The 57,671-nt window shown below is 42.2% G+C and carries 54 protein-coding genes, 5 tRNA genes and 2 pseudogenes (1 of these 61 only partly in view); 27 read left to right on the plus strand and 34 right to left on the minus strand.

All coding sequences use genetic code 11. The features are described 5' to 3' along the window. Nucleotides 1–4: 4 nt before the first annotated feature. The 4 genes from mef(En2) to DXD68_RS24055 form a co-directional block, all read right to left on the minus strand. Complete coding sequence (gene mef(En2), locus DXD68_RS02680) at nucleotides 5–1,210, minus strand: macrolide efflux MFS transporter Mef(En2) (protein WP_005924254.1); 1,206 nt, start codon at nucleotides 1,208–1,210, stop codon at nucleotides 5–7. Nucleotides 1,211–1,537: 327 nt separating this feature from the next. After that, nucleotides 1,538–1,622: transfer RNA gene (locus tag DXD68_RS02685), tRNA-Ser, on the minus strand. 203 nt (nucleotides 1,623–1,825) lie between these two features. Continuing rightward, nucleotides 1,826–2,791 carry a helix-turn-helix domain-containing protein gene (locus tag DXD68_RS02690; RefSeq protein ID WP_122360182.1) on the minus strand — a complete coding sequence of 322 codons (966 nt, stop codon included), beginning with the start codon at nucleotides 2,789–2,791 and terminating at the stop codon, nucleotides 1,826–1,828. Nucleotides 2,792–2,996: 205 nt separating this feature from the next. Next, complete coding sequence (locus DXD68_RS24055; protein ID WP_158585848.1) at nucleotides 2,997–3,164, minus strand: hypothetical protein; 168 nt, start codon at nucleotides 3,162–3,164, stop codon at nucleotides 2,997–2,999. Between the two features lie 454 nt (nucleotides 3,165–3,618). Here DXD68_RS24055 and DXD68_RS02695 point away from each other — a divergent pair, with 454 nt between their 5' ends. Next, on the plus strand, nucleotides 3,619–4,140 hold the full coding sequence (locus DXD68_RS02695; RefSeq protein ID WP_122360183.1) for a TlpA family protein disulfide reductase: 522 nt from the start codon (nucleotides 3,619–3,621) through the stop codon (nucleotides 4,138–4,140). 80 nt (nucleotides 4,141–4,220) lie between these two features. Here the strand turns inward: DXD68_RS02695 and DXD68_RS02700 are convergent. The 7 genes from DXD68_RS02700 to DXD68_RS02730 form a co-directional block, all read right to left on the minus strand. Then, nucleotides 4,221–4,304, minus strand: a tRNA-Leu gene (locus tag DXD68_RS02700). A gap of 3 nt (nucleotides 4,305–4,307) precedes the next feature. Next, nucleotides 4,308–4,392 (minus strand) — tRNA-Leu (locus DXD68_RS02705). Nucleotides 4,393–4,441: 49 nt separating this feature from the next. Further along, nucleotides 4,442–4,514 (minus strand) — tRNA-Gly (locus DXD68_RS02710). A gap of 137 nt (nucleotides 4,515–4,651) precedes the next feature. Continuing rightward, the gene (locus tag DXD68_RS02715) at nucleotides 4,652–5,479 is read right to left on the minus strand and encodes a purine nucleoside phosphorylase I, inosine and guanosine-specific (RefSeq protein WP_122360184.1); all 828 of its coding nucleotides are present in this window, start codon (nucleotides 5,477–5,479) and stop codon (nucleotides 4,652–4,654) included. Between the two features lie 3 nt (nucleotides 5,480–5,482). Continuing rightward, entirely contained in the window at nucleotides 5,483–6,739 is a 1,257-nt protein-coding gene (locus DXD68_RS02720; RefSeq protein WP_122360185.1) for an amidohydrolase, read from the minus strand. After that, on the minus strand, nucleotides 6,736–8,046 hold the full coding sequence (locus DXD68_RS02725) for a DEAD/DEAH box helicase (RefSeq protein ID WP_122360186.1): 1,311 nt from the start codon (nucleotides 8,044–8,046) through the stop codon (nucleotides 6,736–6,738). Before DXD68_RS02725 ends, DXD68_RS02720 begins: the two co-directional genes overlap by 4 nt. Then, the gene (locus DXD68_RS02730; RefSeq protein WP_122360187.1) at nucleotides 8,043–9,398 is read right to left on the minus strand and encodes a dipeptidase; all 1,356 of its coding nucleotides are present in this window, start codon (nucleotides 9,396–9,398) and stop codon (nucleotides 8,043–8,045) included. The genes DXD68_RS02725 and DXD68_RS02730 overlap by 4 nt, the downstream gene beginning before the upstream one ends. A 199-nt stretch (nucleotides 9,399–9,597) precedes the next feature. Here DXD68_RS02730 and DXD68_RS02735 point away from each other — a divergent pair, with 199 nt between their 5' ends. Both DXD68_RS02735 and DXD68_RS02740 read left to right on the plus strand, forming a co-directional pair. Then, on the plus strand, nucleotides 9,598–10,158 hold the full coding sequence (locus DXD68_RS02735) for a YdeI/OmpD-associated family protein (protein WP_122360188.1): 561 nt from the start codon (nucleotides 9,598–9,600) through the stop codon (nucleotides 10,156–10,158). Nucleotides 10,159–10,249: 91 nt separating this feature from the next. Further along, nucleotides 10,250–10,684, plus strand: a complete 435-nt coding sequence (locus DXD68_RS02740; protein ID WP_122360189.1) for a DUF6078 family protein — start codon at nucleotides 10,250–10,252, stop codon at nucleotides 10,682–10,684. Nucleotides 10,685–10,815: 131 nt separating this feature from the next. Here the strand turns inward: DXD68_RS02740 and DXD68_RS02745 are convergent, their stop codons facing one another. Beyond that, a complete protein-coding gene (locus DXD68_RS02745; RefSeq protein WP_122360190.1) occupies nucleotides 10,816–11,661 on the minus strand; it encodes an aldo/keto reductase in 846 nt (281 codons plus the stop codon). 53 nt (nucleotides 11,662–11,714) lie between these two features. After that, a pseudogene (locus DXD68_RS02750) lies at nucleotides 11,715–11,918 on the minus strand (MBL fold metallo-hydrolase); the annotation flags it as partial. 152 nt (nucleotides 11,919–12,070) lie between these two features. Between DXD68_RS02750 and DXD68_RS02755 the strand changes: the two are divergent. After that, a complete protein-coding gene (locus tag DXD68_RS02755) occupies nucleotides 12,071–12,577 on the plus strand; it encodes a hypothetical protein (RefSeq protein WP_122360191.1) in 507 nt (168 codons plus the stop codon). 3 nt (nucleotides 12,578–12,580) lie between these two features. Here DXD68_RS02755 and DXD68_RS02760 read toward each other — a convergent pair whose 3' ends face one another. Next, nucleotides 12,581–13,480 carry a helix-turn-helix domain-containing protein gene (locus tag DXD68_RS02760; protein WP_122360192.1) on the minus strand — a complete coding sequence of 300 codons (900 nt, stop codon included), beginning with the start codon at nucleotides 13,478–13,480 and terminating at the stop codon, nucleotides 12,581–12,583. Nucleotides 13,481–13,650: 170 nt separating this feature from the next. Between DXD68_RS02760 and DXD68_RS02765 the strand changes: the two genes are divergently transcribed. From DXD68_RS02765 to DXD68_RS02775, 3 genes are all read left to right on the plus strand, one after another. Further along, complete coding sequence (locus tag DXD68_RS02765; RefSeq protein WP_122360193.1) at nucleotides 13,651–15,198, plus strand: 4Fe-4S binding protein; 1,548 nt, start codon at nucleotides 13,651–13,653, stop codon at nucleotides 15,196–15,198. 30 nt (nucleotides 15,199–15,228) lie between these two features. Continuing rightward, entirely contained in the window at nucleotides 15,229–16,635 is a 1,407-nt protein-coding gene (locus DXD68_RS02770) for an aldo/keto reductase (RefSeq protein ID WP_122360194.1), read from the plus strand. A 98-nt stretch (nucleotides 16,636–16,733) separates the two neighbouring features. Further along, nucleotides 16,734–17,348, plus strand: a complete 615-nt coding sequence (locus DXD68_RS02775; protein ID WP_122360195.1) for a flavodoxin family protein — start codon at nucleotides 16,734–16,736, stop codon at nucleotides 17,346–17,348. Between the two features lie 104 nt (nucleotides 17,349–17,452). On the opposite strand, the gene DXD68_RS02780 is transcribed toward DXD68_RS02775, so the two are convergent. After that, a complete protein-coding gene (locus DXD68_RS02780) occupies nucleotides 17,453–18,316 on the minus strand; it encodes an Rpn family recombination-promoting nuclease/putative transposase (RefSeq protein ID WP_122360196.1) in 864 nt (287 codons plus the stop codon). Nucleotides 18,317–19,224: 908 nt separating this feature from the next. Here DXD68_RS02780 and DXD68_RS02790 point away from each other — a divergent pair. From DXD68_RS02790 to DXD68_RS02800, 3 genes are all read left to right on the plus strand, one after another. Beyond that, nucleotides 19,225–20,040: a DUF6261 family protein gene (locus DXD68_RS02790; protein ID WP_122360198.1), complete on the plus strand. Its 816-nt coding sequence runs from the start codon at nucleotides 19,225–19,227 to the stop codon at nucleotides 20,038–20,040. Nucleotides 20,041–20,058: 18 nt separating this feature from the next. Further along, on the plus strand, nucleotides 20,059–23,019 hold the full coding sequence (locus tag DXD68_RS02795) for a YDG domain-containing protein (protein ID WP_122360199.1): 2,961 nt from the start codon (nucleotides 20,059–20,061) through the stop codon (nucleotides 23,017–23,019). Nucleotides 23,020–23,460: 441 nt separating this feature from the next. Next, complete coding sequence (locus DXD68_RS02800) at nucleotides 23,461–24,015, plus strand: sugar O-acetyltransferase (protein WP_122360200.1); 555 nt, start codon at nucleotides 23,461–23,463, stop codon at nucleotides 24,013–24,015. On the opposite strand, the gene DXD68_RS02805 is transcribed toward DXD68_RS02800, so the two are convergent. Further along, complete coding sequence (locus tag DXD68_RS02805; protein ID WP_122360201.1) at nucleotides 24,005–25,036, minus strand: alcohol dehydrogenase; 1,032 nt, start codon at nucleotides 25,034–25,036, stop codon at nucleotides 24,005–24,007. The two genes, DXD68_RS02800 and DXD68_RS02805, sit on opposite strands and share 11 nt — an antisense overlap. A 113-nt stretch (nucleotides 25,037–25,149) precedes the next feature. Between DXD68_RS02805 and DXD68_RS02810 the strand changes: the two genes are divergently transcribed. Beyond that, nucleotides 25,150–25,932 carry a hypothetical protein gene (locus DXD68_RS02810; protein WP_122360202.1) on the plus strand — a complete coding sequence of 261 codons (783 nt, stop codon included), beginning with the start codon at nucleotides 25,150–25,152 and terminating at the stop codon, nucleotides 25,930–25,932. Here DXD68_RS02810 and DXD68_RS02815 read toward each other — a convergent pair. After that, nucleotides 25,856–26,272 (minus strand): putative quinol monooxygenase, encoded by a 417-nt coding sequence (locus tag DXD68_RS02815; protein ID WP_122360203.1) that lies wholly within the window; start codon nucleotides 26,270–26,272, stop codon nucleotides 25,856–25,858. The genes DXD68_RS02810 and DXD68_RS02815 overlap by 77 nt on opposite strands. 47 nt (nucleotides 26,273–26,319) lie before the next feature. Next, nucleotides 26,320–26,808 carry a cyclophilin-like fold protein gene (locus DXD68_RS02820; protein WP_122360204.1) on the minus strand — a complete coding sequence of 163 codons (489 nt, stop codon included), beginning with the start codon at nucleotides 26,806–26,808 and terminating at the stop codon, nucleotides 26,320–26,322. 182 nt (nucleotides 26,809–26,990) lie between these two features. Here DXD68_RS02820 and DXD68_RS02825 point away from each other — a divergent pair, with 182 nt between their 5' ends. After that, nucleotides 26,991–27,902: a helix-turn-helix domain-containing protein gene (locus DXD68_RS02825; protein WP_122360205.1), complete on the plus strand. Its 912-nt coding sequence runs from the start codon at nucleotides 26,991–26,993 to the stop codon at nucleotides 27,900–27,902. Between the two features lie 5 nt (nucleotides 27,903–27,907). On the opposite strand, the gene DXD68_RS02830 is transcribed toward DXD68_RS02825, so the two are convergent. The 4 genes from DXD68_RS02830 to DXD68_RS02845 all read right to left on the minus strand — a co-directional run bounded on the left by DXD68_RS02830 (nucleotide 27,908) and on the right by DXD68_RS02845 (nucleotide 34,787). Continuing rightward, nucleotides 27,908–32,155: an acyl-CoA dehydratase activase-related protein gene (locus DXD68_RS02830; RefSeq protein WP_122360206.1), complete on the minus strand. Its 4,248-nt coding sequence runs from the start codon at nucleotides 32,153–32,155 to the stop codon at nucleotides 27,908–27,910. A gap of 96 nt (nucleotides 32,156–32,251) precedes the next feature. Further along, entirely contained in the window at nucleotides 32,252–32,869 is a 618-nt protein-coding gene (locus DXD68_RS02835) for a TetR/AcrR family transcriptional regulator (protein WP_122360207.1), read from the minus strand. 172 nt (nucleotides 32,870–33,041) lie between these two features. Beyond that, a complete protein-coding gene (locus DXD68_RS02840) occupies nucleotides 33,042–33,962 on the minus strand; it encodes a cation diffusion facilitator family transporter (protein ID WP_122360208.1) in 921 nt (306 codons plus the stop codon). Between the two features lie 69 nt (nucleotides 33,963–34,031). Then, nucleotides 34,032–34,787 carry a class I SAM-dependent methyltransferase gene (locus DXD68_RS02845; protein ID WP_122360209.1) on the minus strand — a complete coding sequence of 252 codons (756 nt, stop codon included), beginning with the start codon at nucleotides 34,785–34,787 and terminating at the stop codon, nucleotides 34,032–34,034. Nucleotides 34,788–35,043: 256 nt separating this feature from the next. Between DXD68_RS02845 and DXD68_RS02850 the strand changes: the two genes are divergently transcribed. The 5 genes from DXD68_RS02850 (at nucleotide 35,044) to DXD68_RS24395 (ending at nucleotide 38,698) form a co-directional block, all read left to right on the plus strand. Then, entirely contained in the window at nucleotides 35,044–35,871 is an 828-nt protein-coding gene (locus DXD68_RS02850; RefSeq protein ID WP_122360210.1) for a carboxymuconolactone decarboxylase family protein, read from the plus strand. A 4-nt stretch (nucleotides 35,872–35,875) separates the two neighbouring features. Beyond that, a complete protein-coding gene (locus DXD68_RS02855) occupies nucleotides 35,876–36,688 on the plus strand; it encodes a helix-turn-helix transcriptional regulator (protein ID WP_122360211.1) in 813 nt (270 codons plus the stop codon). Between the two features lie 133 nt (nucleotides 36,689–36,821). Further along, nucleotides 36,822–37,985: an aldo/keto reductase gene (locus DXD68_RS02860; RefSeq protein WP_122360212.1), complete on the plus strand. Its 1,164-nt coding sequence runs from the start codon at nucleotides 36,822–36,824 to the stop codon at nucleotides 37,983–37,985. A gap of 71 nt (nucleotides 37,986–38,056) precedes the next feature. Then, nucleotides 38,057–38,461: a hypothetical protein gene (locus tag DXD68_RS24390; protein ID WP_233576971.1), complete on the plus strand. Its 405-nt coding sequence runs from the start codon at nucleotides 38,057–38,059 to the stop codon at nucleotides 38,459–38,461. Between the two features lie 54 nt (nucleotides 38,462–38,515). Next, nucleotides 38,516–38,698, plus strand: a complete 183-nt coding sequence (locus tag DXD68_RS24395) for a hypothetical protein (protein ID WP_233576972.1) — start codon at nucleotides 38,516–38,518, stop codon at nucleotides 38,696–38,698. Nucleotides 38,699–38,948: 250 nt separating this feature from the next. Here DXD68_RS24395 and DXD68_RS02870 read toward each other — a convergent pair whose 3' ends face one another. The 4 genes from DXD68_RS02870 to DXD68_RS02885 all read right to left on the minus strand — a co-directional run bounded on the left by DXD68_RS02870 (nucleotide 38,949) and on the right by DXD68_RS02885 (nucleotide 43,098). Beyond that, nucleotides 38,949–39,383 (minus strand): DUF6078 family protein, encoded by a 435-nt coding sequence (locus tag DXD68_RS02870; protein ID WP_122360213.1) that lies wholly within the window; start codon nucleotides 39,381–39,383, stop codon nucleotides 38,949–38,951. A gap of 122 nt (nucleotides 39,384–39,505) precedes the next feature. Continuing rightward, the gene (locus DXD68_RS02875; RefSeq protein ID WP_122360214.1) at nucleotides 39,506–41,842 is read right to left on the minus strand and encodes a hypothetical protein; all 2,337 of its coding nucleotides are present in this window, start codon (nucleotides 41,840–41,842) and stop codon (nucleotides 39,506–39,508) included. Between the two features lie 68 nt (nucleotides 41,843–41,910). Continuing rightward, nucleotides 41,911–42,282 carry a DUF4377 domain-containing protein gene (locus DXD68_RS02880; RefSeq protein ID WP_199715360.1) on the minus strand — a complete coding sequence of 124 codons (372 nt, stop codon included), beginning with the start codon at nucleotides 42,280–42,282 and terminating at the stop codon, nucleotides 41,911–41,913. Between the two features lie 210 nt (nucleotides 42,283–42,492). Continuing rightward, nucleotides 42,493–43,098: a TetR/AcrR family transcriptional regulator gene (locus DXD68_RS02885; RefSeq protein WP_122360215.1), complete on the minus strand. Its 606-nt coding sequence runs from the start codon at nucleotides 43,096–43,098 to the stop codon at nucleotides 42,493–42,495. Nucleotides 43,099–43,403: 305 nt separating this feature from the next. Between DXD68_RS02885 and DXD68_RS02890 the strand changes: the two genes are divergently transcribed. Continuing rightward, nucleotides 43,404–44,390 (plus strand): aldo/keto reductase, encoded by a 987-nt coding sequence (locus tag DXD68_RS02890; protein ID WP_122360216.1) that lies wholly within the window; start codon nucleotides 43,404–43,406, stop codon nucleotides 44,388–44,390. Here the strand turns inward: DXD68_RS02890 and DXD68_RS02895 are convergent. Continuing rightward, nucleotides 44,385–44,813: pseudogene (locus tag DXD68_RS02895) on the minus strand (helix-turn-helix domain-containing protein); the annotation flags it as partial. The gene DXD68_RS02890 and the pseudogene DXD68_RS02895 sit on opposite strands and share 6 nt — an antisense overlap. A 109-nt stretch (nucleotides 44,814–44,922) precedes the next feature. After that, a complete protein-coding gene (locus tag DXD68_RS02900; RefSeq protein ID WP_075557740.1) occupies nucleotides 44,923–45,276 on the minus strand; it encodes a winged helix-turn-helix transcriptional regulator in 354 nt (117 codons plus the stop codon). Between the two features lie 155 nt (nucleotides 45,277–45,431). Here DXD68_RS02900 and DXD68_RS02905 point away from each other — a divergent pair, with 155 nt between their 5' ends. The 3 genes from DXD68_RS02905 to DXD68_RS02915 all read left to right on the plus strand — a co-directional run bounded on the left by DXD68_RS02905 (nucleotide 45,432) and on the right by DXD68_RS02915 (nucleotide 47,421). Beyond that, on the plus strand, nucleotides 45,432–46,319 hold the full coding sequence (locus tag DXD68_RS02905) for a radical SAM protein (RefSeq protein WP_122360217.1): 888 nt from the start codon (nucleotides 45,432–45,434) through the stop codon (nucleotides 46,317–46,319). A 208-nt stretch (nucleotides 46,320–46,527) separates the two neighbouring features. After that, nucleotides 46,528–47,004: a DUF1905 domain-containing protein gene (locus DXD68_RS02910; RefSeq protein WP_122360218.1), complete on the plus strand. Its 477-nt coding sequence runs from the start codon at nucleotides 46,528–46,530 to the stop codon at nucleotides 47,002–47,004. Between the two features lie 36 nt (nucleotides 47,005–47,040). Further along, a complete protein-coding gene (locus DXD68_RS02915) occupies nucleotides 47,041–47,421 on the plus strand; it encodes an ASCH domain-containing protein (protein WP_122360219.1) in 381 nt (126 codons plus the stop codon). A gap of 35 nt (nucleotides 47,422–47,456) precedes the next feature. Here the strand turns inward: DXD68_RS02915 and DXD68_RS02920 are convergent, their stop codons facing one another. Further along, nucleotides 47,457–48,326, minus strand: a complete 870-nt coding sequence (locus DXD68_RS02920) for an AraC family transcriptional regulator (RefSeq protein ID WP_122360220.1) — start codon at nucleotides 48,324–48,326, stop codon at nucleotides 47,457–47,459. A 128-nt stretch (nucleotides 48,327–48,454) separates the two neighbouring features. Here DXD68_RS02920 and DXD68_RS02925 point away from each other — a divergent pair, with 128 nt between their 5' ends. Beyond that, nucleotides 48,455–49,084: a nitroreductase family protein gene (locus DXD68_RS02925; protein ID WP_122360221.1), complete on the plus strand. Its 630-nt coding sequence runs from the start codon at nucleotides 48,455–48,457 to the stop codon at nucleotides 49,082–49,084. Nucleotides 49,085–49,238: 154 nt separating this feature from the next. Here DXD68_RS02925 and DXD68_RS02930 read toward each other — a convergent pair. Further along, nucleotides 49,239–49,312 (minus strand) — tRNA-Asp (locus tag DXD68_RS02930). 138 nt (nucleotides 49,313–49,450) lie between these two features. Here DXD68_RS02930 and DXD68_RS02935 point away from each other — a divergent pair. Together DXD68_RS02935 and DXD68_RS02940 are read left to right on the plus strand one after the other, a co-directional pair. After that, nucleotides 49,451–50,764: an aminotransferase class I/II-fold pyridoxal phosphate-dependent enzyme gene (locus DXD68_RS02935; protein WP_075557744.1), complete on the plus strand. Its 1,314-nt coding sequence runs from the start codon at nucleotides 49,451–49,453 to the stop codon at nucleotides 50,762–50,764. A 119-nt stretch (nucleotides 50,765–50,883) separates the two neighbouring features. Then, complete coding sequence (locus tag DXD68_RS02940; protein WP_075557745.1) at nucleotides 50,884–51,480, plus strand: YqgE/AlgH family protein; 597 nt, start codon at nucleotides 50,884–50,886, stop codon at nucleotides 51,478–51,480. On the opposite strand, the gene DXD68_RS02945 is transcribed toward DXD68_RS02940, so the two are convergent. The 3 genes from DXD68_RS02945 to recR are packed head-to-tail and all read right to left on the minus strand — an operon-like array spanning nucleotide 51,481 to nucleotide 53,823. After that, nucleotides 51,481–52,011: a GNAT family N-acetyltransferase gene (locus DXD68_RS02945; RefSeq protein ID WP_122360222.1), complete on the minus strand. Its 531-nt coding sequence runs from the start codon at nucleotides 52,009–52,011 to the stop codon at nucleotides 51,481–51,483. Nucleotide 52,012: 1 nt separating this feature from the next. Next, entirely contained in the window at nucleotides 52,013–53,188 is a 1,176-nt protein-coding gene (locus DXD68_RS02950; RefSeq protein ID WP_122360223.1) for a glycosyltransferase family 2 protein, read from the minus strand. A gap of 11 nt (nucleotides 53,189–53,199) precedes the next feature. After that, complete coding sequence (gene recR / locus DXD68_RS02955; protein ID WP_122360224.1) at nucleotides 53,200–53,823, minus strand: recombination mediator RecR; 624 nt, start codon at nucleotides 53,821–53,823, stop codon at nucleotides 53,200–53,202. A gap of 275 nt (nucleotides 53,824–54,098) precedes the next feature. On the opposite strand from recR, the gene DXD68_RS02960 reads away from it, so the two are divergent. The 3 genes from DXD68_RS02960 to trxA are packed head-to-tail and all read left to right on the plus strand — an operon-like array spanning nucleotide 54,099 to nucleotide 55,857. Then, the gene (locus tag DXD68_RS02960) at nucleotides 54,099–54,320 is read left to right on the plus strand and encodes a DUF6132 family protein (RefSeq protein WP_075557749.1); all 222 of its coding nucleotides are present in this window, start codon (nucleotides 54,099–54,101) and stop codon (nucleotides 54,318–54,320) included. 1 nt (nucleotide 54,321) lies between these two features. Continuing rightward, nucleotides 54,322–55,347, plus strand: coding sequence for a TQO small subunit DoxD (locus tag DXD68_RS02965; protein WP_122360225.1), 1,026 nt, complete (start codon nucleotides 54,322–54,324; stop codon nucleotides 55,345–55,347). 24 nt (nucleotides 55,348–55,371) lie between these two features. Next, entirely contained in the window at nucleotides 55,372–55,857 is a 486-nt protein-coding gene (trxA, locus tag DXD68_RS02970; RefSeq protein WP_122360226.1) for a thioredoxin, read from the plus strand. Between the two features lie 200 nt (nucleotides 55,858–56,057). On the opposite strand, the gene mgtA is transcribed toward trxA, so the two are convergent. Next, on the minus strand, nucleotides 56,058–57,671 hold the 3' portion of the coding sequence (mgtA, locus tag DXD68_RS02975; RefSeq protein WP_199715362.1) for a magnesium-translocating P-type ATPase. It continues 1,041 nt past the right edge of the window; only the last 1,614 of its 2,655 coding nucleotides appear in the window; its start codon lies off the right edge, out of view; its stop codon occupies nucleotides 56,058–56,060.

The raw sequence follows: 57,671 nt of genomic DNA on the forward strand, positions 1-57,671 counted from the left end.
AATACTATGCGTAATTATCCAACTGCTTGATTGAAGAAATAAAATTTGCACCCACTCCAATCAGAAAGATAACCCATCCGCTGATCATAAAGACGGATGTGATACCCCATGCTTCCACCCAATATCCTGAAGCTACGATACCCAGCATTGATGGAAAGGTACTCAAACTAAAGATGAGAGAAAAAGTCCGTCCAAGCATGTCCGAAGCCAAGTTCTGCTGAATAATAGCGATGAAAAGCGCATGGTAAATGGAATAGGCTATGCCTCCTGTAAATGTTAGGCAAACAAAACCTATAAATGCGCTTGATGGTAAATAACTGGCGCTAATCAGATACAATCCCAATATCACATAAGCCGTATGCATCACTAATGTTTGCTTGCTTTTCAAAGCCTTACAGGCAAGTACTAAACCGCCCAACAATGCCCCTGAGCCCCAACCCATTTCCACAACTCCCATTTGCAAAATGTTTCCGTTGAAATGCAGAAGCGTCATAAAAGGAAATAACGTAAAAACAGGCATAAGGACAAAAGTCACCAGCGTAAAGCATACGAATAAAGGCAAAATGCCCATTGTACGCCGCAAGGTATGCCAACATTCCGTCAGTTCTTTTTTGAAATCTGGAAGAACTTTCGTTTTTTGAAGAGAAGGAATCTGGACACAAAGTAAGGTCAGACAAGCAGCAACAGCTCCGATCACATCTATGAGCAGAATATACTGTATGGGAAGCCAAACAACGAGGCTTGCCCCTACAACGGGAGCTATCACCTCACTGAAGGATTGAATGGAATGGTACAAACCTGATACCCTGACAAGATGGTGCTTGGGAACCAGTAGAGGGATGCTTGCCTGTAAAGCAGGTGCATGAAACGTACTGCCTATTGAACGACAAGCAGTCAATAGATAAAAAAAAGAAAGGTCTTTATAACCCTTGGTTATCACAATAAAAAGACATAGGGTACAGAACGCGATGAACAAGTCCGAATAAAACATCGTTTTCTTTCGATTCCATCTGTCAACATAGACCCCGGTAAACAAGCCTAATACAAATTGTGGTAAAAATCCAGCTAAAATAGCCAGAGATAAAGCTGTCGGGGATTTAAATTCGTTGCTAATCCAAAAAATAATGGAGAAGCCAACAATCGTACTTGTTAAAATAGATATGAGTTGGCCTATTCCTATCACGGCCAAAGTTGATTTCCAATGATTCATTGTGCTAATATTTCATGCGTTTATAGATAAGTACTTTCGTACATTAAGCAAAACGAAATTCTATCCACACAAAAAACTTGTATTATAATCCACTCCTGACGTTGGAATACAATAACAAATACTTTCAGGACGATGTAAAGTCCTGAAAAATCAAACTGAATGGATAGATAAATATTAGTCTTTTCTCATCGGATTCTTTTAATATCGCTACTCTTTTATTATGTAGTGGTTGTATTATCTTAAATAAAACAAAAATACCCGACTTTACATTCTTGGGTGTAAAACTGGGTGTTTGTTTTGCAATCTGCTGATTTTCAGCGTTTGTTGCGGAGAGATAGGGATTCGAACCCCAGGAACCTCTCAGTTCAACGGTTTTCAAGACCGCCGCAATCGACCACTCTGCCATCTCTCCAATAAACCGAAACTGTCAAAACGTTTTTTCAAACGTTGCTTTTCAAAGCATCTAGCGCTTCTTGTTTACGGGTGCAAAAGTAGGTAAAAGATTAATACGCTCCAAATATTCCGGAATTATTTTTGCATTGTTTCTTAAAAAAAACATTTACAAAATATCATTTTACTATTTAAGTTTCTGATAATCTTTACAAAAAAGAAACATCATAAACTTTGAATTAATTCCCGTTGTGCCTTAAAAAAAGCCACCCTTTGTCTTTCACCACTAACTGAAATCATAATAGAAGAACGAATAAGAGCCCGTAGCCACTTCCGCAATTTATCATAAGTACCTTCGTCCAAAGAAGCGACACTACTCAGAATAAACGTTTTTATCATACTTATATGATAGTTTTTAACCTGCACACACCAATAGCTTGTATCAAAGTTCACACTCGATATATAAATAAAGACTTTATTTCCTGTCTCTTCAAAATAGCCGCGTGTCGCGAGGGCTTCCATCTCCTCCAAAAACTTCATCAACTCATCCTTCAGGCATTTGACCTCTTCTGCCCCGATCAGATGAATACTCATAAAGTAATTGATGTCATTTACCAAATAGTGGAATATCAGTGGATCAAGTATATAATAAGAATTACGGATATATCTTGACTCTTCCACGCTGGCCAATTGTATCCCGGTAAAACGATCACCGACTCCAATCTCATCAAAACGCTTTGCTTTTCCAGGTGCTCCGCATTGATACAACCATTTAAAAAGATAGAAGCGCGAAATGTATTTATAATTCATATAAAGTTGCTGGGGCAATATATTCGTACAATCGATCAGTTCCGATTTCTCATCTTCCCGCGACAAGCCAAGTACATCGATGTATTGCTCCAACATATTATAGTCAATCTCTTTTGGATTCACAAAGTCTACCAACTTTAGTTGAAACGGTCTGCTTTTAGCCGTGACCGTACCAACCAAATTATCCAACGATATGCCAAAAGCATTTGCAATAGTAACAATTTCAGCAAATGTAAATGCAACTTCTCCCCTCAAACGCCGATACACCGCCTCTTTCTCTATACATAACAAATCGACTAACGCAGTTACCAGGTTTGTTTTTTGGGGGAATTCTTCCTTGATCGAATTCAAAAGATTATCGTACAAAAGTTCTTTTTTCATGTCATAGAATTATAAGTTTTGATATCTATAGATTTTACTGTTTTGACACAAAGATAAATAAGGAACCCTAAAATAGTTGCCGGACAAACAGGCAAAACTCTTTCGGATACCTAAAAAAGACTAATAAAACGAACAGAGATTGAATCTCGGTCACCGAGAAAAACAACAAGTTTCGTTAATAATGCATAACTTCATTCTCAGATATTCACAATGTATTTATAACTTCACGCTGTTTCGCAAAAAACTGGGCACGTTGCCTGGTGCCACTAACCGAAATGGTTGTCGACGACCTGATAATAGCCTGGAGCCAGGATGAAATATGTTCATAGACCGAACGATCGAGCGATATGATACTATTTACATCAATCACCATTCCCACTAACTATAAACGACGAAAAAAGAGAAAAGCGACAGACGGCACAACAAAAAAAGTCCTATTTTGCCTCTCGTTTCTCAATAACTCTTATTATAGATCAAACAGGATGTTTAGTTGTTCATTTTATAAAAAATCAAATCACAATACTTATAATCAGAGAAACATACACAAATAAAAAAACATACATTTACTTATGTAAATATAGTCGAAGAACCCAAACAGGATGACAGCATCCTCTCATAACGTAATTAAGAATGTGAATCCGAATCAATTAAGAAAAGCCAAAATCTTTCTCAGCAGTAAAATAAAAATCGCAGCGGTAAAAAGGGGATGCTGCTAAAAGGGGTTGTCCGTTCTGACAACAGGTTGTGAAATCTACAAAACGGCAGCTCCTTTTCTTTCAGAGATTCAAATACATTCCTTATCTTCGTAAACTAAAATAATATATAATATGCATATCGTAAAAATACTTTCATTCATAACAGCCCTATCCTTCCTCTTCTTCTCTTGTATAAAGGATGATAAAGAAGAATCTGTTATCAATTACATAAATGTAGGCAATCAGGTTCCTTCATTTGCCGTAGAAGATACAACTGGTAATACATTCAGCTCCAAGCAGTTTTTGGACAAACACTCCTTACTGGTATTTTTCGGTACTTACTGTCCCGATTGTAAACAGGTTCTACCGGTTATCGAAGAAGTCTGGAAAGAAATGAAAAAAGACGACAAGTTCCAGTTAGTGACGATTTCCCGGGAAGAGACAGCCGAAACTGTTTCTGAATACTGGAAAGAGAATCAATTTACAATGCCGTTTTATCTGGATCCTACCCGTGGTAATGTCTTTGCACTCTTTGCCAACAACACCATCCCACGTATATATCTCATCGGCCCTGAAGAGAATGTCGTATGGATGTCTGTCGAATCATTGGATATTTCTGCAAAGGAATTGATTGATAAGATACGGGAGTTATAGCAGACCTAAAAAATAGTCCTAACAATCAATAATATTTTACTTGATTATTAGGACTATTTTTTAGGTCTGCTATAATAATGTGCGTAGAATGAGACTCGAACTCACACGCCGTAACCGGCACTACCCCCTCAAAGTAGCGTGTATACCAATTTCACCACCTACGCCAATGGTGCCCAGAACAGGACTCGAACCTGCACGCCTTGCGACACACGCACCTGAAACGTGCGCGTCTACCAATTCCGCCACCTGGGCATTTCCATTATATAAAAAAGGCGGCCTCTTACCGCTCTTATTATCTGTGAGCGAAAGACGGGACTCGAACCCGCGACCCTAACCTTGGCAAGGTTATGCTCTACCAACTGAGCTACTTTCGCGATAACGGGTGCAAAGATATAGGTATTTTTTTATTTTCCAAAACCGGAAGATAGTTTTTTTATACTATTTTTTTCTTTCCAACCCGTTCAATTTCCTATCTTATTTTAATACAGTGAGTTTCACTCTGAAAAAAAAATCAGATGCGGGAAACCAGTTCACTGAACAAAGTAGTCATTACAGCTGCAGCTTTATTAGCAGCAACGATCACATCAGCTCCGTCGTTCACAAAATCGTCTGCAAAATGATATCCTTCATTCGTGATAACCGACATACCGAACACTCTCAATCCGGCATGACGCGCTACAATAACTTCAGGAACCGTACTCATGCCGATAGCATCACCTCCAACCCGACCATAAAAAGCATATTCAGAAGGTGTCTCAAAAGACGGACCAGTCAATCCAACATACACACCTTTCTTTAAAGGTACCGCATGTGAAGCGGCGATCTCTTCTATCGCACAGATAAATTCGCGGTCATAAGCACGTGTCATATCCGGGAAACGGGTTCCGAACAGTTCATTATTAGGACCGATCAACGGATTCGGCATCATATTGATATGGTCGCGGATAATCATCAGGTCGCCTACTTTGAACGTATTGTTTATACCGCCTGCCGCATTCGATACCAATAAATTCTTTATTCCCAACAGTTTCATCACGCGAACAGGAAAAGTAACCTGCTGCATCGAATAGCCTTCATAATAATGGAAGCGTCCCTGCATGGCAAGTACCTGCTTTCCGCCTAACTTACCACAGATAAAGTTACCTTTATGTCCTGCAGCCGTCGAATGCATGAAATGAGGTATTTCGGCATAAGGGATCACGATAGCCTCCTCTATCCGGTCTGCCAAAGAGCCCAATCCGCTACCCAGGATAATGGCTGTCTCCGGATTACCAGTGATACGCGCGGCTATAAATGCTGCCGCTTCCTGATATTGTTCGTTTGTATAACTCATATTCATAATTTATCGTTTAATCAAGTTATAGGCTATTTGGGCAGCCCGCTCCATAATCTCGTCTTCGCCCGGAACCTTTCTATCCCGCATCAGGACTTTTCCATCACAGATCACCGTATCGATACAATTTCCGTTAGCCGCATAGACCAAATTGGATATGAAATTGAAATTCGGTGTAAATGCGGGCATATTCAAATCGATCAAAGAAAGATCGGCCAGATAGCCTTCAGCTATTTTTCCTGCCTTCAGGTTAGCAATAGCCGCTCCATTGGCTGTCGCAGACTGGAATATCTCGTCGGCTGTAACGGCTTCAGGGTCTTTTCTCCAAACCTTTCCCAATAAAGAAGCCAGCTTCATTGCCTCTATCATATCGAGATTATTGGATGACGAACAACCGTCCGTTCCCAATCCGACCAAAATACCTGCCTCACGCATCTCCTGGAACTTAAAGTGCATCCCGGAAGCTAGTTTCATATTGGATGCCGGATTATGTGCCACTTTTACCTCATGGTCTGCCAACATACGAATTTCATCGTCATCGACATAAATGCCGTGGGAGATCAACAAGCGGGGAGACAACACTCCCAACTTATATAAATAGCGGACAGGTGTCAATCCGAAGTTCTTCACGGAGTTTTCCACTTCACCTTCTGTTTCCGCCAGATGTAGCTGGATCAAAACATTCTGTTCCCGTGCAAAAGCATCCGCCCACTGCAGTAATTCGCCGGAAACGGTATAAATAGCGTGCGGACCTATCGAAAAATGTATCCGCTTGCTGTAACGATCCATTTCATTATATAGTTTTTGGATCGTTTGTTTACTTTTCTCCGTCAACTCCGGTTTAAACTGGTCGAAACAGGCACTGGAAATATTAGCTCTGATACCCATCTCTTCCACAGCCTCTGCTGTCGCATGGAACTTATGGTACATATCAAAGAAAGTTGTTGTCCCGCTTTTTATCATTTCCAGACAAGCCAGTTTGGCTCCCCAATAAACATCCTCTTTTGTCAGCTTGGCTTCGTTAGGCCATATCTTTTCTTCCAACCAGGGCATCAGCGGCATATCATCGCCAAAACCACGAAACAAGGTCATTGCAGCATGACCATGTGTATTCACAAAACCGGGAATTACGGCTTTACGACGACCGTCAATAACAGTATCGGCCGTTACAGGAAGGTTTGTGCCTATCTGTTTGATATATTTGTTTTCTATATAAATATCGGTAGCAACTCCATTCAGCTCTACCTCTTTGATCAATATACTCATACAAATTTCGCTTTCATATTCTTTATCTTCTCTTCACGGATACGTGCCAGCAAGTCTGCTTTCTTATCACGTTTTACTGCCGCATAAGCACAACTTTCCTTTACTTCAACAACACCGAGATCCTCTTTCTCCAAACCGCCTTTCTGGAAAAGAAAACCGACTACATCCTTTTTACTCAGCTTGTCCCGTTTACCGCGGTTGATCGTCAGTGTCACCCATTCCGAACGAAGAGGCTTCTTAGCTTTCTCCGGCAGGAAAAACTCATCCGGTTCACGGGTGATATATTCAGGGACTGTCTCCACCTCGTTCAGGATCATAAAGGCATTTCCTTCCGCATTCATACGGGCCGTTCGTCCGTTTCGGTGGATAAACGCCTCTTCATTGATCGGAAGATGATAATGAATAACATTTTTCACTTCCGGAATATCCAGTCCACGGGAGGCCAAATCGGTGGAAATAAAGACAGAAGCACTGCCATTACGGAAAAGCGACAAAGCCCGTTCACGTTCCGGCTGTTCCATACCTCCGTGGAAATATTCATTATCCACACCCATCTCGGTCAGGTAATTGCTAACACGTTCCACCGACTCACGCTGGTTACAGAACACTAAAGCCGATTCACCTTTCAGTTCGCCCAACAGCTTGTACAACGTTTCCAGTTTATCCTTGATCGGAGATTTCACGATACGCAAAGTCAAACCTTTCGCTTCCTTGACACCTGTCAGGAATGACAAACGTACCGGTGCCGTAATGCCGGTAAAAGGAGGTATTTCGACAGCTTCCGTTGCCGAAGTCAACACCCTACGACGCACGCCCGGAAGGTGTGCCAAAATGTCTTTCATCTCATCCTGGAAGCCTAATTCCAAAGACTTGTCGAACTCGTCCAAAATCAATGTCCGGACAGTATCCAAATCAATATTACCCCGTTCCAGATGGTCGAGGATTCGTCCCGGAGTTCCGATCAATACGGTCGGAGCATGTTCCAGACTCTTCTTTTCCGTCCGGATCGGATGACCTCCATAACAGCAATTCACCTTATATCCGGCACCCAAAGAACGAAATACCGTCTCTATCTGTAAAGCCAGTTCACGCGACGGAGCGATGATAAGCGCTTGTATCTTTTTCTCCTCGTCAGTCAATGTAGTAAGCAAAGGCAACAGGAATGCCAGGGTTTTGCCTGATCCCGTCGGACTAAGCAAAACCATATCTTTGGTTGTGCCGGCATCCAATACGGCCTGCTGCATTTCATTCAACGCCTCGATACCTGTATTCGATAAGGCACGGGCTACGATCTCATTTTGTGTCATTTGTATTCTTTATAAAATTCGGCAACCGATTCAATCCCTTTATAGAAGAAGTCCAACATGCAACTCTCGTTAGGAGAATGAATAGCGTTCTGTTCGAGTCCGAAGCCCATCAGGACGGTCTTTATACCTAATACCTGTTCGAAAGTGGAGATAATAGGAATACTTCCTCCACGACGTACAGCCAGCGGCTTCTTTCCGAAAGCAATCGTACAGGCCCTCTCCGCTGCCTGGTAAGCAGGCAGGTCGATCGGACAAACATAACCCTGTCCACCGTGTTTCGGTGTGACTTTTACCTTAACACAGGCAGGAGCCACTTGGTTTATATACTCTTCGAATAGCTGAGATATTTTCGTATGATCCTGATGCGGAACCAACCGACAGGAAACTTTTGCATAGGCTTTCGACGGCAACACAGTCTTGCTTCCTTCTTCCGTATAACCGCCCCAGATACCACAGATGTCGAATGACGGACGGCAACTGTTCCTTTCCAGTGTCGAATATCCTTTTTCACCGAACAGGGCATCCACACCGATCGCCGCTTTATATTTTTCTTCATTGAACGGTATCTGTGCGATCATCTCCCGTTCTGCCGGAGAAACTTCTTCTACATCATCATAGAATCCGGGGATCGTGATACGTCCGTCGGCATCGATTATATCCGCCATCAGTTTACATAATACATTGATCGGGTTAGCTACTGCCCCACCGAAATGACCGGAATGCAGATCACGGTTAGGCCCCGTCACTTCGATTTCCCAATAGGCCAGACCACGCAGACCAGTTGTCAATGAAGGTGTTTCGGCACTGACCATACTAGTATCGGATACCAGGATCACATCTGCTTTCAATAAGTCTTTATGTTCGCGGCAGAAGGTTTCCAGGCTGGGAGAACCGATCTCTTCTTCTCCTTCAAAGATAAACTTCACGTTACATTTCAATAAATCGAGTTTCAACGCTGTCTCAAAACCTTTTACCTGCATCATAGACTGGCCCTTATCGTCATCGGCTCCACGCGCCCAAATACGGCCATCACGTATTTCCGGTTCGAACGGCTGGCTTTTCCACAATTCCAACGGTTCGGCAGGCATTACATCGTAATGAGCATAAACAAGTACGGTCGGAGCATCCGGCGAAATGATCTTTTCACCATAAACTACCGGATTTCCTTCTGTCGGCATAACTACCGCTTTGTCTACACCGGAAGACAACAATAACTCTGTCCACCGTTCGGCACAGGCTGTCATATCCGGTTTATGTTCGTGTTTTGCACTGATTGACGGAATACGGATCAAGCTGAACAGCTCTTCCAGGAAACGTTCTTTATTGGATTCTATATACGATTTTACTGTCATAAAACTGGAGATTTAATTTTAAATTTAACGTTTTTATTTAGGGTTACAAGTTTACGAATAAATTACTTAAATCTACCTTTTATTGTCCTATAAAATATATCAGAATGTTAACTTTCCATTCCCGTATTACGGCTATATGACTATCTTTAGATATATTTGTGACCACAGAATACTATTACTCACGAATATAATAAGTAAGATGGGAGCTGAATTAACTTTCGCAAAAAGAGAAGACTTTCAAGAGTGGTTAAAGAATTACGGCCAGACAAGCGAGGGTGTCTGGTTATTATTCGGGAAAACAAAAACATTAAAAACGTTATCCGCAGAAGAGGCGTTGGAAGAAGCATTGTGTTTCGGTTGGATCGACGGGCTGATCAACTCTATCGACGAACACAGATACAAAAAGTACTTTTCCAAAAGAAGGAAAGGAAGTAAATGGTCGGAAAAGAATAAAAAGATTGTAGAAAAGCTTATCAAAGAAGGAAGAATGACCGGGTTCGGACTGCAGGCCATCGAAGAAGCCAAAAGAAGCGGAGAATGGGAAAAGGTACGGGACAGAAATGTTACCGATACTCAAAAGTCTGAGTTCGAATCCCTGATAAAAAACTACGATCTGGCTTATACTAATTATCTTACGACAGCAAAGTCGACTCAAAATAATTTTGTCGGTTTCTACTTTGAAGCGAAAAGAGAAGATACCCGGCTGAAAAGATTAGAGAAAATAATCGGGTTATTGGAGCAGAATAAAAAGTTAATGTAAAAAGAATATTCTTTTCATGCATTGATGTTTGGCATTTACCCGATATATATCGTACCTTTATCGGAATTAATAAACCTTGAATTTTACAATCATGAAAGAATCGTTCGATTACTCAAAAGTACCCTATGATTTTGGTATGTGTGCAGCAGAGAACTGCCCGAAAGCAACCACCTGTCTACGCCAAATCGCTTTAAAACATGCTCCGGAAAATATAACTTTCCTGCTAATAATGAACCCAAACACATTAAAGAAAATGAAAGGGACGTGTAAACTCTACCGTCCCAACACCAAAATACAGAATGCAATAGGATTCATGCGTACCGTGAATGCACTGACCCTTCGCGTGGCAGATACCTTCCGATTACGGATGATCTCCTATCTCGGCCGGAAAAATTACTATCTAAAACGTAGAGGAGGATCACCTTTATCACCTGCCGAACAACAATATATTGTCGCTCTTGCCAAGGAGTTGGGAGTGGTTCTAGAAGAGTATTTCGACGGATATGTAGAGTCGTATAATTGGTGAAGTAATCTCATTTCTGTTTCTTCGCAAAGACACTCCGGTTTCCTGCGGTGGAAACGCTAGTTCCCTCGGCAGGAAACTACGAGGAAACTGTAATAGACTATCTATCAAACAGTAATTAGATTTCGCTACGATTACTTTTTCACTAGATTAATCAGCCATTTTACCATCTCCGGATCAGTATGAGAGAGAAACAAACTCTTTTTTTGGTCAAGCGTGGTAATAGCCTGCATATCTTCTTCTGATAAGGAGAAATCAAACACATCCATATTCTCGATCATACGTTCCTTATGCGTCGATTTCGGAATAACGATCACATCCCGTTGAATCAGATAACGTAAAGCAACCTGTGCAACCGACTTTCCATACTTTTCACCGATTGTTTTCAATAGTTCATTAGTAAAAAAGTTATTTTTACCCTCTGCAAATGGTCCCCATGACATGACCCGTGTTCCATATTCCTCCATGATCCTTTGGGGTTCTATTTGCTGATTGAAGACATGTGTTTCTACCTGATTGACTGCCGGTTTTATCTCACAGCACTCCGCCAGATCGACAAGACGGTCGGGATAAAAGTTACTCACTCCGATAGCACGTACCTTTCCTGCCTTATAAGCCTCTTCCATCGCACGGTAAGTACCGTAATAATCACCAAAAGGTTGGTGTATCAGGAGTAGATCGACATAATCACTCTGCAGTTTACGCAAAGACTCATCGATAGATGCTTTTGCCTTTTCATATCCGGCATTGGATATCCAAACCTTGGTTGTAATAAACAATTCGTTCCGTGGAATACCACTTTTACTGATTGCATTCCCTACACCTTCTTCATTAAAATAAGCTTGTGCCGTGTCGACAGAACGATAACCTACGCTCAAAGCATCCAATACACAACGTTCACACTCTTCGGGTGTCACCTGATAAACTCCATAACCTAAAATCGGCATTTCAATGCCATTATTCAATTTTACTGTTTCCATAATCTCTTTAATTATCAATTATTTTCATCTGAGACAAAGCTACTAAATTATATCTACTTATTATCCAAATTCATCACCTGTCCGATCACCGGAATGATCAACTCCAAAGAGTTATCTTTTGCCATCTCAATTTCGTTTTTCAACGGTTCGTCCCAACGGTGTGAGGCTAATGCGTATTTGGAATGATGGACAGTCATGACCTTACGGGCTTTCAAATCTTTGGCCGCCTGCCCCAAATACTGAGGCATAGTATGGATAAATCCTTTTATATAAAACAAAAGTACTTCTCTTTTTTCAGAAGTATGGTATATGGATTACTGATATTTTTACCATTATCACTGTTCTTATTTGTTGATTTTCGCTTATCTTTGTTAAATATTAAACCTTGAATCAAATTAAATAAGAAATCATGAAAGAATTTGAAGCAGCACTAGTCAGCGAAGGAAAGAGTGAAAGAATACCGGAAGAGTACAATTTCTTTGGTAAAGTGATCGGTGAATGGGATCTCGACTGGAACGACCACCTCAACACACCTACTCCCAGACGTGTAAAAGGAGAATGGATCTTTTCATGGGTACTCGACGGAATGGCAGTACAAGATGTCTTTATTGTCCCGTCGCGAACAGAAAGATTGATCGATATCCAACCGGACGCAGCTTACGGGACTACTCTCAGATTATTTAACCCGGAAAAACAGGTTTGGGAAATCTTCTATGGATGCCCGGAAGAATGTGCCCGACTGGAAGCCCGGAAAGAAGGAGACGAAATTGTCCTGACGGAGATAACTTCGCAAGGCATGAAATGGATATTCTCTGATATTACAGACAATTCTTTCACCTGGCGAAGTACCGCCATCAACGAAGACGGGGAATGGATCACTTTAGCTAAAGTTTTCGCTACCCGCAAAAAGAAATAAAACTTAATTCTGCATCCGATACTCATTCGGAGAAGTTCCCACACACTTTTTAAACAAACGGGTAAAGTGCTGCGGATACTTAAAGCCTAATTCATAAGCGATCTCACTGATGGAACGGCTGGTATCTAGCACTTTCTCTTTTGCCATATCGATAAGATATAACTGGATTTGCTCCTGCGCTGATTTACCCGTTTCCTTTTTGATCAGATCACCCAGATAATTTGCCGAAAGATGTAACTGGTCGGCACAATACTGAACGGATGGCAGCCCGATATCCTGCGGTTTATCCGACTGGAAATAGTCGTTCATGATCTTCTCGAACTTCGATAAGGTATCTTTATTGACATTTTCACGCGTGATAAACTGGCGATCGTAAAAACGCACACAATAATTCAGCAATAATTCGATATTGGAGACTATCAGTGTCTTACTATGCTTATCTACTCCCCGCTGTAACTCCAGTTGGATATTCCGCAGACAATCGGTCACAATATGCCGCTCCTGCTCCGAAAGATGGAGCGCTTCATATACCTCATATGAAAAGAAGGTATACTTCTTTATATTACGTCCGAGAGATGTTCCACGAATCAAATCCGGATGAAACAACAAAGCCCATCCTTTCGGTTGGACATATTCACCGTTACTCTCCACTCCTACGACCTGCCCCGGTCCGGTAAAAACCATAGTGCCTTCCTGGTAATCATAGTAGTTCTTACCATAATGCAAATCTCCGCACTTCACTTCCTTTAGAAAAACGGAATAAAATCCATACCGCATACGAGCACGTTGTATCTGTGAATCTACTAAGGAGAAATCAATAACACTAATCAACGGATGCAATGTTTCCATATTCACCCGGTCATTATATTGATAAATATGATCCATTTCTATAATTTCCGACATATGCTTTCTTTTTAGTTTCTACAAAGTTAGCAGTTTTTTGCATCTGTTTTTTATCTGTTTATGCAAATCTGTAATAATGGTAGATATACCTGTAATATGTGTAATTGTTAACGGGAAAAACAAGAATAATTTTGCATCAGTAATAATCAACAAAATATTCAGAGAAGTATATGTTAAGAAAAATCAGACTAACTGCTGCCGTCATTTTCTTTACCCTGATCACCTTGTTGTTCCTCGACTTCACAGGGACAATACATCAGTGGTTCGGTTGGATGGCGAAGATACAATTCCTTCCGGCACTGCTGGCGGTGAATATAGGAATAGTGATAGGGCTTGTTGTCCTGACATTACTGTTCGGACGGATCTACTGTTCGGTTATTTGTCCGCTGGGAGTATTTCAGGATGTTGTTTCATGGATAGCCGGAAAACAAAAGAAGAACCGTTTTTCGTATTCCCCGGCGGTTAGCTGGTTGCGTTATGGGATACTTGCTATGTTTATACTTGCGATGATTGGAGGTTTCGGTTCGCTTTTGGCTTTGCTGGCTCCATACAGTGCCTATGGGCGGATCGCCTCCAATCTGTTCGCTCCTTTCTATCAATGGGCAAACAATGGACTCGCCTATCTCGCTGAACGGATGGATAGCTATGCCTTTTATACGGTAGATGTTTGGATGAAAGGAATAGCCACTTTCAGCATAGCCATCATAACATTTATCGTACTGGCTATATTGGCGTGGCGTAACGGACGAACCTACTGCAATACCATTTGTCCGGTAGGAACCATCCTCGGCTTCCTTGCCCGGTATTCTTACTTCAAACCGGTTATCGATACCGAAAAATGTAACGGTTGCGGATTATGTGCCCGGAATTGTAAAGCGGCATGTATCAACACCAAAGAACACCGGATCGATTACAGCCGTTGCGTGGCTTGTATGGATTGCATCGGGAAATGTCGCCGGAATGCCCTGAAATATGTACCGGGACAATCTCTGCCTAAGAAACAGGTTGAAACAACCACTTCGCCATCGGCTTCGGCATCAGTATTGCCATCGGCATCGGCTCCTGCCACGGAAAAATCCGCTGCCTCACGCCGTCACTTTTTATCGGCTGCCACCCTGTTTGCCGTATCAGCCACATTGAAGGCACAAGTCAAACCCGAAAAGAATGTAGATGGCGGTTTAGCTCCGATAGAAGACAAACAAAAGCCGGAACGCCTCACTCCTATCACTCCTCCCGGATCATTAAGCGCACGAAACTTTACCGGACATTGTACTGCCTGCCAATTATGTGTATCCGTCTGTACCAACCAGGTACTGCGTCCGTCCGGCAACCTTATGACCCTGATGCAACCGGAAATGTCCTATGAACTTGGGTATTGCCGGCCGGAATGTACCAAATGTACGGACGTGTGTCCTACCAGCGCCATACAGCCGATCAGTGTAGCCGAAAAATCAGCCATTCAGATCGGACATGCCGTATGGATCAAAGACCTTTGCGTAGTCAATACCGACGGTGTCGATTGCGGCAACTGTGCCCGTCATTGTCCGACAGCTGCTATACAAATGGTTCCCAAAGATCCCGAAGCACTCGACTCACCGAAAATACCGGTTATCAATACCGAACGTTGTATCGGTTGCGGAGCCTGCGAACATCTTTGTCCCTCCCGCCCACTGAGTGCCATCTATGTGGAAGGACACGAAATGCACCGGACCATTTAATATACCCGAAAATCATCAAAACAAAGCATCATGGAAGAAAAGAATAAAAAGAATATAGACCGACGGAGATTCCTGAAAGTCTTAGGCGGAAGCACACTAGCATCGACAGCCTCACTTTATAGTTGCAAACCGGACAAAAACGCATCCTTCCGAGGAAACGGTTCCGGTGATATTCCTGCCGAAATGACCTATCGCACCACGCCCACGACAGGCGATAAAGTATCCTTGTTAGGATATGGCTGTATGCGTTGGCCGACAGTTTCCAACAGCAGTGCAAGAGACAGTAGCGATGAGATCGACCAGGAAATGGTCAACCGCCTGGTCGACTATGCCATTGCACATGGTATCAACTATTTCGACACATCGCCTGCATATTGTAAAGGACGTTCGGAGCATGCCACAGGTATCGCTCTCAGCCGTTATCCGCGCGATACCTATTATATTGCCACCAAATTATCCAACTTCGCGCCCCAGACATGGAGCCGTGAAAACTCGATGGCTATGTATCGTAACTCTATGAAAGAGCTGCAAGTCGACTATATCGACTATTACCTGTTGCACGGTATCGGTATGGGGAACGGTATGGAAGATTTCGAAGGACGTTATATAAACAACGGCATGCTCGATTTTCTGCTCGAAGAACGAAAGGCAGGCCGTATCCGCAACCTGGGTTTCTCTTATCATGGAGATATCAAAGTATTCGACTACCTCCTCTCCCGTCAGGATGAAATCAAATGGGACTTTGTCCAGATACAGCTCAACTATGTTGACTGGAAACATGCGAAAGAGGTCAACACCCGGAATACCGATGCTGAATATCTATACGGCGAATTACAGAAACGGAACATCCCCACCATCATCATGGAGCCGTTACTGGGAGGCCGTCTCTCTAACGTACACGACCATATTGCTGCTAAACTGAAACAGCGTAGTCCCGAGTCGAGTGTCGCATCATGGGCTTTCCGCTTTGCCGGAACATTCCCGGGTGTATTGACAGTGTTAAGCGGAATGACTTATATGGAACATCTGCAGGATAACCTCCGTACCTATTCCCCGCTGGAACCGCTGACGGATAACGATCTGGCTTTTCTGGAAGAGACTGCCGTACAAATGCTCCGTTATCCAACCATCCCTTGCAATGATTGTAAATATTGTATGCCTTGTCCGTATGGTTTGGATATTCCGGAGATCCTCTTGCATTATAATCGTTGTATCAATGCCGGAAATATTCCGGAAAGCCGGCAGGATGAAAATTATGCGAAAGCGCGTCGTGCTTTCCTTATCGGATACGACCGTAGTGTTCCCCGGCTGCGTCAGGCCAATCATTGTGTCGGCTGCAACCAGTGCAATCCGCATTGTCCGCAGAACATCGATATTCCGAAAGAGTTGTTACGTATAGATAAATATACGGAACAGCTGAAACAAAACTTATTATAGCAGCCGGATATATGAGCTAAAAAGAAAAACAATTTGAACGAATAAAGAACAGGGCATTGTCTTAAAACTGCTACTTTTGTCCAATAAAGATTATATATATGAAAGTGTTACTTATTAATGGAAGTCCCCGAAAAGAGGGAAATACATTTATGGCTTTGTCTGAAGTGGCAACAGCTTTGGAACAGAATGGCGTCGAAACCCGTATCATCCAACTCGGCAATAAAGCCGTACAAGGTTGCATTGCCTGTAACAAGTGCAACGAATTGGGAAGATGCGTTTTCAAAGATAAACTGTATGAAGATATACGTGAAAATCTTCAGGATATAGATGGATTGATAGTAGGTTCTCCCGTATATTACGCCGGGCCTAACGGTTCGCTTTGTGCCATCCTTGACAGAGTATTTTATTCCTGTTCGGATATGCTTGCATACAAGCCGGCAGCCGCAATTGCAGTCTGCCGACGTGGCGGAGCCAGTGCTACCATCGACCGGCTGAACAAATATTTTACGATCAACAACATGCCTGTCGTCTCTTCACAATACTGGAACATCATACACGGCCGCTTGCCCGGCGAGGCTGCACAGGATGCCGAAGGTTTACAAATCATGCGGACACTCGGTAAGAATATGGCCTGGTTACTGAAAAACATAAAGGCCGGAGCACAGCCATTGCCGGAAACTGAAGAGCGGCAAATAACGAACTTTATCAGATAATATTATCTGTCTCATCTGTAGACATTCAGAGACATAATCACAAAATCAGCCAGATTGTTATGTATTAAACAATCTGGCTGATTCAACTAACAAGCTATAAGAAATTATAATTCGCCTATTTCTTCAACCGACAACCCAGTGCATTGGGCTATCGTTTCGACTGAAACTCCCTGCTTTTTAAAGTTTGTTGCAATAAGGCGTTGTTCTTCCGCTTTACCTTTCTCTAATCCTTTTTTCATGCCTTTCTCCACGCCTTTAACTTCGGCTTCCTCCACAGCATATTCCAGCGTAGCACGCCAGTCACGGTAGATTTTCAGATTCTCCTCATAGACAGCACGTTCGTGAGCAGTCATTGTTTCCAGGTTTGCCACATCGAGCAAGCGCTTGAAAGCATCATTTTTCTCCTTGAACGGAGACATATCAAATAAATTCATATTCTTCAATATATAAATCGTGTTTTCAAGAGGCGTCTTACACTCCTCTTCACTTAAATTGAACAGGTCGAACGACAGATAGATCTGTTTCAGCTTGACCTCGCCAAATGTTTTACCTGTTGCCTCGTCGGCGAGGACTACGTCCGTACGCCAGCTCCGAAATTCCGGCAGACTAAAGTTCAACAGATAGATACCATACACCGGAAGCAGGCTATACTTCCAGTCATCACCAGACTCTCCCTGACGAGAGACCATCCGGCAAAGATAATAGAATCCCCGGTTAAAGAAACAACGTTGCGGACAATTCTGCATCTCCAAAATAAATCTGCTCCCATCCACGTCTTCGCATAGGAGATCGAAGATCACCGTGCGCTGTTCTATCACTTCGGGTTGGATTTCTTTATCAAGATAGGTCAGGTCTTTGACCTGGCGCTCACCTTCGAGGGCAGCATTGATAAAGTCGATGGCTACTTGCTTTACTCCGAAAACGGATTTAAAAGCTTTGTCTAACATAATGTTAACGTACTTTTCCATATGTCAATGGTTTTAATGGTCTGTTACCTACTAGCAGGTAACAGGACAAAGATAGTTGTTTTTTATTGATTTCAATGCTTAGAGTTGTTTTTTACAACTTATTTTTCATGGCATCTGTGGGATTCTTTTGGTATTTTTGGTATTTATCATATCTTAACAAATGTATAATTGCCCTGCAATACCTTCTGAGGGCATCCGACACAAAATAAACGAGATTTTTCAAGGTTTTCCGAATAGGATATATGGGTGTTGTATATCAACTGACAGGAAGCAATATTCTTATGACTAATTTAATCGATCGTTTTTTCTAGTCACAAATGACGTTATTATTTTTTACATATCAAAACATTTTAAGATTTAATTCAAGCATCTATCATTTTATAGTTCAATTGAATATCAAAGTTAGCATAAAATTATACATGTTAACAATTGTAAAAATGAGAAACGCAAAAATGACTAGAAAAAACGATCCTTTATTCTAGTCATTCATTAGAAACATCGATTGTCAAACAAGTAAATAAAAGATGATGAACAAATCGATTATAACAGCAAGAAATGTGTCTGCCCGAAGAAATGCACTATCAACCATTGCGTTTAATGCGTGGGAGGAGAGAAATCGACTGTCAACCCAGGTTTTTAATGCGTGGGAGGCGACGAATTTAACGTTTACATGGGTGATATTAACATTTACCTTGTATTTGAAATTGCTCACCCGGTACGACAGACAATTTCAGGCGGCGAATTTAACATCTACTCGTGAGGTTTTAACATTTCCCTTGTATTTGAAAATGAAAACCTGCGTCGCAAGATAATTTCAGGCCTCCCACATACCGTTTACCGCGATCGCAAAAATATTCGTCAGCAATTTTACAAAACAAAGAATATAAACATTTTAATTCTAAAACGTTATGGCTAAAATCCAGTCAGCACCCAAGACAAGAATGACAATCAGTGAGTTTTACTACTTCTGTCTGTTCATCGTCAATTACCTGTCAGCATCCAATTTTTCGGTACTGAAGTTCAAAACTGCCTTCAATTATTTCAAGGACAAGTTCGACGGATACGACAACAGTATCAATAAAATAAGCAAGATGGATTACGATAAGAAGGCGGTCAATATGAAAAAGAAACTGAATGCGTCGCGTACAGGTCTTTTCAATATGGTATCCGGCTTATCGGCAAGCAGCGTTGCCGACATCAAAACGGCAGCCACCATCGTCCTGGACCTGATCAATAAAAAATACCGTAACATGAGCAAGTTAAAATATAAAGACCTGCAACTGACGACCGCTTCCCTGCTCAACGATCTTGAATCGGAAGAATATAAAACGTATATCGAAAAGATGGAACTGACAACCATCGTCACGGCTCTCCGTACATTATATAATGAATGCATCCAGTTGGAATCGAAGCTGATCAGTGCCGACGGAGTAAACAAACGTTTGCGTAAAACCGTCAATACGCGTCGTGAACTGAATATCGGTTACGACAGGCTGGTCGACCAGCTCAACGCCCTTGCCCAGGTGGAGGGAGATACGGAATACCTGGAACTTTTCACTTGGTGGAATGCCCTGATCGACGATTACCGCACGAAGATATCCGCCCGCTCCGGTGCGGGCACAGGCGGCAAGACGCAAACCGACGAATCATCCCAATCCGACCCCAATAAAGGCGCTGACAACAACAGCGGCGGTGGCGATGATGATAGACCTGTTATCGAATAAAACATAAATAAACAAAGTATGCATACAAAAAAGAGAAAATTAATATGGAAAGTAGTGTGGCTATGGGTCGCACTGGCTTTCTTTGGGCTGGAGGGGAAGGCGCAAGCTGTAACTGAGGTTACTCTTGAAAGCATTTTGGGAAATACTTATGAGATTAATAGTGCCGGTGATTATAAGATAACCGGTACTAGTTCAGCGGAAAGCCCTACAAATAAGAATATAAAGGTAAATGTAGATGGAGCAGGTGCAGTGAATGTTACTATTGAGAATGTCAATATTTCGACAGATGGTAATATAGCTTTTTATATTATTAATGGGACAGTAAACCTGACATTGAAAGGGAATAATACTTTGTATATAAAAAAAAATATGAATGCCGGACTTAGTTTATTCAATAATTCCTTACTTACAATTACAAAAGAAAGTAATGAAGGGAGTTTGATAGTAAAAGGAGGAGATGGTAATGCAGGTATTAGAGTTGAAAAAGATACAAAACTTACTATTGAAGGAGGGAGTATAAAAGCAATAGGAGGAGACAAGTTAACGTACGGTGAGTCTCTTGTATTGAGTGCAGGTATTGGATTTCGTAACTACTCCAAAGATATAGCAGGAACTATCATTATTTCCGGTGGATTTGTAATGGCACAAGGAACTTATGATAATGGGAATTATATATATTCGGGTATTGGAGGTGGACGCTATGGTAATGATGGCAGTTTTTCTACAACCTCCGAAGGTAATGCCTTTATTGTTGCACTTGGTGGTATTGCACTTACCAAAGATAAGGAAAATTGGCATGGGATTATTGTAGATGGTGATATCGGCAAAATGTATGGTGATAAGGTTACACTTTCGACAAATGCAAGTTTGCCAGATTATGCAACTCTTACAATTGATGAAGGTCAAGAACTTACCATAGAAAGTGGAGTAACATTAGAAAATAAAGGTACGATTAATTGCGATGGGGTAATTAATGGAACAGTTAGTGAAAATAAAATCAAATATGCTGTTACCTATGATTATAATTATTCGGGTAGTCCGGAAAGTAAGAAAGAATATGTAGGGGATGTAAGATCTCTTGAAACTCCTACTCGTTCATACTATACATTTAAAGGATGGAAAGACTCTGAAGGTAATGCTATCACAACAATAACTAAAGCTATTACTGCGATAGCAGAATGGAAACCTATTGATTTTACAATAAATAATATAGATGAACAACAACTTACTTATAAAACTGATTATAATTTTGATTTCTCTAGTGTTCTATCCAGTCAATCCAATATAGCTGATGCCGGTGGTTTAAAATCAATAGCAGTCAAGGAAGAAAGTTCATTACCCGATGGTCTTCAACTGGAAGGTTCTACTATTTCCGGAAAACCTACGACTTTAGATGAAACAGGTAAAGCAGTAACCTTTATTGTAACTGCCGTTAATGGAGTTGAAAAGGAAATCACAATCACCTTCAAAGTTAAAAAGGCAGAGCTAAAGGTTATTACCGGCAATGCGATTATGAAGGTATATGATGGAAATAATACCGTTACAACTGAAGAAGCTCTAAAATTGTATGGTGTCAAGGAGGGGGATGATATTTCTCTCGTTGCGTATCAATTGACTTATGATAATACGAATGCAGGAACAGACAAGACTATTACTCTCCCTAGATCTTTTTCAGTAGAAGGCACTGCCACAAGCAATTATAACTTTACGCAACCCAGTTTGACTTTAACAGGAGAGATTACTCCGAAAGAGTTGATTGTAACACCTGCTTCCGGTCAATCTATTTATCAAGATGAAGTGGATAAGTATTGCCCTGCTTTTACTCTAAGTGAAACAGTAAATGAAGAGGTGGCTGCTTATGAAGGTAAGTTGTCGTGGGATGAAAGTAGTAAAGAATTTACTTTAGGAACTTTAAAACTAATAGATGGCGATAAATTCAGTAAAAATAATTATGAACTGAAATTGTCAGAAACTCCTGTCACCATTGAAATAAAAGAAGAACTAGCCTCTGCCGCCCCAATTGCAACTGCGGGTAATAACGATTGGTACACCAGTGACATTACTTTATCTGCTCCAAGTGGCTTTCAAATAAAAGCTGATGGGATAACAAGGTCGAACGACTGGGTTGAGAAACTTGTTATTGATGAAGAGGGTAGCTACAAGTATGCTTATTCTTTAAAACGTGACGACCAGTCATATATTTTAGCCAATAAGACATTATCGGTTAACCTGGATAAGACAGCCCCGTCTCTTTCCGTCTTACCGAACGACCTGGAATATACGCTTACCTTCTCCGATGCGGGCAGCGGTATCGACAAAGTAGCTGTCGACGGAAAAGACATATCGATCGCCGCCAACGCTACGACTTACAAAGGTTCTTCCACCGCCGGAACGCATACGGCAACAGCAACGGATAAGGCAGGAAACACAGCAACGGTCGAGTTTGAATTGAAAACAGATGTTCCTCCTTATGAGCCACCTGTACCGCCTACCCCATCGGTCTATTACGATGTGACGATCCCGTCGATTGATGGTGTGGCAACCGATCCTGTTGCCGGCAGTTATCCGGTAGAATCGTATGGTAGTTTCTCTTTCATCTTAACCGTCGGTGAAGGTTATCGTGAAAACTCGCAGCCTGTCGTTAAGGCAAACGGTACGGTCGTAACACCGCGCACGAGCGATGGCAAATACATCGTCCGTTCCGTCACCCGCGACACGGAGATCACCATCGAGGGTATCGTCCGCGATACCCCGACCGCCAATGCCGAAATAGACAACGGTCTGTATATCCGTCAGTCGCCCCATACGCTCCATATCACCACGCCGAAAGCGATCCGTATCCGGCTGATAGATTTCGCAGGGCGTATCATCCGTGACACCCAACTTTCCCCCGGTGAAAATCATCTATACAATATCGCCACTGGTTCCTATATCCTCCAGCCGGAAAGCGGGGAAGGGATAAAGGTTAGGGTTAATTGAAGTGACAGGTAATAGGTGGACTTCGCGATCGGAGATAGAAAAAGGCGAGCTATCCATTTACAGTGACGGGAGTAACTTTTCCCCTCTTGAGAGGGGGCAGGGGGTGTGTGAAATTCGCTTGTTTCAGAGTAAGATAACACACCCCTTATCCCCTCTCAAGAGGGGAATCAGTTACCATCTGTCACTATAAACAGACACTATAAAATAGTTCATATTTTTTATTTCGATTGATATGACTAAATTACAATTCCTTTATTTCTTCAACCGACAATCCGGTACATTGGGCAATTGTTTCAATATTCATTGTATGACAGTATTTAAAAGAGGACAAAGGAGATAAAACAGTAAAATGGGTAACATTTTCCCTCATTCGGGTATAGAACAAGATGTATATTCCTCCTAACTTTGCATTATGAAAATATACATATAAAAATTAAGCATATGACACTCAATGATTTTTTACAGGCTGTCCAAACACGTGGCCCACTCAATACACCGGAAATCCATCGTTTCATGGATGAGATGAGCAACGAGGCACGGCGTATTACCTTCGAACTGAACGGTTCCTATCATACCTCCGACGAGATTCGGGCATTACTTTCGCGATTGTTCGGATACGAAGTCGATCCGACACTGCGTGTATTTCCTCCGTTCTATACTGATTTCGGGAAGAATATTCAGATTGGTAAAAATGTTTTTATCAATGCCTGCTGTCACTTTCAGGATCACGGCGGTGTTACGATCGGTGATGATTGTCAAATCGGACACAACGTTGTGTTCGCTACCCTCAACCACGGCCTTGTACCGGAAGACCGTAAGACAACCTATCCTGCTCCCATTGTACTTGGCAAAAATGTCTGGATCGGTTCGAATGCCACTATTTTACAAGGCGTAACCATTGGCGACAATGCCATCGTTGCAGCAGGAGCTGTCGTAACAAAAGATGTGGAAGCAAACACAATAGTCGGCGGCGTACCGGCTAAATTTATTCGATAGCCACCTTCACAACCCCATCCAAACGATTTTCAAAGACACGATAAGCCTCTTCAATCTCGTTCAACGGAAATTTGTGAGTAATAAGCGGAGTAGTGTCTATCTTACCCTGCTCGATCAATTCGAGAATCTCGGCACAGTCGCAACCGTCCACGCCCCCAGTCTTAAAGGTCAGGTTCTTTCCATACATATCCGGTAAAGGAAGAAGCTGGGGTTTATCATAGAGGGCAACAACGGTGACAATCGCATTGGGTCGGGCACAATCCCACGCCAAACGGAAAGTATCTTCGCTACCCGCTACCTCCAGGACTACATCTGCACCGCCGTGATCGCTGTTACGAAGTACAAAATCCTTGCAGTTTTCAGGTTCTGTCACCAGCACATCCGGGTAATGTTCACGGACAAACCGGATTCTTTCAGGGGACTTTTCACAGACAATGATACGTCGTGGCTTCTTCAGCATCACACAAAGCAATGTACAGATACCGGTAGGACCGGCACCAATGATAAGCACTGTATCATCATTGGAAATCTCCGAAATGCGGGCTGCCCAAAAACCTGTGGCCAACACATCACCAACAAATAGAGCTTGCTCGTCGCTAACCGTCTCCGGAATACGGTTTAATCCACTGTCGGCATAAGGAACCCTGACATATTCTGCCTGACCGCCGTCTATACGACATCCTAAAGCCCAACCGCCATTAGGATCCGTACAGTTGTTGACATACCCATGTTTGCAAAAGAAGCATTCCCCACAGAATGTCTCTACATTTACGGTTACCCTGTCCCCCGGTTTGACGGAAATAACATCAGGACCTACCTGCTCCACAATACCGACCATCTCATGCCCTACCGTTATTCCGGGTACGGCACGTGGCACACTACCATGTTTAATATGCAGGTCACTCGTACAGATACTACCCAGCGTCACACGCACGATAGCATCACGTGAATCTTTTATTTCCGGTTCCGGCTTCTCGCTCAGTTCGAATTTACCATGTTCAATATATGTATATGCAAGCATAATCTTTTTCTGTTGATTAATAGATTTTACAAAGATAGCGATTACACGATAATCATATCCTACTCTTAAAAAAACTTCCTACTTTTGTATTCGAAAAACATTCCATAATATTCATGCAACATAACTCTCTATCGTATTCCACCCTGCTCCAACGTCTCACCATCGACAGCAAAGACGATGGGAATAAATTTACGATCTGTAATCGGGTAAATGAAATAAAAAGACTGCTGCAATCAAGTAATTACCGGTTAATTCACGAAGGACCTCTTTCACTTATTTATGCCCGGCAAACAGATCCGACCGAATGGAACACACTCATATCCTCTCATATCGATTGTGTCTATCAGAATTGCTTTATGGAAGAGGCCGGTGATTGTTGGATAGGGACTTTCGACAACAGTGCGACTAATGCAGTAATCATCGACCTGATGCTACGTGATGAACTGAATAACGATGTAGTTATAGCATTTACCGGGGATGAAGAAATCCATTCGGGTGGCGCCGTCGAAGTGATGAATGTGTTGCACAAAGACAAAGTTCACCTCGCCCTCGGCATCATACTGGACGTAACCGAAGAGGGATGGGAAGACGAAGCGGCCTTTTCCATAGAGAATGACCGCGGATTCGATATACTGACAGGTTATCATATCATTCAACTCCTCCAGTCTTCAGAACAACCTTGCACGCTGGTTCATCAAGCCGAACCGGATGAAACCTGGGATTACGGCAAAGGTATTGAAGGTATTTTCCCTCCTCTCCCTTGTCTTAGTCTTTGCCTACCGGCTTCAGGGGAACTTCATGGAGAAAAAGGAGTCCTGATCAGAAAGGCCTCGGTCGAACCGTATTCACGGCTGTTGAAGGAGATTTCATCTTTAACCCGGGAATCAACGGAGTAGTGTCGATCAGTTCCAGATGTTTGACCATATCGAGCGTTCCCTGTTTGTATTTCCGGAAATGAGGAGTTTCGATATGGCTTTTATAGGCAGTTTCATCCGCATAGATTTCAAGTATAGTCACCTTATTCGGATGATCCTTTTCAGCCATTGCATAAAGTAGCAGTACACCCGGTTCCAACCGCATGGAGGCTTCTATCTCTTCCTTCAGATAAGCATTATATTCAGCCAACCGTTCCGGATCGACTGTAATTTTCGACAGACGTACCATATTTTCAGTTTCTTGTGCGATCACCGGAATAATCACAGCTGTGAGCAATAAAACGATTAGTAACTTCTTCATTTGCTTTATTTATTTTGTTTCTTATCTCAAACCAAACTTCGCTGGTTTTATTGTCTTTCAAATTTTACCGCTATATCACCCGCCACATTCAAAACCCCGATACCATCACCGTCGATACGACCGATCTTAATCAGATCGTTGCTTCGCGACCAGTTTTTACAGAAAATAGCGACATTGCCCCACGGTACATAAATCGTAATATCACCGGGTGCGGGTGAGCAGCCCCGTGTCACACCAGCCGTCGTCAGCGCAGGCGACGGATAAAAAATCTTTTCAGTAATATTGTTATAATCATTCAGAGTCACCTCCAAAGGCAAACGCGACAGGAAATCCCGTGCAGCAGCATTGTCTTCCATCGTACCCGTAATCGTCCGGCTGCCGACTGTAATATTTAGTTTCATAGATGTTGTAGGAGTTTCGGGTTGTTCAGGTGTTTCAGGTGTTTCAGGCATCACCGGATCATCGTCCGATCCTCCACAGGCAGCCATCGACATAACGGTCAACAGCATCAATGGAATTAATAAAAACTTTTTCATATCACTACTATTTATCAGATTATCTTTGTTTTAATTATTCTGATACAAAAATAGAGTCTCAGAAACACCGGGACTTTATACATTTTACTGATAATTGTACCCTAATCATGGATTCTGAAACAACGATAGAAATCGTATGAAGAAAAGAACTACATTTGTAATGTATAAAAATAGAAAGAGATATGGAAGAGATCAATAAAGATGAAATTATCGAACTAGACAGCGTAGATCGTTACAACAAAATCTTCGGACTTGAAACCCAGCATCCTTTGGTAAGTGTCGTCGATCTGACCCAGTCCACACAATGGCCTGAAAGAGCCTGGTTCCGATATGGAGTGTATGCACTATTCCTGAAAGATGTCAAATGCGGTAACATCAAATATGGTCGTCAATATTATGACTATCAGGATGGGACTATCGTCTGCTTCGCTCCGGGACAGGTAACCGACCTGGAAATGCTACCGAACATACAGCCTCATGCACACGGTATTCTCTTTCATCCTGACCTGATACATGGTACCGCCCTCGGTCAGGAAATCAGAAACTACTCTTTCTTCTCTTACGAGACCAACGAGGCACTCCATCTTTCCGAAGAAGAGCGGCAAACTGTCATGGACTGCTTACAGAATATTTCAAACGAACTGAAACATGCCATCGATAAACACAGTCGCCGGCTGATCTGTGCCAATATCGGATTATTACTCGACTACTGTATGCGTTACTATGAACGTCAGTTCCAAACACGGGGTGAGGTAAATAATGACATCATCATCCGCTTCGAACAGTTACTGAATGATTACTTCGAGGGAGACGCACCACAAAAAGAGGGATTGCCATCCGTGAAATATTTCGCCGACAAAGTCTTCCTTTCCCCCAACTATTTTGGCGATATGATACGTAAACAAACAGGACGTACCGCCTCTGAGTATATACAGGACCGAGTAATAGGAGTGGCAAAGGAAAAACTACTCTCATCCGACAAAACGATGAGTGAAATAGCTTACGACCTCGGCTTTCAGTATCCTCAACATCTCAGCCGCATGTTCAAACGGGTAGTTGGAATAACTCCCAATGAATATCGGATGCAGAACTGAGCCCCTTAATCATTCATCAGGAAATGTAACCTGTTCTGTAAATTCACCTCTGCCATGCCGCCATCGACATCCAGATACAGCAGGTTCATTTCCGGATAGAACTTCCTCAGCCGTTTCTCGATACCTTTCGCTACAATATGATTGGCAATGCAGCCGAACGGCTGAATGCAGACAACCCTCTTTATCCCCTGACGGGCATAGCTGGCCACCTCTCCGGCTATCAACCAACCTTCACCGAACTGATTGGACAAATCCAATATCTCCGAAGCATATTTTGCCTTTACATATATTGATTTGGACGGCACATGAAAACGATAGCTCTTCACGATCCCTCCCACCTTCCTGATCTTGTCATTCATATATTTCCAGAATATAGGGTTCAGGCAATGCTTAAAGAGATTATCCTTCTGCAAACCATTCTTTATGTTGGCCTGGGAATTTACGAAATACTGCATCACGAAATCAATGATCGGAGGCGTGACCACTTCCATATTCCGGGAACGAAGCCATTCGGTGATATGAGCCTGTCCGTAATTATTGTATTTCACATAGATCTCCCCTACCAGGCCGATCTTCGTAAACTCACGGTCGTAGATGTCAACTCCGTTAAAGTCGGCCACTGCCTGTTCCAACAAGGAAAGCAACGCTTTATGATCGTTCCTACGGATTGCCTCCACTCCCCTGTCGATATAGAAATCAAACAGATGCTGCGTCTCCCCTTTTTTCTTTTCCCGGATAATCGTACTGCTATACATCTGCTGCAATGCATCTGCATAGAGAAGCATATAAACGACAATATCCATCAATTTAAGAACCGGCAGTTTAAACGCCTTCTGATCGTTCTGGAAAACCTCTCCGGCAGCAAATACCAACACCGGAATATTGGAAAATCCCGCATTCATCAAACCTGATTTGATCTGTGCCAGATAGTTCGTAGCCCGGCACTGACCGCCTGTTTGCGTAATGGCAACCACAACATCATCCAGGTCATATTTACCCGATTGCAACGCCGTGATAATATCTCCCAAAATCAATGTGGAAGGATAACAGACTTCATTATGCCCGTAGACAAGTCCGGCCTCCGCTGAAACCGTATTGGTCTTTGGCAGATTGACGATCTTATAACCTGCCAGTTCTCCGAGAGCCGGAATGAAAGGCGAGATAAAATCGGCAAACCAGGGAGCGAGTATCGTCTTTTGCCTGTCCTCTTTCTTATAGGCAACATCATAGCCCTGGAATGTCTTCGTTCCTGTTACCGGATCAGGTATTATCACCTTCAAAGACTCGATCAGGGAACGCATACGCAACCGGACAGAACCCGGACTGGCTATTTCGTCGATACGCAAGATCGTATGGTTCTTGCCGGCCTGCTTCAATATTTCCCCGGTTTCATCCATAAAGAAAGAGTCGGGACCACAGCCGAAAGAGTTCAGTTGCACCAATTGCACGTTCTGAGGAAGTTTGGCGACTTCCATAGCTGCTTGTACGACCCGGTTAGGGTAAGACCATTGCGAGACGATATTCAGTTTACCGAACCCTTTACTTTCCTTATGACGGAAAATATCGTCGGTGAACACATATACTCCCATATCCGAAAGGATTTGCCCTACCTTCTGATGGATCAGCGGGTCTGTATGATAAGGTCTGCCCACTACCACGAATACCAGCTTATTCTCTCTGACCGCCTGGTCGAACAAAGCTTTTTGTTTATCCCGCAAAGCATCTTTCGTCTCATTGCGCTCTTTCAGCGCTTTCACAAAGGCTTTTCTAAAAACAACCTCCGATACGCCCAAAGAAGAGAGATAAGTAAAACAGGCTTTCTCCAGTGCTTTGTCATTACTAAAGGTAACGACAGGTTTGTCGAACGGAATACCGAACTTTTCCTCCGGTTCCATAGAACTCCGGATCACATCCGGATAACCGCTCACGATCGGGCAATTGTATGAATTGACCGATGAATCGAACTCTTTTTCTTCCTTCACGATCATCGGATAGAAAATACGGTCGACCTTTTGCTCTGCCAATGCCAGGATATGCCCATGCACCAACTTGGCCGGAAAACAGATGTTATCAGACATCACACTTCCGACTCCTTTTTGGTAAAGAGCCGTTGTAGACTCGGGAGACAATACCACTTCCAAATTACATTCGGTAAGCAAGGTATGCCAGAAAGGATAATTCTCAAACATATTCAGCACCCGCGGAATACCGATCCGCAAACCGGATGCAGACGTCTGCTTTTCACCACTACGGGCAAAAAGAATCTCATTCTTTCTGTCAAAAGCGTTATAGCCTTTCTCCGCAGCCGTGGCTTTGCTAAAAAACACTTTCTCGCATTTATTTCCTGCATAACAAATATTCCCGTTATCAAACCGGAAACGAAGGATCGAACATTTGTTCGTACATCCTTTACACTGTAATTCTTTTGTATCCACCGCATTTACATCCGGCAATACTTCCTCTCCGGTAAACAACGTCGGCTTCTTATCAGCCTGCCACATCTTCCGGGCATATAAAGCAGCTCCTAACGCTCCCATCAGTTCGGGATAGTCGGTGGTACTGACCGATTTGCCGGACAGGAGTTCGAGCGCACGGTAAACGGCATCGTTGCGGAATGTTCCGCCCTGCACCACGATATGTTCTCCCAAAAGGTTAAGGTTCGTAATCTTCAGCACCTTGAACAGACAGTTCTTGATGACCGAATAAGCCAGACCGGCTGCAATATCGCCTAATGCCGCATTTTCACGCAATGACTGTTTCACCTTCGAATTCATAAAAACAGTACAGCGTGATCCCAGGTCACTGGGATATTCTGCCAGGCAGGCTGCTTTCGTGAACTCTGAAAGCCCCATATTCATGGTTGCCGCAAAGTTCTGAAGGAAAGAACCGCAACCGGATGAACAGGCTTCATTCAGTTCGATATTCGATATGACTCCGTTGCGGGTGAATATGGATTTCATATCCTGTCCGCCGATGTCCAGTACGAAGGAGACTTCCGGGTCTACATATTGTGCACCGGATAAATGCGCCATCGTTTCCACGATCCCGTAATCGAGATTTAATGCCGACTTGATCAGGTCTTCCCCGTAACCTGTTGCCGCAGATGAGATAAAGCGGAATGTAACTCCTTTGTTTTTGGCTTCCTGATAAAATCCGTTCAGTCCCTCGATCACCTTCCTTAGGGAATTTCCCTGGTTGGTGCCATAAAACGTATAAACGATATCACTGTCCGTATCCATGATTAATATTTTGGTCGTCGTGGAACCGGAGTCGATACCCAGGAAGCATTCGATATTTTTCTTCGAACCGAGTTCTGCCCGTTTTAAAGGTTTTACCTTCCGGTTCTCTTTCCAGGACTGATATTCCTCTTCACTAGCGAATAAAGCAGGTAATACATCTTTCCGTTTATGATCCTTTATTCCCAGCTTTTGTATCAGCAAGGATATGTCTTCGATCGTCTCTCCCTCCCGGTTATAAAGGGCTGTTCCCCATGCCGGAAAATACTCACTGTTTGCCGGAACGATCAGATCTGCTTCATCCAGGTTCAATAGTTCGACAAAAGAATCTCTTAATGCAGGGATAAACGTCAGCGGACCGCCTATACAAAGTATCTTCGGTTGTATATCACATCCTCGGGCAAGCGTAGTCACACTTTGCACAGCGACAGTCCGCAAGATCGACATGGATATATCAGGAACCGGCACGTTGCGGGAAATAAGGTTTTGTACGTCCGTTTTCGCAAATACACCGCAACGGGAAGCTACCGGGTATAACTTTTCATACTTCAGCGCCTGACGCCCCAGTTCTTCGACAGGAATATTCATCAGGTCGGCCATCTGGTCGATAAAAGCTCCCGTTCCGCCGGCACAGCTTCCGTTCATACGGATATCCGGTTGTTTTCCGTCTTTAAAGAATACCATTTTGGCATCTTCACCACCCAGATCTATCAGCGTATGTGTGTCCGGATATTCTTTATCTACTACTTCTATAGATGCAACGACTTCCTGAACAAAAGGAATCCCTGTCCGTTCGGATATCCCCATGCCAGCCGATCCCGTAATGGCTATCGTAAACCGGCAATCAGAGAACAGGGAAGTGACAGTATTCAGTTCTTCAACAAATAAGGTATTAAAATCCGCCTTATGACGTCTGTAAATTTTGTAAATGATTTCATTCCGGTCATTCAAAACAACAACTTTCAATGTAGTGGAACCGACATCGATCCCGATACTACAAACAGTATTTGGTTTCATATTAAAACGATTATAATAAATCTATACGATAATCTAAATTGAGGGTTATATTATTAGTGGTTACCCTGGTATTATATATATGTAGCAGGTAGAAACTTATGGTCTCAACCCGCTAAAGATCAAATCAATCACACGCTTCTTGTGTGCTGTCAGAATTTCGTTATATTCAGTTTCCGACCGGTTCGCTATCCGGATGGCCAATCCTCTGAACATAAACGGAAACACACATAACGACAAGATATTTAAACCCAGATCGATTGCCGGAATATCCTTTATCGTTCCCTTTTTCACTTCCTCAGCTATCCTTTCGGACAATCTTGTAAATATTGCCAGAGGATCACGTTCCAGCAACTTCCTGATCAAAGTATCGGGACTCTGATTGACTTCATTCAGGATAAAAATAGGAATCTGAGGATATTCGGACAATATCTCATAATAGGTACTTATCCATGCTTCTACCATATCGTAGAATGGCATATCCGATGTCAAAGTTGCGGAAACACGTTTAAAGAGAATTTCAAATGCTTCGTCGAATATTATCTCGAAAAGATTATACTTCGACTCAAAATAATATTTTATGTGGGCAACATTAGTACCTGAAGCTGCCGCTATATCGCGGATACTGGTTCCGGCATAGCCATTTTTAATAAATAAGTCACGGGCTACATTCAGTATCCGGTCACTTACATCCGATGTCGATTGCTTTTTCACCATACTAATTTAAACGATTGTTTAAGCAAACTTAAACGATCGTTTAAACGTGGCAAAACATTTACTGTTAATAATCATCAACGCAATGACCAAACGTATCTATCTAAATACCTAATAGTTATACAGACGTATTGATTATTGCTGCACTCCTGATTTATACCTGCATCTAAAATATTTACTGTTTCACCATATCTTTGTCGATACCGAATTTCTCATCCGTCTGACATTTTCCGGCAGGTTCCACATGGACTAAAATATCATATACATTGTCTATCGAGTCTTCTATACTCTTCTCTACTTCATCGGCAATCTCATGGGCACGCATTAAAGTCATTTGCGGATCTACTTCTATATCAAGCGTAATCAGATACAGATTACCTACCATTCTCGACCGGACACGATGCGGATTACCTGCACCGGGAACTTTCTCCACAGCTTCAAATATCTTATTATATACGTTGACATCTTTCACTCCATCCATCAGTTCGACATTGGAATCCATAAAGATACCGATAGACGATTTGATGATAAAGAGGCTGATCACCAATCCTGTGATCGAGTCGAGTATAGGCAACTTAAATATAAATGTAAATATCAACCCCAACAAGACACCGCATGAAATAACCACATCATTACGCATATTGACAGCATTCGCGATCAGCATGGAACTGTTGATTTTCTTTCCTTGTTTATATTGGTAAGTAGACAACAAAAGTTTACCGACAATAGAAAAGACCGTAACATAGATGGCAATAGCCGATGGAATCTCTTTCGTTTCATCCGAAAAGATACTTTCAACCGACGACACCAACATCTGTGCGCCTGCATAAAAGATCACCAACGAAAGCACCTTTGTGGCAATGCTCTCCGCTTTCTCATAACCGAACACATATTTCTTGGAAGGCGGCTTGTTCATCAAACGTGCCGTAAAGATCATAACAACAGATATAACCACGTCGGTTGCCGAATCAATACCATCTCCTATTACAGCCAAACTCCCCGACAACAAGCCGACAACAATTTTGGATACGGACAGTATCGCGTTGCCTATCGTACTTACCCATGAAGTTCTAATTAAGATTTTCTCTCGTGACATATTATTATTGTGAAAATAAGTGGTAAAAGTAATCATTTTTAATGATCTCACAAGGATCCCCAGACTATACTAACACCGGCAAACGAATATCTGTTTTTCCGAATCATCATTAAATGCTTCCCCGTCAAATCCTCCGTATTTGTGAATAATATTAAAACCGTTCCATTCCAAATATGAATCCAATTCTTGCGGGAAAAACATTCTCATATCCAGATTTTGAATCGAATTGAACTCACCATTGATAAAGTAATGCCATTCGATTCGATTGATCTGAGTCGTATTTTCATATCGCATTGTTTGCTTTATCAATACTTCTCTTCCATCGTCTGTTGTATATGCAGCAATTTCCATCGGTTCTTTTTCACCTTCTACGATATATCGAATATTCGGATTAAAGCAATCCAACAGAAATAAACCTCCGTCTTTGAGATGATTTTTAACGACACTGAATGCCTTAAATAAATCTTCATTTTTATATAAATGATGGATTGAATTAAATGGAATAAAAATAAGGTCGTATTTTTCCTGTAAATTCAAAGTCCTGATATCAGCTTCAATAAAAGGAATTTCCAATCCTGCTTCGGATGCTTTAATCTTTGCCTGGTCAAGCATTGAAGAAGTATAATCAACCCCGGTAATATCATACCCGTCCTTTGCTATCGGAACAGTAAGCCTGCCTGTGCCGCAACAAAGTTCGAGTATTCGGGTCTCCTTACCTTTCGGCAGCCACCGTTTATAAAATTGCAAATCTGTCAGGTCGGTATTCATGCCATCATAAATATTTGCATCATAAATTAAATCGCCAACTTTATAATCACTATTCATGTATGTCCTCCAGATTTATTATTTTATGTTTTATCGATTTGACTTAAGCGATTGTAATTTTGTGGTGCTATACCGTCAAATAACTCGGCATAAAATTAGTGCTTTATTTCAAATCCCCAATAAATTAATACATTGAGCACATCAAAATCAGTAAAATTGGTACAAACTTCCCACTTATCGTTACAACAACTTCTACAAGTCTTGGTAACTTTGTATCAATAAAAACAAATAACTTCATCCTATAAATCAAATAGCAATGAACAAGATTCTTTTAATTTCAGTATTCACCATTTTAACACTCAATGTCATGGCACAAGAAAAAATAGTACAGACAGCAGGGCGCACCCAATTAGGCGAATTCGCACCCAAATTTGCAGAACTCAACGATGATGTCCTTTTCGGCGAAGTATGGAGCCGCACCGACAAACTTGGTCTGCGCGACCGCAGTTTAGTGACCATCACCTCTCTCATAAGCCAGGGTATCACCGACAATTCGCTCGTTTTCCATCTTCAATCAGCAAAGAAGAACGGTATTACCCGCACCGAGATTGCCGAAATAATCACCCACATCGGTTTCTATGCCGGTTGGCCCAAAGCGTGGGCGGCATTCAATCTGGCCAAAGGCGTATGGGCGGAAGATTCTACCGGTGAAGACGCCAAGGCCGCTTTCCAGCGCGAAATGATTTTCCCTATCGGCGAACCCAATACTGCATATGCACAGTACTTCATCGGTAACAGCTACCTTGCTCCCGTTTCCCGCGAACAAGTATCGATAGCCAATGTTACTTTTGAACCTCGTTGCCGCAACAACTGGCACGTACACCGCGCAAAAAGCGGCGGCGGACAGATGCTCATCGGCGTAGCCGGACGCGGTTGGTATCAGGAAGAAGGCAAGCCGGCAGTGGAGATTCTGCCTGGCACAGTAATTCATATCCCTGCTAACGTCAAGCATTGGCACGGAGCTGCAGCCGACAGTTGGTTCGCTCATTTAGCATTCGAAGTCCCCGGAGAGAATACTTCCAATGAATGGCTCGAACCAGTGACGGATGAAGAGTATAACAAACTCGAACAGAACAAACAATAAATATATGGAACAATTAGATGTATTCGATTGCTCGAATGTGCTTATGGCGAGCTATTTCACTGACGACCGGGGATGTGCCCACGAAAACAGGGAACATACGCTTATTTATCTATGTTCCGGTGAACTGGAAATAGAGGAGCGCGGAAAGAAAACCGTTTTGCATCCGGGAGAGTGTGCTTTCATGCGGCGCGATAACCGGATGTGGTTGCAAAAAAAGGTCGAGGATGGGAAACCGTACCGTTCTGTCGTGTTGAAATTCTCAAGACCTTTTCTAAGAGAATTTTATCAGACTCTTAACCGGCAACAAATTCCGACTGATTCTAAACGCGATAAAGTAAGTCTGCGTGTATTGCCAGGCAACAGACCGGACATTCGTTCACTGTTCGAATCCATCATTCCCTATTTCGATGCAGGCGAAAAACCGTCTGAAGATGTACTGAAGTTAAAAATGATTGAGGGAGTATATGTACTACTCAATACCGACAGGAACCTTTACGCCTCGTTGTTCGATTTTGTGGAACCGTGGAAAATAGACATTCTCGACTATCTGAATAAAAATTATATGTGCGACCTTTCGATGGATGAAATTGCAAGTTATACGGGACGTAGCTTGGCGACTTTCAAACGAGACTTCGCCAAAATCAGTGACCTGACACCACAGAAATGGATTATCAGACGTCGTCTGGAGGCTGCACATGATTTGATAAAATCAGGTAGAAAAAAAGTGACGGAAGCCTGTTTCGATGTAGGTTTCAAAAACCTGTCTCATTTCTCCAAAATATATAAGGAAACGTATGGGGTTGCCCCATCATGGTAAAAAACAGAGATGTATTTTCGTAAAACACTACTTAACTAAATGAACTTTATAACAAACCCTTTTGAGCCTCGCAGCAAAGTCGTTGCGAGGCTCTCTTTTTACCTTTGCCTACAGAACATTAAAACATAAAATCATGGAAAAGAACAATCAAATGAATCTCAGCCGTCGCGGATTTCTCAAGACGGCAACCTTGACAGGAGCAGCATTAACCATGCCCACCGGACTGGATAAAGTCTTTGCAGCGAAAACGAAACAGACGGCAGTCTCCGATAACGACAGTGATGCCGCTCATATTACGGGACATCGTATATTGGGTACGGGAAAGGCAGCTTTCGAGGTATCGACACTCGGTTTTGGTGTAATGGGTATGACTTACAACCGCAGTCAGCATCCGGACAAAAAACAGTGCATCCGATTGTTGCATGAAGCGGTGGATCGGGGTATAACACTCTTCGACACGGCTATCATCTATGGACCGTTGACTAACGAAAATCTAGCCGGAGAAGCATTATCCGAATTCAAAAACCGGATCAACGTAACGACTAAATTCGGACATGAAGTTATCGACGGGAAAGCCACGGGTCGTCAGAACAGCCGACCGGAGACTATTCGTCGCTATTGCGAAGAGTCGCTCCGTCGCCTCCGGCTCGAATCGCTTCCCATGTTTTACCAGCACCGCTCTGATCCGGATACACCGGCGGAAGAAGTGGCATCGACCATTGCCGACCTGATGAAAGAGGGCAAGGTACAACACTGGGGCATGTGCGAAGTCAGTGCCGAGACCATCCGTAAAGCTCATGCTGTTTGCCCGTTGACGGCTATACAAAGCGAGTATCATCTGATGTACCGGTTGGTAGAGGAAAACGGAGTGCTCGATACCTGTCGGGAGTTGGGGATCGGCTTTGTTCCGTACAGCCCGCTGAACCGTGGATTTTTGGGTGGCTGCATCAATGAATACACGGTTTTCGATGTAAACAACGACAACCGCCAAACCCTGCCACGCTTTCAACCGGAAGCGATGCGTGCGAATACCCGTATCGTGAATGTGCTTCAAGCCTTCGGCCGCACACGAGGCATGACTTCGGCACAAGTGGCACTCGGCTGGTTACTTCAGAAAGCACCGTGGATCGTCCCCATCCCCGGAACAACGAAACTTGCGCATCTGGAAGAGAACCTGCGCACGCAGGAATTTACTCTTTCACCCGAAGAATGGAAAGAACTGGAGGATGCAGTAGCCGCTATTCCCGTTGTCGGAGACCGATACAATGCCGAGCAACAACGTCAGGTAGGTCGCTAAAGAATCAATCCTGCAAGACTTCTCAAACTTTCAGCATTGGAATAATTGTTTAATTATAAAATAAGAATCATATGAAAAAGTACCTGTATCTACTGTTTGCCACTCTTATAGCGGTAGGATTAAATGCATGTTCTCCCGATGATAATGAACCGGACAACCCGCAGACCGAGACTCCGGAAACACCCGACAATCCGAATCCGGCCCCAACGGGCAAGACACTGATTGTATATTACAGCTACACGAATAATATACATTCTATTATCAACGATCTGCAGACGCAAATAGAAGCCGATGTGGTAAGGGTTGAACCTACCGAAAAAGGGATAGACTATGCCGCCAACAATTATGCGATTGGCAGTGCATTGATTCAGGCAATCCGGGATAATCCGAACGATGCGAATTCTTATCCATCTATTGAAACGACAATTGATAACCTTTCCGATTATGACAGAATCATCATAGGCGCACCTCTCTAGTGGAGCAATATGGCTGCGCCCCTGCAAACATTCCTATTTCAATACGGCAGTCAGATGGAAAGTAAAAATATCGGTCTGATCGTATCGAGTGCAAGCAGCGGGATCAACGGTGTCGAGTCCGATGCCAAACGGCTCATTCCGGGCGGAAACTTCCTCACACCAAGCCTGTGGATACGTTCATCTCAAACATCCAACTGTCACTCGATGATTGCCGACTGGCTGAATGAGATCAATTAAACAGCAGATAATGATAACACCTCTTTTTATGGGCGGTATCGGCATGCAGGAAGTACAGCGAGCGACAATTGCACAGTTAGAAAATCCTCTTCCCGTGCAAGATGCTCTGTCCTTTAAATGACAGTGTCTTGTCATACTGATGGAAATGTTTTGCCATAGTGATGGCAAGAGTCTGCCAAAGGCATGGCAGAACTCTGCCACTACGATGGCAGTGGCCTGCCATGCCTATGGCAAAAGCCTTTCCCCGTTACTACCATGCATAATCTTCTACATAAGCATCAAACTTCGGTGGTTCATCAATTCCACATCGTACCAGAATGCGCTGTATCTCTTTTTGTTCGGCAGGAGAAAGTAAACGTTCGCCTTTACGAACCCGATAGTAAGTTCTTTCACTGAAAAGGTTTCTCAAACGAGAGATGACGCTTTTCATCTGTGCGTAAGGCAGGTTATCCAACAAACGTGTAAAGCCTTTGGCATAAATAACTTTCACGTCAGGACGATAATGCGGACACTCCCCCTCCAGTGTAACCTGGTATTTGGGACTAATAATCATCCAACGCTCGACGCTGTCCGAAATATCCTGTTCTGCTAACTGTCGCAAACAAGTAGAGACTTTGGGGCACTCCCGTTTAAGGCATAAAGCATAGTTGAAGGGAATTTCCGGGAAAAGATGTTTTTCTTCCATACTAGTGATAAGTGTTTATTGTGTTAGTTTTCGATATAAGATTAATCAAACCAATCGTGTAAATGTAAGCATTCTTTTGGTGTAAACAGAGTGATTCCGGCAAAAAGAAAGAAAACGATATTTCAATCAATATTCCTAACTACCCTGAATTCACATTTTCCCGTACCAAGCAATCCCAGTCCGTTAGTACCTTCCACAATTCCGGTAAATCCGGTATTTATATCCGAACAGAAGAACGATATGGTTGCTTCTCCCTTTTCATCTGTATAAACGATAGGTTGCCACAACAATGTATTCCGTGCATCCGGCGTGGATAGCTGCATATCTATTTCATCCGGCTGATAGAACTCACGGGCTGCGTAATATCCTTTTGTGCGCCAAAGGTTATTGCGACGAAGGAGTTCTTCAACTGAATAAATAGGGTCGTGATAAACTACATATTGTTCATCTTCCACAATAAACCATTTTCCACCGTCGAAATATTTAGGCTTGATAATCCTATAAGTTTTCCCCTCTACCGGTTTGCTTCGTTTTTCAAGCGGAACAATATACGGACTCGGACAATAGCGGGGGTCGTGATGCACTGTATATCCCTCTTTATAATTCTCCAAATGCCCTTCCGGACATACCCATGGCATCCCTACATCCATCTGTGCCAAACTATCCAACCTTCCCATAAACTTATCCCGAAACGGTTTGCGAGCCTTGCGGGTAACAACCACTTCATCCAGCAGGATTGTACTGTCATTGCTCACCACCAGCATATCGAGCACTTGTCGCCCGACTGTTTCAGACAAATCCATTATTGGATAATAAGACGGTCTGTTTTTCCTTAAGCTGTCAATCAAGGGAAAATAATCCGTTATTTCCAGTTTCGGTCTAAACTCTTTTGATAACATCGGTTTCAGATACACATATCCTCCCCGAACATCTTTCATTATATCTGTATCGATCGTAAAACATCCTGCTGAATCAGCCCAGACAAACACTGAATTTCCTTCAGCACCCGATACCTGAATCAGTTGCTCCGTACTCTGTGTTTCCTTACTTTTCTTCTTACTTCCTATCGTTTGAGTACCCGATATTTCATCCGGCAGGAATATCTCACCATGATATGGCAAGCGATCAGCACTCCACACATACCGTCGCCAGCCTTGTGTCAGCAGCAGTAAATCCATTGCTTCCATCCGGTCTTTATTCTCTTCATTGAAATAATAAGCCGGATCATGGATACCCCCCCGTATCTGGGAAGTAAGATAGCAGTGCGTAAGGATATTAGCAGGATCAGCCGGATTCATATATATTTTGTCGAATACGCTGATACCCAAATTTGCCTGTATCGGTTTGCCATCATCATCCGTCACCTTTATTTTCAATGTAGCCTTTTCACGGAGTACATAACTGTCCTTGTTCGGTTCGATACTGATATTCAGTCTCTTTTCCGGGTGGACATATACCAAACGTTCCGCTATGGGCTGCATCGTACCGTCAAACAATGTAAATTCCGCAATCCCCTGATATGGAAATTCCATTGCAGGAATCTTTATTTTCAGGCTATTCTTCAATCTTCCTTTTGCCACACAACAGACTACTCCCCGCATTTGCCCCAGCAGATAAACATCCTGTTCAGGCAGTCCTTCTGTCTGGGAGATTACAAACTCCATCCGTTCCTTATCTTTCTTCAGCAACTGAAATGACATTCCCTGCGGGTAAATCTCAGGCAAAGAATAAGTCTTGCCATTTTTCAATTCTATCCGGTACTTTTTTTCGAGAAAAGGAGTCAAAGAAAAGACACCCATCCCGTCATGACTGCTCTTGAATATTGTAGTCGGATTACCATCCACATATAATGTACCCTCCACATCCACCGGAAGACCTTTACCATCTGTAGCCTTGAATGCTAACCGGGAAGATATGCCAGAAACCAAGTTTCCACCTTCGGGAAAAAGATCAAACCGCCAATCACAGTCTTTTCCTTTTTCCATCCTTTGGTCATTTTGTGCAATATTCTTTACGACCCTTATTTTACGTCCGGACAGTATTCCAATTGTATCGGTACAAAACGAATACCTAGTATAACCTTCCAATGAATAATCACCTTCCGGCAACTTTTCATCCACATACACATGACCGTCCGCTATCCCGTTCTCAATAGGATATTTCTCCCGCCAGACTACGCTATCCTCACTATCCACCATTTGCAGATAAAGCGTTTTGCTCCGATCTGAAAGTCCGAAAGATTGTGCATCAAACTGGTAGGCTTTGAACCATAAGTCCTCTCCCGTCTCATAAATGCCTTTACTTGTTTGCAAATATATCACTTCGGAAGGATAACCCGACAGGCTTTTGCCGACAGATACAAACAGGTTGTCTATATTGTCTTGATTATCTTGGGCAAGTAAAATCGGTGTGCAACAAAGAATGAGCAATACTAAAAAAAGACGACATATTTCTTTCATGGCTGTAATCTTATCATTGACTTAAATTCGATAAACATACACTTCAGACTTACATATTATTAATAGTCTTAATGTGTTGGTTTATCCTTTGAAACAACTTTTATCAATTCGTATTTAAGATTACTACCATCCATTGGCGGATTAGCTAATATTGTTTTCTTTACTTCAAGCACATATTCATATCCTCTTTCATATTCAAATCCATCTATTTTACTAAAGGGAATGACATCCCAGTCCTTATCTTTTTCTTCCCTAACCTTCATTCCTTCTTTTCTAATATCAAGATCATAAACAGGAAAATACTCGCCCGTTTCCGAAGAAACATACATTTTTATGTTTTCAATCTTGTCCTTAACTTGATCGTCATTAAGGCATGAAGTCATACAAAACATACAGAAAGAAAAGAACAACACGACTTTAAACAGCTTCCTTCGTCTCATAATATTATTTATTTAGTTAATATGATAATTCTCTTTCAGATATGAACACCCGTTAACAATCATTCAATAATACAGCCAATAGCTGAATGTCTGATAACACTGCAAATATATGAAAAAACATTTTCTAATGGTCATTAGAAAATGTTTTTTCTCTCACGTAGCAGTATAAATCAAAGGTTTATTAAATATCGGTATTGAATAAAAGGAATCTCATCGAACAAGCAGACTGTATGTGTATTGTAAGTTTTCTAGCAATTTGTTAGTATTAAGCCCCAACGTGAAAGACATTTCAAAAGACAATCCCCAATATATCTGTCGGAATATGGATGCAGTCTTTTCGACATCGACACCCGAATATATTTCTCCCGTCGCTTTGGCATTGGCAACAACCTGCCGCCATAAATCATATTCCTTTTCAAACATCTCATTAATTCGGACATCGAATCCCGGATAATAGCGGCTTGCCTGTATCAAGAAATGGTAATTGTTACGTGAACATTCCTGCAAAGTCCAATCAGCATCACAGAATACCCTTAGTTTTTTCATGGTCTGCTCTATGCCCTCTACATATTGTACAATAAATTCTTTCAGTGAGGTAGCCGTTGCTTTAAATTTATTTTCCGGGCTATGTGTCTGCAATACAAACTTATCTACAACCGCCTTAAATATAGCTTCCTTATTCGGATAATAGTAAGACATACCTGCCCCCGTCATTCCCGTTACTTCAGCTAATTTAGAAAAACTCGCTTTCTCATAATTCATGCTGATAAACAAGCGAAACGCATCTTGCAAAAACTTATCTTGGTTGAATTTCATATGGTTTATTCAGATATTTTATAGAGCGAAGATAACCTAAAAAACACAAATAGACAATATCCGGCCTAAATTTATTATACCATGTAAATATCAAACAAGCAAGAATCCTCTTCATCCCTATTTAAAATAACTTTTGGGTGTAAACAGAGTGATACCGACAAAAAACAATCTATAATAACCACCAGTAATTAAGGTTAGCATATCCGTAATCTATCTACTAAATCTATCATCCATTCTTCCGTACTTTGCGACATAGTTACATGTAACAAGAAAACGTGACAAGAACTATTAATAAAAAAGAATATATGAAAACAAGAAAATTAGGAAACAACGGGCTGGAAGTGTCGGCCATCGGACTGGGTTGCATGGGAATGAGTTTTGCTTACGATCCCCTTCCCGACCGTAACGAAATGATACAGATAATCCGTTCAGCCTACGAACTGGGCGAAACATTTTTCGACACAGCCGAAGTATACGGCCCTTATACCAACGAAGAACTGGTAGGTGAAGCAGTTGCCTCTTTCCGAGATAAAGTTGTTATAGCCACTAAGTTCGGCTTCAATATAGTCGATGGCAAACAAGCTGGAACTGACAGTCGCCCTGAACATATCCGTCAGGTAGTTGAAGAATCCCTGAAAAGATTAAAGACGGACTACATCGATTTGCTTTATCAACATCGCGTAGACCCGAATGTTCCTATCGAAGAGGTTGCCGGAACCGTAAAAGACCTCATTCAGGAAGGGAAAGTAAAGTATTTCGGCATGTCGGAAGCCGGAGCTAAAACCATTCGCCGGGCACATACCGTTCAACCGGTCGCTGCCCTGCAAAGTGAATATTCTCTTTGGTGGCGTCGTCCCGAGGAAGAGATCATTCCTACGTTGGAAGAACTGGGTATAGGCCTCGTTCCGTTCAGCCCGCTTGGTAAAGGATATCTGACCGGAAGTTTTAACAAACAGACTACATTCGGCAAAGATGATTTCCGCAATAAGCTCCCACGTTTTACACAGGATGCACTCGATGCTAACCAGGCGATAGTCGATTTGCTGAAAAAGATTGCCGCAGAGAAAGAAGCAACGCCCGCCCAAATAGCATTGGCATGGCTGCTGGCACAAAAACCGTGGATTGCTCCCATACCGGGAACGACCAAACTGCACCGCCTGAAAGAGAACCTGGGTGCAGCCGAAATTCACCTGACAGATGATGAATTGAAAAACATCAATGAAGCCAGTTCTAAAATAAAACTGACAGGCAACCGTTATCCCGAAGAACTGGAGCGGACAACCGGGTTATAAAGACGAACTTGCGCGTCTATATTCACTGGGTGTCATATTTCCATATTTCTTAAAGAAGCGAACGAAATGTTGGGGATACTGGAATCCCAGTAAATAAGCAACTTGTGTGATTGATTTCTCCGGGTTCAGTAATTCCTCTTTAGCCAGGTTGAGCATTTTCAATTGGATGTACTCTTTAGCAGATTTGCCTGTTTCCTTTTTTACAAGATCTCCAAAATAGTTGGGAGACAGGCAAATCTTGTCTGCAAAATAGTTAACCGTAGGCAATCCTTCTTTAGCGGCAAGTCCGGAATCCAGATATTCGTCAAGCAATCTTTCAAAACGGGCCAATACGTCTAGGTTCATACCTTGTCGTGTGATAAACTGACGGTCATAAAAGCGCATGCAATAATCCAGCAGCAATTCGATATTGGTACATATCAATCCTCTGATCCACTACAAAAGTAATTCGTTTTTTCCTTATCCTCATCATCGCATGGAAAGAAACCGTAATAATGGTAATGCTTCCCGTAGTTTCGGTAAAACTTGAAAGTCAAGTTACTTTCTTTTTCCTGTTATCCATAATAGTCGAGAAGTTCTCTTGTCCCCACTGTATTATATTTTCTAAATGAGGTATTAAAGTCATCCCAAAATCAGAAACATAATACTCTACACGTGGGGGAACTTCCGGATATACTTTGCGATGCACCAAACCGTCAGTTTCCAATGAACGAAGTGCTGTTGAAAGCATTTTCTCAGAAATAGACGGGATAAGTTTATACAATTCATTAAAACGCATAATTCCGTTTTCCCGAAGTTTCAATAACACAACTAATGCCCATTTATCTCCTAACCATTCTAATACAGGAGAAGCGGAACAATATTCATAATCCAATTTTTTTCTCATTTTTTTCGTTATCAAACAAATTGATACTTAGAAAAACTAACCTAAACGTAAGTAACTGAGTAATAACACAGTTCTTCTTTTTACCAAAAGAACGTCCTAACTTCACTCCCACAAAAGTAACAAAATATTTTTTTAAGGATTTAATTTATCAGATTATGGAACTATTACATTTTACAGGACAAGTTTGGCGACCACCTTATGAAGCAAGCTCCCAACTGTTACAAGTAACAGCTGGATGTACATATCACAAATGCAAATTTTGCAGCTTATATCATGGAACAAAATTCAAGTTATCTCCTCTTTCTGAGATTGAAGAAGATTTGAAAGTCATTCAAAAATATCAGCCTAAAGCCAGACGCGTATTTCTGACAGGTGCTAACCCTTTTGCTTTAAGCTACAATAGATTGCTTGAATTGGGCTTACTAATTCGCAAATATCTCCCTTATTGTGAAACAATCGGTACATTCTCCCGAATAGCTGATATTAAGCCTAAAAGTGTAGAAGAACTGAAAAATCTACGCCATTTAGGCTTTGACAGTATCAGTATCGGAACGGAATCAGGAGATGATGAAACACTGGCAAAAATGAATAAAGGTAATACAGCCTCCGAGATATTAGAGCAATGTCAGAAGTTGGAAGAAGCTAATATTCGCTATAATTTGGTCTACCTGACCGGACTTGCAGGAAAAGGGAGAGGACAACAAAATGCAACAAATACGGCTGCAATATTTAATCAGTTACATCCTTTTACCATCAATTTTGTATCTCTGACCGTTTTTCCGGAATCAGAACTTTATCAAGAAATACAAGCCGGAAAATATGTAGAAGCAACAGAACATGAACGTTTGTTAGAATTACGAACATTTATTTCAACACTTACTATAAAGACAACTTTACTGGGAAATACGGTTTCAAATGCAATTCCATTTGTAGGTATGATTCCTAACGATAAAGTCCGGATATTAAAAGATTTGGATGCGGCAATCAAACAACTTAGTGAAACAGAATTAAGGCAATACAGAGATCGTATAGTATCTTTGTAAGAATGAGTCTTTTATCAAAGTAAAGAAAAGGCCCTGCAATATGATAGTTAGAGGGCTTTACTTTATATCTTTCGAGGGTCGTACGAAAGAAGGAACTTTCTTCTACGTCTGGTAAACAGAGAACAAAAAAATAATTTGTGCTGCTGACATACTGCTGTCATCCATACTTAGTATCTTTGTTTCAAAACTAAAATAGAAATATCATATTATGAATACAGAAAAAACATTAGTAGACAAAGATTATATATTGTTCAAAATCGGAGGTAAAGGAGGTTGGACCTTTGTCGAAATTCCTGAAATCCCTATGCCCAAAACATCATTCGGGATGTTGAAAGTAAAAGGGAAGATAGATGATTATGAGTTTTCTAATTTGAATATGATGCCTATCGGGAACGGAAATATCGGTTTACCCATCAAGTCGGCAATAAGAAAGAAAATCAAAAAGGAAGCTCCCGACACAGTTCATATTACTTTATATGAGGATAAAACTCCATTGATAATTCCGGAAGAATTACTTTTATGTATGGAATATGAAGAGGGAGCATTGGATAAGTTTGAAACTTATAGCGATGGTCAGAAAAAGGCATTTATCAACTGGATCAATTCTGCCAAAACAGAACAAACCAAAGCTGACCGTATCGCTAAAACCATAATTAAGGTGCTAAATGAGGATAAGTTTTATTAGAGTTAGCTCATTGGCAAAAAGACAAATACAATAAAAATGGAAATAAAACATAAAATACAGTTTGGAACTACTACCGATAAATTAGCAAAGAAAGTTCTAACAAAAGAAAAGATAGCAACATCTTCCTTATATGACTATTATTGTATGAACCTAAAGGATACAATAAAAGAAAATGAATATGCCTCTATATTGGATTCACATGGTAGGGAGGTATGCATCATACAAATCAACAAGATTGAAATTGTTGAATTTCAAAATATAACAGAAGAATTTGCAATTGCCGAGGGTGATGGGAATTTAGAAAACTGGCTAAGAATACATACGGAATATTATTCTTTATTATTAGAAAAAATAGGGAAAAAGCTTACAGGAGAAACAAAACTACTTTGTGAGTGGTTCAAGGTTATAACTCATTGATAAATAATAAACAATACTTAATATTGATTGTTAGTCTAAAATATTTCTTGGGAAACAATCTTCTTTCTATATTCTTGTGGCGTTACTCCTTTTAATTTTTTAAAAATCCGATTGAAATGTGGAACATCATTAAATCCTACTGCAAAACAGATTTCCGATACCTGTTTTTTTGTGTGTCTTAGAAGTTCACAAGCTGTATTCAAACGATACTGGGTAACATATTGTGAAAATGTCATTCCTTTGCATCGTTTGAAGTAGGAGCAAAACGCAGAACGGTTCATTCCCACTTCGGCAGAAATATCATCTAAAGAGATGGCATGAATATAATGAGCCATCACATAGCTACAAATTTGCTGCATACGTCTCACATCTCGCTCTAGATTTACAGGTCTACCTGCAAAAATATGGTCGGACGAAGTAAATATGACAGGTAGTAAACGGAACATTTCACACAATCGCCCCAAGTCGTCCATATCGTTCATTTGCAATAATATCTTGCGAATGATACGAGAGCTTTCTAATCCAAATTTTAATGCATTAACAGGAAATGCAAGACCTGCTAAGCGGTTCCGCAATTCAGGAAATATCTCCATGCACCTCATAACAAGAGAGTGGCTGAAAGCAACCATTAGATAATGAATACACCCGTCACTGTCTGCCGATAAAGGTGTATATTCCCAATAATGATGCATAGATGGCGGTATCAATACCACATCACCTGTCGAAAAAGATTGTAACGTATCACCTGCCATCCGGGTTCCATATCCATGTAACACATAATATAACTCCCATGCATCGTGCTGATGCAATTTGGCTTCTATATGAGTATCAATTCGTTGGTCTATAAAAAAGAATGAATGATTTTCTACTTCGGGTAGTTCATAAGGCATAATCATTTCTTCCATAATTGTATATAAAATGGTTTAATACAAATATACAACAATTATACGAAACAATACCACAAATATGCAACAAGAAAGAGGCATAACTTTGCTACCGAAAACAACAAGTATAATTATTAAAATGTATTGTTATGGATTTCTATCAAGTATTAGAGAAAAGAAGAACTATCCGCGACTTTTCCGATAAGGAAGTAACGGACGAAGTATTGGAAAAAGTATTATCGGCAGCTTTTAAAGCCCCTACAAACGACCACTTACGACAATTTGAGTTCATTGTCGTGAGAGGGCAGAAAAATATTACCCAACTTATATCACCAGTGGCAGAAAACACCAAAAACATTCAACAGGTTGGACTAGAAGCTGCCGCAAACGCAATGGACAAAGACGGATATGACATGTTTGTCGATGCGTTACCAAAACAACAGCGTATGCTAATCCAAAGTAATTGTCTTATTCTGCCGTTTTTTAGACAAAAGGACTATCCCTTATGTAAACCAGCAGACCAAAGTTCTTTAAACTATTTTGCCTCGGCTTGGGCGGCTGTAGAAAACATATTGCTAGCTGCAACCGCAGAAGGACTGTCGTGTGCTTTCCGTATTCCCATCGGTAATGAACCAGAGCATGTGAAACATCTCGTTAATGCTCCCCATGGATATGAGTTCACCTGTTTTCTCGCCATCGGTTATGCGGCTGAGGATGCACATATATGTAAGCAGAAAGATATTCGAGTAAAAGAGAGAATTCACAAAAACATCTGGTAGGTCGTAAAAATGAAAGGACACAGATTGATATTGATAACCAGTATTTTATGTAGGTATCAGCATGTCTATATTCAGTTATCTACCAAGGGATAAAAAAGAAAAAGCTCTGTAATATTAAATTACAGAGCTTTATATCTTTTGCTTCTTTCGAAAGCGGTCCGGACGGGACTCGAACCCGCGACCCCATGCGTGACAGGCATGTATTCTAACCAACTGAACTACCGAACCAATGTTTTCATATCGCATCTCTCTCGATTGCGGTGCAAAGGTAGATAATATTTTTAATTACACAACAGTTTCATACAAATATTTCACATCGGATCGATTATTTTTTTACTTTTGTCCCCCATATAAACTATAACAGACATGAAGAATACTCCAGTAGATTATCAGACTGCCAGACGAATAATAGATGGCTACGGATTACCGGATTTCGGGAAAGCTACAATCCGTGAAGTTGTTGCCATATCCACACAATTGGAACAGGAAACAAAAACCGAGTTCATACATATGGAAATGGGTGTTCCCGGACTGAAAGCAGCGCAAGTCGGTGTCGATGCGGAAATAAACGCACTAAAGAGCGGTATCGCCTCCATCTATCCGAATATCAACGGTACGCCGGAAGTAAAAGCAGAAGCATCCAGATTCATCAAGGCTTTTATCAATATAGATATAGCACCGGAATGCTGTGTTCCGGTAACCGGTTCCATGCAAGGAACATTTGCCTCTTTCCTTACCAGCGGACAATGCACGGAAGGAAAAGACACCATCCTCTTCATCGATCCCGGATTTCCGGTTCAAAAACAACAGATCGTCGTGATGGGATATAAATACGAATCATTCGACGTCTATGAATATCGCGGAGAGAAACTGCGTGCCATCCTGGAAGAACACCTTTCAAAAGGCAATATCGCAGCCATGATCTATTCGAACCCGAACAACCCTGCCTGGTTCTGCCTGACAGACGAAGAACTGAAGATCATCGGAGAGATGGCAAACAAATATGATACGATCGTGATCGAAGATCTCGCCTACTTCGCTATGGATTTCCGCAAAGAACTCGGCAAACCTTTCGAAGCTCCTTATCAGGCAAGCGTTGCACATTATACGGATAATTACATCTTACAGATCTCCGGTTCGAAAGCATTCAGCTATGCCGGACAACGTATCGGTGTAACTGCTATCTCCAACAAACTTTATCACCGTGCCTATCCGGGACTGACGAAGCGTTATGGCGGCGGCACTTTCGGAACTGTTTACATCCATCGTGTACTGTACGCCCTGTCATCAGGAACCAGCCATTCAGCGCAGGTAGCATTGGCTGCCATGTTCAAAGCAGCCTCCGACGGCCAGTTCGATTTTATCTCGGAAGTAAAGGAATACGGACGCCGTGCCGAAAGACTGAAAAAGATCTTTACAGACTACGGCTTCACGATCGTTTACGATCATGACCTGGACGAACCGATTGCCGACGGCTTCTATTTCACGATCGCTTATCCCGGAATGACCGGCGGAGAGTTGATGGAAGAACTGATCTATTACGGAGTAAGTGCTATATCTTTAAGCACGACCGGCAGCAACCAGGAAGGTCTGCGCGCCTGCACTTCGTTCATCAAACCGCACCAATATGACCTTCTGGAAGAGCGTTTGAAGCTATTCAAAGAAAATCATACCCTATAATTAACACAAACCCGGCATTTATTTTACACTTATTAACCCAAATGCCGGGTTTTTCGTTTGCTTCTTAACATCAAAAGCCATATATTGTCGCTGTGTATTAACAGTTAAGCGATCTTATCATGGCATCATACAAAAATATCTTCAAAATAACGCATAATAATCTCCTGCCTGCACAAGGTAGCATACTCATATCAGAACCTTTTCTGCAAGATGCCTATTTCCAACGCTCCGTTGTTCTGCTCGTAGAACACACAGATGACGGATCAATGGGATTAGTCTTAAACAAGAAAACGGATCTGGTAGTCAATACATTTTTTCCGGAACTGGAGAAGTTCCCGGAGATACCGATTTACTTGGGAGGCCCTGTAAGTGCCAATCGCCTGTTCTTCATTCACTCACTGGGTGATCTGATTATCCCCGATTCCCTGAAGATAAAAGACCATCTCTATTTTGACGGTGATTTCGAAGCGTTAAAACGTTATATCCAGAATGGTCATTCGATCGATGGGAAAGTAAAATTCTTCCTCGGTTATTCAGGCTGGACAGAAGGTCAGTTGGGTAATGAGATCAACCATAACTCATGGGTAGTAAGCCACGCATCGAAAGAAAATGTGTTGCTGGCCGACGGAGAGGATTTTTGGAAAGATTCATTGGGAGAGCTTGGCAGCAATTATGAAGCATGGACAAAATATCCCAAGGATCCGTATCTTAACTAATTATCTTTCAGTCCGTACCTTTTGCATTACCAAAACGTCGGAATATCCTTTTTCCGTCAGGACCCAATCTTTCATTATTCCGGAAAGAACAAACCCGCAACGGGTAAATAAGGCCTTACTGGCTTCATTCTCTATCGGGATATGAACAAATAACTGGTGCAATTTCAGAAACATAAAAGCATATTCCATCAATACATGCATCGCTTCTGATGCAAATCCGTTCCCCTGATAAAGCGGATCGACCAGAATACCGATGCCTGCACGCCGGTGATGGGGCTCGAAGTCATACAAGTCGACCGTGCCGATAGCTGCTCCCGTCGAACGCAACTCGATCATCAGACGCAATTGCCTGGTATCGAAAATATCCCGGTGTGACTCCCGGATATACTCTTTCAATATATAACGGGAATATGGGGACATAGTGTTACCCAACTCCCATAGGTCAGGATTATTCTCCCAACGATATAAAAGTTCCAGATCTTCCGGCTCCAGTGCACGAAGCCGGATTATTTCATTTTCCAGTAGTGCCATATTACTTCCCCGGTGATATTAATTGTCCGCTCTCTGTACTATAAATATGATAGGTTACTTTTTCGTCAACCAGCTTATCCATAAACAAAAGCATTTGTTCAAAGCGGGCATCCGGATAACAAAAGGCATAGTCCGTGAACTCTTTCATCTGATTACGGCGGCAAATGGCATCCATCACACGCTCTTCACTCAAGTTCCATAGATTAATATGCTCCAGTTCAGGCATACGCTTGGCACAAGCCGCTTTCATTGCTTCGAAATGCTCTTCCCGGCAAATCACCAGCAGACGGCGGTGTTTGTTATTCGACTTTGTCCGAACTCCCAACATCCGTGACAAAGCAGCCAGAGATGCACGCAACAGGATAGCCATCTTGATAAAAAATCCCATCAGCCAGCCGGACTGCGGATAATACTTTTTGAAAAAGATCAGCATAGCCCCGTAAAATGCCTTCACATATTTCATGTCGCCATGCTTGGTACTTTCTCCCTTATAATGAAGGATACGTTCGGGAATATAGTAATTCTTATATTCACCCAATACCAGACGGTACGATAGATCAATATCTTCACCGTACATAAAAAACGCTTCATCCAATAAGCCGACCTTATCCAAGGCCTCATGACGGAGCAACATGAAAGCACCAGCCAATACATCGACTTTATGCTGTTTCTCCTTATCGAGATAAGCCAGGCTATACCTGGAGAATATACGCGATTTAGGAAACAATTTCGACAAACCGAATATCTTGCAGAACGAAACCCAGGGAGAAGGAAAACTTCGTTTACTTTCCGGAAGGAAAACGCCATGCCCATCCAACATCTTCACACCGATACCACCGGAGTTCGGATTCTCATCCATAAAGAAACAAAGGGTCCGCAAGCTCTCCTCTCCTATCACCGTATCAGGATTCAGCAACAAAACATATTCTCCTTTACACTGGCGGATGGCCTGGTTATTCGCTTTTGCAAATCCCGGATTATCTTTATTCTCTATAAACAGGACTTCCGGAAATTTAGGACGCAAATAATCGATGGAGCCGTCAGTCGAATTATTGTCAACCACAAAAACCTCTGCATCCAGTCCGGCTATGGCAGCACGAACCGAAAGCAGACACTGCTCCAGAAAATACTTTACATTGTAGTTTACAATAATAATGGATATCTTGGTTTCGTACATAAAGAGTCTGATTAAATTTTTATCGAATCATTAAAGCTAGTCCGGTTCACGATGGAACGACCGAGAGTTATTTCGTCAGCATATTCAATCTCGTCACCAATAGACACCCCACGGGCAATCACCGTAATTTTCACTTCATAAGGAGATAACTTGCGATATATGAAAAAGTTCGTCGTATCGCCCTCCATCGTTGTACTAAGTGCCAGCACGATCTCCCTCACTTCGTCATTCGCCACCCGCTGCACCAGACTATCTATCTGCAGGTCGCCAGGTCCTATGCCGTCCATCGGGGAAATAATTCCTCCGAGCACATGGTAAACGCCACGGAACTGCCCGGTATTCTCGATAGCCATCACCTCCTTAATATTCTCGACTACGCAAACGGTAGAATGGTCGCGCTGCGGATCGGCACAAATCGAACACATGTCGTCATCACAAATATTGTGGCACACCTTACAATATTTCACTTCTTTCCGCAAAGCCAGCAAAGCCGAAACAAAGTTTTCCGTATAACCTTCATCCCGGCGAAGCATATACAAAGCCAACCGGAGAGCCGTTTTTCTTCCTACTCCCGGTAGCGAAGCCAGCTCGTTCACAGCATTCTCCAATAAAACGGACGGATATTTCTGAGTCATTGATTACCTTTCTTTGACCACAAAGATAATTAATTCCGCACAAACAACTCTATCCGTAATAAATAACGAATCGTTTTTATTAAAAATACCAAACCAATCAAAAACTTCATATTTTTGACACATCCATACAGCCCTTATAAAATCATATCTGTGAAACAATGTTAGCACACAGAATATTTTCTACTAGAAAATTGTTTTATTAAAAAATAGAATATAAGTTTGCAGTATCATTGCAAGTAGAAATATTTATCAGTAGAAAACAAATAAGTAAACGCATGGCAAAGTTATTTTTCAAGAGACATTGGCTTACACTGCTAGGGATAGCACTCGGCGCCGCAGGGGGATTTCTATACTGGAATTTTATTGGTTGCACAACAGGAACCTGCCCTATCACATCTTCTCCTATCAACAGTTCAGTTTGGGGAGCAATTATAGGAGGTTTATTGCTCAGCTCTTTTCAAAAAGAAAATAAAATATCAACCGATAAAGATCAATGATATGGAAGCACTATACAAGAAACAGGCATATTCACTGTTCGGTATGTTTACACTGGCACTACGCCTTGTAGTCGGCTGGACTTATTTTTCTGCTTTTTGGAGAAGATTAGTACTTGAAAATAAACTTATCCCGGATACGGCAGGTTATATAGGAGAGAAATTCAACCATTTCCTCCCTAACGCATTCGGAATAAAACCGGTGATAGAATATCTCGTTTCAAATCCGGATCAACTTTGGTGGGCGATGGTCGTTTTCACGATCATTGAAGGAATTGTAGGTCTGTTTTTTATGCTCGGCTTCTTTACACGGTTGATGAGTATCGGAGTGTTGAGCCTTGCAACCGGTATATTATTAGGTTCGGGATGGCTGGGAACCACTTGCGTGGATGAGTGGCAAATTGGGATATTAGGTGTCGCAGCAGGCTTTACCCTATTCCTGTCCGGTGGAGGTAAATATTCTCTGGACAACATAGTCATTCCCCGGATTCCACTACTAAATAAGTATGCCTGGACAACCTGGTTGACATCCGGCCCGCTTCCACTCGATGAGAAGTCATCGGGAAGACTTTCGGTAGCCGGTGCAACAGCCATATTGTTTCTCTCCCTCCTGACCAATCAGGTATTCCATAATGGAGTATGGGGAAAGCTACATAATAAGTCGGTCAAGCCGAAGATAGAAATAAACGATGCCAATCTGGGCAAAGAAAAGTTGTCATTCACCGTCTATCGTGTAGAAGGTGTGGATGTATACGGATCCTTCCTGATCGGCGTTACTTTGAAAGATGCAAATGGCAATATCATCCTCGACAGAAACGGAGAGGAATTATCTGAATTTCCGGAAACAGATATCCGGAATATGTATATAGCGAAAGTGGCTCCTGGTAAGCATAGCCTTGTCATCCCTTTGGGAAGCAAAGCGGAGCTGACAATAAAAGATGAAACACTCGCCAATCTGCCCAAAGGTGACTACGAGTTGACATTGACAGATATCAGCGGCATTACCTGGAAACAGAAACTGAAAAATTAATTATTAACATCAATTCAAATCCAAATGAACAGTAAAAAAATCTTCACATTATTAGTATTAGTCGTAGGTTTCATGACTTTATCCTCCTGTAAAGGACAAGCCAAAAACGCTGTCGATGAAACAGAAAGCAGCCAGGAAACAACAGCCAATACACCTGTCCATATCACAAAGGCTGATTTTCTGAAAAAGATATACAATTACGAAGCCAGCCCCAACGAATGGAAATATCTGGGAGATAAACCCGCCATCATCGACTTTTATGCAGACTGGTGTGGCCCCTGTAAAATGATCGCTCCTTCTCTGGAACAACTAGCCAAAGAATATGCCGGAAAGATCGATATATACAAAGTAGATGTCGACAAGGAAACTGAACTGGCACAGGTTTTCGGAATACAAGGTATCCCGGCATTGCTGTACATCCCCATGACAGGGAAACCCCAGATGCTTCAAGGAGCATTGCCTAAAGATCAATTAAAAGAAAAGATTGAAACTATTTTACTGAAAAAGTAAAAGTATTCTATCCATAACTAAAAAAGAGGTATCCCAATAAAGGGACCAGACGCAGACGACGCAGGATTACTCCGCGTTCGTCTGCATCCGGTAAAGAAGCTAATAACTCACCACCACCCTCAACATCGCAATATGATACCTCTCATTTCCAGTTCGTATAAAATGGAAAACCACTTTCTCCTCGCTCATCTGCAACACTATTACAACCAGCGTGTAAACCGTTTTACGTACCATTGTTTTACGAATTGAGTCAACATACAATATCCAAGTAAAGTTGCAAGCAGCCAGGGGAAATAACTCAGCGGCAGCGGTACAAGCCCGATAGATGCACCTATCCCTGTAAACGGCAGGAGGATACCGATCGCCATGATCGCAAAAGTGGTGAGTAATACCGGCCATGAAGCCCGGCTCTGTATAAACGGTATCTTTCGTGTACGGATCATATGCACGATCAATGTCTGCGAAAGCAGCCCTTCCACAAACCAACCGCTCTGGAACAAAGCCTGATGTTCCGGCGAAGTACACCCGAAAACATACCACATCAACAGATAAGTCGTGATATCGAATATTGAACTGATCGGCCCGATGCAGATCATGAAGCGGCTCAGATCGGAAGCATCCCACTTACGCGGCTTCAGCAAGTATTCACGGTCGACCTTATCGAACGGTATCGTCGTCTGCGAAATATCATACAACAGGTTCTGTACCAGCAAATGAATCGGAAGCATCGGCAGGAAAGGCAGGAAAGCACTTGCCGCCAACACACTGAACATATTACCGAAATTTGAACTCGCCGTCATCTTGATATACTTCATAATATTGCCGAATATCTTACGTCCTTCGAGAACTCCCTGCTCCAGCACCATCAAATCCTTTTCCAGCAAAATGATATCAGCACTCTCCTTAGCAATATCGACCGCCGTATCCACCGAAATCCCGATATCCGACTGACGCAAGGCCGACGCATCGTTGATCCCATCCCCCAGGAAACCGACTGTATTCCCACCCTTTTGCAGTAACGTGATAATACGCGTTTTCTGCATCGGAGTCAGTTTCGAATAAACCGTCGTATGTTGCAGCTCCTTCACCAGTTCCTCATCCGTCATCTTCTCGATCTCCGGTCCCTGCAGCGTATGCGTAATATCTACACCGACCTGACGGCAGACCGCTTTCACCACAGCTTCATTATCACCTGATAACACTTTCACCTCTACACCATGCTCATGCAACTGTCGGATCGCTCCGGCTGCCGACGATTTGGGAGGATCGAGGAAAGCCAGATAACCGATCAGCACCATATCCATTTCATCCTCCACCGAGAAATCCAGCTCCTTTTCTATCCAACTCTTCTGGGCAACTGCCAGCACACGCATGCCGTCACGGTTCATCCGCCCGCTTATTGCCAAAGCAATCTGCTTCAGTTTGTCCGTCATCGGGCATACTTCACCGTTATATTCCACATACGAACAGATCTGCATCATCTCCTCGATCGCCCCTTTGGTGATAATCTGCCGCTTACCGTCGTTATCCTCCACGATCACCGACATGCGGCGACGGGTAAAGTCGAACGGAATCTCGTCCACTTTCCTGTATTTATCACCCAGATGCTCAAAATCCAGTTCCTTCGCATGCGAAAGGATCGCCTTGTCCATCAGGTTCTTTAATCCGGTCTGGAAATAACTGTTGAAATAGGCATGCCGCAACACGCGTAGATCGTCATCCCCATGTACATTGAGATATTTCTCCAACACGATCTTATCGCGTGTCAACGTCCCCGTCTTATCTGTACAAAGAATATTCATCGCCCCGAAACT

This window comes from Parabacteroides sp. TM07-1AC (assembly GCF_003480915.1).
In the GTDB taxonomy this organism is placed as follows: Bacteria; Bacteroidota; Bacteroidia; order Bacteroidales; family Tannerellaceae; genus Parabacteroides; species Parabacteroides chongii.

Bases quoted from the DNA above. Each gene is read 5' to 3' on its own strand.
- DXD68_RS02690 (WP_122360182.1), bottom strand. From the start codon at position 2,791: ATGAAAAAAGAACTTTTGTACGATAATCTTTTGAATTCGATCAAGGAA.
- DXD68_RS24055 (WP_158585848.1), bottom strand. From the start codon at position 3,164: ATGGTGATTGATGTAAATAGTATCATATCGCTCGATCGTTCGGTCTAT.
- DXD68_RS02695 (WP_122360183.1), top strand. From the start codon at position 3,619: ATGCATATCGTAAAAATACTTTCATTCATAACAGCCCTATCCTTCCTC.
- DXD68_RS02715 (WP_122360184.1), bottom strand. From the start codon at position 5,479: ATGAATATGAGTTATACAAACGAACAATATCAGGAAGCGGCAGCATTT.
- DXD68_RS02720 (WP_122360185.1), bottom strand. From the start codon at position 6,739: ATGAGTATATTGATCAAAGAGGTAGAGCTGAATGGAGTTGCTACCGAT.
- DXD68_RS02725 (WP_122360186.1), bottom strand. From the start codon at position 8,046: ATGACACAAAATGAGATCGTAGCCCGTGCCTTATCGAATACAGGTATC.
- DXD68_RS02730 (WP_122360187.1), bottom strand. From the start codon at position 9,398: ATGACAGTAAAATCGTATATAGAATCCAATAAAGAACGTTTCCTGGAA.
- DXD68_RS02735 (WP_122360188.1), top strand. From the start codon at position 9,598: ATGGGAGCTGAATTAACTTTCGCAAAAAGAGAAGACTTTCAAGAGTGG.
- DXD68_RS02740 (WP_122360189.1), top strand. From the start codon at position 10,250: ATGAAAGAATCGTTCGATTACTCAAAAGTACCCTATGATTTTGGTATG.
- DXD68_RS02745 (WP_122360190.1), bottom strand. From the start codon at position 11,661: ATGGAAACAGTAAAATTGAATAATGGCATTGAAATGCCGATTTTAGGT.
- DXD68_RS02755 (WP_122360191.1), top strand. From the start codon at position 12,071: ATGAAAGAATTTGAAGCAGCACTAGTCAGCGAAGGAAAGAGTGAAAGA.
- DXD68_RS02760 (WP_122360192.1), bottom strand. From the start codon at position 13,480: ATGTCGGAAATTATAGAAATGGATCATATTTATCAATATAATGACCGG.
- DXD68_RS02765 (WP_122360193.1), top strand. From the start codon at position 13,651: ATGTTAAGAAAAATCAGACTAACTGCTGCCGTCATTTTCTTTACCCTG.
- DXD68_RS02770 (WP_122360194.1), top strand. From the start codon at position 15,229: ATGGAAGAAAAGAATAAAAAGAATATAGACCGACGGAGATTCCTGAAA.
- DXD68_RS02775 (WP_122360195.1), top strand. From the start codon at position 16,734: ATGAAAGTGTTACTTATTAATGGAAGTCCCCGAAAAGAGGGAAATACA.
- DXD68_RS02780 (WP_122360196.1), bottom strand. From the start codon at position 18,316: ATGGAAAAGTACGTTAACATTATGTTAGACAAAGCTTTTAAATCCGTT.
- DXD68_RS02790 (WP_122360198.1), top strand. From the start codon at position 19,225: ATGGCTAAAATCCAGTCAGCACCCAAGACAAGAATGACAATCAGTGAG.
- DXD68_RS02795 (WP_122360199.1), top strand. From the start codon at position 20,059: ATGCATACAAAAAAGAGAAAATTAATATGGAAAGTAGTGTGGCTATGG.
- DXD68_RS02800 (WP_122360200.1), top strand. From the start codon at position 23,461: ATGACACTCAATGATTTTTTACAGGCTGTCCAAACACGTGGCCCACTC.
- DXD68_RS02805 (WP_122360201.1), bottom strand. From the start codon at position 25,036: ATGCTTGCATATACATATATTGAACATGGTAAATTCGAACTGAGCGAG.
- DXD68_RS02810 (WP_122360202.1), top strand. From the start codon at position 25,150: ATGCAACATAACTCTCTATCGTATTCCACCCTGCTCCAACGTCTCACC.
- DXD68_RS02815 (WP_122360203.1), bottom strand. From the start codon at position 26,272: ATGAAGAAGTTACTAATCGTTTTATTGCTCACAGCTGTGATTATTCCG.
- DXD68_RS02820 (WP_122360204.1), bottom strand. From the start codon at position 26,808: ATGAAAAAGTTTTTATTAATTCCATTGATGCTGTTGACCGTTATGTCG.
- DXD68_RS02825 (WP_122360205.1), top strand. From the start codon at position 26,991: ATGGAAGAGATCAATAAAGATGAAATTATCGAACTAGACAGCGTAGAT.
- DXD68_RS02830 (WP_122360206.1), bottom strand. From the start codon at position 32,155: ATGAAACCAAATACTGTTTGTAGTATCGGGATCGATGTCGGTTCCACT.
- DXD68_RS02835 (WP_122360207.1), bottom strand. From the start codon at position 32,869: ATGGTGAAAAAGCAATCGACATCGGATGTAAGTGACCGGATACTGAAT.
- DXD68_RS02840 (WP_122360208.1), bottom strand. From the start codon at position 33,962: ATGTCACGAGAGAAAATCTTAATTAGAACTTCATGGGTAAGTACGATA.
- DXD68_RS02845 (WP_122360209.1), bottom strand. From the start codon at position 34,787: ATGAATAGTGATTATAAAGTTGGCGATTTAATTTATGATGCAAATATT.
- DXD68_RS02850 (WP_122360210.1), top strand. From the start codon at position 35,044: ATGAACAAGATTCTTTTAATTTCAGTATTCACCATTTTAACACTCAAT.
- DXD68_RS02855 (WP_122360211.1), top strand. From the start codon at position 35,876: ATGGAACAATTAGATGTATTCGATTGCTCGAATGTGCTTATGGCGAGC.
- DXD68_RS02860 (WP_122360212.1), top strand. From the start codon at position 36,822: ATGGAAAAGAACAATCAAATGAATCTCAGCCGTCGCGGATTTCTCAAG.
- DXD68_RS24390 (WP_233576971.1), top strand. From the start codon at position 38,057: ATGAAAAAGTACCTGTATCTACTGTTTGCCACTCTTATAGCGGTAGGA.
- DXD68_RS24395 (WP_233576972.1), top strand. From the start codon at position 38,516: ATGGAAAGTAAAAATATCGGTCTGATCGTATCGAGTGCAAGCAGCGGG.
- DXD68_RS02870 (WP_122360213.1), bottom strand. From the start codon at position 39,383: ATGGAAGAAAAACATCTTTTCCCGGAAATTCCCTTCAACTATGCTTTA.
- DXD68_RS02875 (WP_122360214.1), bottom strand. From the start codon at position 41,842: ATGAAAGAAATATGTCGTCTTTTTTTAGTATTGCTCATTCTTTGTTGC.
- DXD68_RS02880 (WP_199715360.1), bottom strand. From the start codon at position 42,282: ATGAGACGAAGGAAGCTGTTTAAAGTCGTGTTGTTCTTTTCTTTCTGT.
- DXD68_RS02885 (WP_122360215.1), bottom strand. From the start codon at position 43,098: ATGAAATTCAACCAAGATAAGTTTTTGCAAGATGCGTTTCGCTTGTTT.
- DXD68_RS02890 (WP_122360216.1), top strand. From the start codon at position 43,404: ATGAAAACAAGAAAATTAGGAAACAACGGGCTGGAAGTGTCGGCCATC.
- DXD68_RS02900 (WP_075557740.1), bottom strand. From the start codon at position 45,276: ATGAGAAAAAAATTGGATTATGAATATTGTTCCGCTTCTCCTGTATTA.
- DXD68_RS02905 (WP_122360217.1), top strand. From the start codon at position 45,432: ATGGAACTATTACATTTTACAGGACAAGTTTGGCGACCACCTTATGAA.
- DXD68_RS02910 (WP_122360218.1), top strand. From the start codon at position 46,528: ATGAATACAGAAAAAACATTAGTAGACAAAGATTATATATTGTTCAAA.
- DXD68_RS02915 (WP_122360219.1), top strand. From the start codon at position 47,041: ATGGAAATAAAACATAAAATACAGTTTGGAACTACTACCGATAAATTA.
- DXD68_RS02920 (WP_122360220.1), bottom strand. From the start codon at position 48,326: ATGGAAGAAATGATTATGCCTTATGAACTACCCGAAGTAGAAAATCAT.
- DXD68_RS02925 (WP_122360221.1), top strand. From the start codon at position 48,455: ATGGATTTCTATCAAGTATTAGAGAAAAGAAGAACTATCCGCGACTTT.
- DXD68_RS02935 (WP_075557744.1), top strand. From the start codon at position 49,451: ATGAAGAATACTCCAGTAGATTATCAGACTGCCAGACGAATAATAGAT.
- DXD68_RS02940 (WP_075557745.1), top strand. From the start codon at position 50,884: ATGGCATCATACAAAAATATCTTCAAAATAACGCATAATAATCTCCTG.
- DXD68_RS02945 (WP_122360222.1), bottom strand. From the start codon at position 52,011: ATGGCACTACTGGAAAATGAAATAATCCGGCTTCGTGCACTGGAGCCG.
- DXD68_RS02950 (WP_122360223.1), bottom strand. From the start codon at position 53,188: ATGTACGAAACCAAGATATCCATTATTATTGTAAACTACAATGTAAAG.
- recR (WP_122360224.1), bottom strand. From the start codon at position 53,823: ATGACTCAGAAATATCCGTCCGTTTTATTGGAGAATGCTGTGAACGAG.
- DXD68_RS02960 (WP_075557749.1), top strand. From the start codon at position 54,099: ATGGCAAAGTTATTTTTCAAGAGACATTGGCTTACACTGCTAGGGATA.
- DXD68_RS02965 (WP_122360225.1), top strand. From the start codon at position 54,322: ATGGAAGCACTATACAAGAAACAGGCATATTCACTGTTCGGTATGTTT.
- trxA (WP_122360226.1), top strand. From the start codon at position 55,372: ATGAACAGTAAAAAAATCTTCACATTATTAGTATTAGTCGTAGGTTTC.